Source organism: Bradyrhizobium sp. UFLA05-89 (assembly GCF_059803475.1).
In genome coordinates this window covers 1-57,042 of record NZ_JBANBA010000031.1, presented here as the reverse complement: position 1 = coordinate 57,042, position 57,042 = coordinate 1, and the positions used below count along the sequence as shown (strand labels likewise).

Sequence of the window (57,042 nt, the reverse complement as noted above, 5' to 3'; positions counted from 1 at the left end):
CATGGCTGAAGGGCAATAGCGCCGAGCGGGCGCCCCAGACAAGACCGTTAACGCCGTTTACCCCCGTCCCCGCCTTGCGCCGGCCATCGTCCTGCTGCAAAAGCAGGCCTCAACGGCGCCGCCTCTTCGCTCCGCCGCTTCGCAAATGCAGAGCAGATCGTCTTAGACCGTGCGCCCATGGCCAGCCCCGAACTCAGTCAATTCCGCCGCATCGTGGTCAAGGTCGGCTCAGCCCTGCTGGTCGATTCCGATGCCGGCGAAGTCCGGGCGTCCTGGCTCGCGGCGCTTGCGGCGGACCTCGCGAAGCTTCACCGCGAGGGGCGCGACGTCCTGATCGTCTCCTCCGGCTCGATCGCGCTCGGCCGTAGCCGGCTCAAGCTGCCGCGTGGCCCCCTGAAGCTCGAGGAGAGCCAGGCCGCAGCCGCCGTCGGCCAGATCGCGCTGGCGCGCATCTGGTCGGAGGTTTTAGGGGCCCACGGCATCGGCGCCGGGCAGATTTTGGTGACGCTCCAGGATACCGAGGAGCGCCGCCGCTATCTCAATGCGCGCTCGACCATCGGCAAGCTGCTGGAGTGGCGCGCGATCCCCGTCATCAACGAGAACGACACGGTGGCGACCACCGAAATCCGCTATGGCGACAACGATCGTCTCGCCGCGCGCGTCGCCACCATGGCGAGCGCCGACCTGCTCGTGCTGCTGTCCGACATCGACGGGCTCTACGACGCGCCGCCGAAGAACAACCCGAACGCAAAGCTGATTCCGGTGGTCGACAGCATCTCCTCGGAGATCGAGGCCGTGGCGGGAGATGCCGAGTCCGAACTGTCGCGCGGCGGCATGCGCACCAAGGTCGAGGCCGCGAAGATCGCGACCACCGGCGGCACGCACATGCTGATTGCGTCGGGCAAGATCGAGCACCCCTTGCAGGCGATCGCCGACGGCGGCCGCTGCACCTGGTTCCTGACGCCCGCCAATCCCGTGACCTCGCGAAAGCGCTGGATCGCGGGCTCGCTGGAGCCGAAGGGCACGCTGACCATCGACGCCGGCGCGGTCGCCGCGCTTCGCGCCGGCGCCAGCCTGCTGCCGGCCGGCGTCATCAAGGTCGAGGGCCAATTCGCCCGCGGCGATGCCGTGATCGTGCGCGGCCCCGACATGCGCGAGATCGGCCGCGGCCTGAGCGCCTATGACGCCGACGATGCCGAGCGGATCAAGGGCCGCTCCTCGCCGGACGTGATGGCCATCCTCGGCATTAGCGGGAGGTCCGAGATGATCCACCGCGACGATCTGGTGGTGGGCGGGTAACGCCCGGAACGCCCCGTTACGGCGGCTAGGCCATTGGCCGATCCCCGCGCGCCCCCGATAGGCACCAGCCATACCCTCCCCGCCCTTCGCAAATGCGGGATTTCCGTGCTAGGACACCGCCTTAGCAGAAGGTTGAAGTCCCATGGCCGCCCCCCTCAAAGCCCTCGACGGCACCGCCGATCGCACTGCCGATCGCACTGCCGATCTCCTGGCGCTGATGACCGATCTCGCCGCCCAGGCCCGGGCTGCGGCGCGCGTGCTGGCGCTGGCGCCGGCGGAGCAGAAGAACCGGGCGCTGGAGGCCATGGAGCGGGCGATCCGCAAGAGCGCGGTGGCCATCCTCGCGGCCAATGCCGAGGACGTCGCCGAGGCGCGCGCCGGCGGCGACGCGACAGGCGCCTTCATCGACCGCCTGACGCTGACGCCCGCGCGCGTCGAGGCGATGGCCGAGGGCATCGCCATCGTGCGCGGCATTGCCGATCCCGTCGGCGTCGTCACCGAGAGCTGGCAGCGGCCGAACGGCATGACCATCGAGCGCGTGCGCGTGCCGCTCGGCGTCGTCGGCGTGATCTTCGAGAGCCGGCCCAATGTCGCGGCCGACGCCGGCGTGCTGTGCCTGAGATCCGGCAATGCCGTGATCCTGCGCGGCGGCTCGGACAGTTTCCGCTCCTGCCGCGCCATCCACGAATGCCTGGTGCAGGGTCTTCGCGAGGCAGGACTGCCTGAGGCTGCGATCACGCTGGTGCCGACGCGCGACCGCGCGGCGGTCGGGATGATGCTTGCGGGGCTGAACGGCGCGGTCGACGTGATCGTGCCGCGTGGAGGAAAGAGTCTGGTCGCGCGCGTCGAGGCGGAGGCGCGCGTGCCGGTGTTCGCGCATCTCGAAGGCGTCAACCACGTCTATGTCGACGCGAGCGCCGATCTCGACATGGCAAAGTCGATCGTGCTCAATGCCAAGATGCGCCGCACCGGCGTCTGCGGCGCGGCCGAGACGCTGCTGGTCGATCGCGCCGGCGCCGCCAAGAGCCTGAAGCCGCTGGTCGAGATGTTGATCGACGCCGGCTGCGAGGTGCGCGGCGACGACGCCGTGCAGGCGATCGACGCGCGCGTCAAAGCTGCGAGCGAGGCCGACTGGGACACCGAATATCTCGATGCGATCATCGCGGCGAAAGTCGTCGATGGCGTCGACGGCGCGATCGCGCACATCCAGAATCACGGCTCGCATCACACCGATGCGATCGTCAGCAAGGATGAAGCCGCCGCGAAAAAATTCCTGAGCGAAGTGGATTCCGCGATCGTGCTGCACAACGCCTCGACGCAATTCGCCGATGGCGGCGAGTTCGGCTTCGGCGCCGAGATCGGCATTGCCACTGGAAGATTCCACGCGCGCGGCCCTGTCGGTGCCGAGCAGCTCACGAGCTTCAAGTACCGCGTCCACGGCACCGGACAGACGCGGCCGTGACCTCGCAGGGCGGGCATTGAGCAACAATTTCGTCGTGCCGCGCTTTGTGGCGCAAGCGTTGCCGCCTTACACCGATGGCATGCGCATCGGGCTGCTCGGCGGCTCCTTCAATCCGCCGCATCACGCGCACCGCGAGATCAGCCGCTTCGCGCTCACGCGCCTCAAGCTTGATCGCGTATGGTGGCTGGTGACGCCGGGCAATCCCTTGAAGGAGAACGGCGCGCTGCACGCGCTCGGCGAGCGCATGAAGGCCGCGCGCGATGTCGCCGACGACCCACGCATCGAGGTGAGCTGTCTCGAATCCGTCATCCGCACACGCTACACTATCGACACGATCAACTTCTTGCGCCGCCGCGCAAGCGGCCTGCGCTTTGTCTGGATCATGGGCGCCGACAACCTCGCGCAATTCCATCGCTGGCAGGACTGGCAGCGCATCGCGGCCCAGGTGCCGATGGCGGTCATCGACCGCCCGCCGCAAAGCTTTCGCGCCCTCGCCTCACCGGCTGCACAGGCCCTCGCCCGTTACCGTTTACCTGAGAACGAGGCGACGCGGCTTGCGGACCGGCAGGCGCCGGCATGGGTCTTCCTCACCGGGCTGAAGCTCAGCCTGTCGTCCACCACCTTGCGGAACCCGGATGGGAGCTGGAAGGCGGCCGATGAGGCGTGAGGCGGCTCGTGCGGGAAACAGGCTCTGGCATATTGAAACCCTTAACCCCACATGATGTAGTGTAACCAGTGAGTGCCGGATTCGGCGTTCGCGATACAGTGAAAGGAATGGTCCCTGGCCACATCTGTATTGTCCAAGTCTGTTTTACCCAAGGTTGCTAAGCCTACGCGTAAAACATCGACCCAAGCTGCGGCCTTGAAGGCGCAACCCGACGCCGACAAGACGCTGAGCCTGATCCTCTCCCGCCTCGAGGATATGAAGGCGGAAGAGACGGTCACCATCGACCTTCGCGGCAAATCGGCGTACTCCGACTACATGATCGTCACGACGGGCCGGGTTAACCGGCACGTTGGCGCGATCGCGGAAAACGTCACGAAGAGCCTCAAGGAAACCGGCATCAAGAACATCCATGTCGAGGGCTTGCCCAATTGCGACTGGGTGCTGATCGATTCCGGCGATGTGATCGTGCACGTGTTCAGACCCGAGGTCCGTGAGTTCTACAATCTCGAGAGATTGTACACGCAGGGCCCTGGGGCGGCGAAGGCGATCTAGAGGCTAGAAGAGGCCGATTTCGAATCGGCTGACGCGCATGCTAGCGTCATGCGCGCGCGTGGTGCGCGCGGGTTGAAAACGCGGCTCTCAAGACGCGGTTCTAAAGACGCGGTTCTAAAGACGTCATGCGTGTTGCAGTCATTGCGGTTGGCCGGCTGAAGCAGGGCCCCGAACGGGAGCTTGCCGATCGTTATCACGAGCGGTTTGACGAGGTTGGCCGCAAGCTCGGTTTCCGCGAGCTCACCATTCATGAAATTCCGGAAAGCCGCGCGCGCGACGCCGCGACGCGCATGGCCGAAGAGGCCGCGGCAATCAGTTCGCATATTCCCGACAGGTCGGTGATCGTGGCGCTCGACGAGCGCGGGCAAAATCTCGATTCGACCGTATTCGCACGGAATCTCGGCCGCTGGCGCGACGAGGGTAGCGTGCATACAATATTCGTCATCGGCGGAGCGGACGGACTTTCGCCCGAATTGCGCCGTAAGGCCAAGCTCGTGATCGCGTTCGGCGCGGCGACCTGGCCGCACCAAATGGTCCGCGTCATGCTTCTGGAACAGCTTTATCGGGCCGCAACCATCCTGGCCGGCCATCCCTATCATCGCGCGTGATTCGCGCCTCAACGAGCACCTTTTCCGACGCGATGCGGGCTCAGCTTTTCAACCTGTTGCTGATCACAGGCTTTGCCGGCAGCCAACTTGCGCCGGCGGCAGCACAGACTGCCAAGCCTGCGTCGCAGACTGCCGAAGTCTCGGCCGATGCGATCAAGCAGCGCGAGCAGGAGCTCGAGGCCGCGCGGCAGCGGCAGAAGAGCGCCGAGGAGGTGCAGGCCAAGCTGAAGGCCGAGATCGCCTCGCTCGGCCAGGACCGCACCCAGCTCAACCAGCAATTGATCGACACGGCCGCCAATGTGCGAGGTGTCGAGACCAAGATCGGCGAGGCCGAATCACGGCTGACCGCGCTGAGCGGGCGCGAGCAGGAGATGCGCAATTCACTCAATTCGCGGCGCGCCGACATCGTCGAGGTCTTGGCCGCGCTGCAGCGCGCCGGCCGGCGGACGCCGCCCGCGCTCCTGGTGCGCCCCGAGGACGCGCTGCAATCGTTGCGCACGGCGATGCTGCTCGGCGCCGTGGTTCCGGAACTGCGTGGCCGCGCCGAAAAGATCGCAAGCGAGCTCGGCGAGCTCGTGGTCCTGCGCAAGACCATCGCAACCGAGCGCGACCAGCTCGCCGCCGACCGCGACAAGGTCCGCAACGATCAGACGCGACTTGCCGCGCTGGTCGACGAGCGGCAGCGCCAGCAGGCCTCGCGGGAAAAGGACCTCGACGCCGAGAATGCGCGCGCCATCGCGCTCTCCAGGCAGGTGGGTGACCTCCAGGGCCTGATCGCCAAGATGGAACAGGACCTGCAAAGCGCCGCCAAGGCGGCCGAGGCCGCAAAGCAGGCCGAGGCAAAGGCGGCCGCCAATGCCAAGCCGGGGCCGGCCACCTTCAAGGACCGTTCCCGGACCAGTCCGGCGATCGCCTTCGCCTCCGCCAAGGGCCTGCTGCCGCTACCCGTGAACGGTACCAAGATCAGGGATTTTGGCGGTTCCGACGGCGTGGGCGGCGTACAAAAGGGCATTTCTTTGGTAAGTCGGCCCGGCGCCCAGGTCACGACACCCTGTGACGGCTGGGTGGTCTATTCCGGTCCCTTCCGCAGCTATGGACAACTCTTGATCCTTAACGCAGGGGGCGGGTATCATGTCCTGATCGCCGGGATGGAGCGCATTTCGGTAAACATCGGACAGTTTGTGCTCACGGGGGAGCCGGTCGCGATCATGGGGTCGACATCCCAAGTCGCCTCCATTCTCGCCACGAATGCGAGTCAACCCGTGCTCTATGTCGAGTTCCGCAAAGACGGCACTCCTATCGATCCAGGCCCATGGTGGGCCGCAAATGAAGGCGAGAAGGTTCGCGGATGATGCGCAAGACTTCAGTTATCCTCCTCAGCGCGGCAACCGGCGCGGCGCTGACGCTGTTCGTGACCCAGCCCCGCGCGGTGTTCATGGGTTCGAGCGCGCGCGCCGCGACCGCGGACACGTATCGCCAGCTCAATCTGTTCGGCGACGTGTTCGAGCGCGTGCGCTCCGACTATGTCGAGAAGCCCGACGACACCAAGCTGATCGAATCGGCGATCTCCGGCATGCTCTCCGGGCTCGATCCGCACTCCAGCTACATGGACGCCAAGAGCTTCCGTGACATGCAGGTGCAGACCCGCGGCGAGTTCGGCGGCCTCGGCATCGAGGTCACCATGGAGGACGGCCTGATCAAGGTGGTCTCGCCGATCGACGACACCCCGGCCTCGCGCGCCGGCGTCATGGCCAACGACATCATCACCAATCTCGACGACGAGGCGGTGCAGGGCCTGACCCTGAACCAGGCGGTCGAGAAGATGCGCGGCCCCGTCAACACCAAGATCAAGCTCAAGATCATCCGCAAGGGCGTCGACAACCCGATCGACGTCACGCTGGTGCGCGACAACATCCGCGTCCGTTCGGTGCGTGCGCGCGTCGAGGCCGACGACATCGCCTATATCCGCATCACCACCTTCAACGAGCAGACCACCGAGGGCCTCAAGAAGGAGGTCGCCAATCTCTCGACCCAGATTGGCGACAAGCTGAAGGGCTACATCATCGATCTCCGCAACAATCCCGGCGGCCTTCTCGAAGAAGCGGTCACCGTGTCCGACTCCTTCCTGGAGCGCGGCGAGATCGTGTCGACCCGCGGCCGCAACGCCGAGGAGACGCAGCGCCGCTCCGCCCATCCGGGCGACCTGACCAAGGGCAAGCCGGTGATCGTGCTGGTCAACGGCGGCTCAGCCTCGGCTTCGGAAATCGTCGCCGGCGCACTGCAGGATCATAAGCGCGCGACCATCGTCGGCACGCGCTCGTTCGGCAAGGGCTCGGTGCAGACCATCATCCCGCTCGGCAGCGGCAACGGCGCATTGCGGCTGACCACGGCGCGCTACTACACGCCGTCGGGCAAGTCGATCCAGGCCAAGGGTATCGTGCCCGACATCGAAGTGCTGCAGGACGTGCCGGACGAGCTGAAGTCCCGCACCGACACCAAGGGCGAGGCTTCGCTGCGCGGCCACCTCAAGAACGACGGCGACGAGAAGACCGGCTCGCAGTCCTACGTTCCGCCGGATGCCAAGGATGACAAGGCGCTCAAGATGGCCGACGATCTCCTGCACGGCATCAAGAACAGCGCCTCCGCGGCGCCCGCACCTGGCGACAACAAGGCGGCCGCCGACAAGCCCAAAGCAGCGAACTGACGCCACGCGGCAACCTAGACGTTTCGAAAGGGCGGCTCCTCGAGCCGCCCTTTTTGCTGGGAAGCTGTACCCCGGTAGACCCCCGGCCTGCCGCCGCTTGACCGCGTCGTGGTATCGTCATTGCCGAGTGATTCGGGATCTCGCATGACTGAAACGGCCGATGATCTGAGCGCCCCGCTCGGACAGGACAAGCCGCGCCGGAAACGCCGGCTGCGGTTGCCGTTCACGGGACTGCAGGTGATCGCCGGCCTGCTTCTCCTGTTCCTCGCGACCTTTGCCGGCTTTGCGATCTTCAACAAGGATCCGCTCGGCGGCGAGCCGATCACGCGCGTTGCCATCCGCGAGCAGAAGACGGCCGAGGACAAGCCGGCGGCGGCCGCGCCCGAAAGTTCGGGCCATGAGACCAAGGCGGCGCCGAAGCAGACTGCGCCCGGCGACCAGAAGACCGTCACCATCATCGACGGCTCCAGCGGCGCCCGCCATGACGTCGTGATCGGCAGCGGCGGCGAGCCTGCAGACAAGGGCGAGCCTGCCGCCGCAGCGCCGCCCATCATGTCCGGGATCGACCAGCGGCTGCTCGAGAAGTCGCGCTACGGCATGATCCCGGTCGCGGCCGCCGACCTGAAGCCGTTCACGGCCTATGCGGCGGAAGCCGACCGCGCCAAGGCGGCGAAGACGCCCGTTGTCGCGATCGTCATCGGCGGGCTCGGCGTCGGTGCTGCCAAGACCGCTGATGCGATCATGAAGCTGCCGGGCGCGGTGACGCTGGCCTTCACGCCTTATGGATCAGATCCTGGAAAACTCGCCGAGCGCGCCCGCGCCCAGCGCCACGAGATCTTCCTCCAGATCCCGATGGAGCCCTACGACTTCCCCGACAATGATCCGGGCCCGCAGACCCTGCTGACTTCGCTGAGCACCGAGCAGAACATGGACCGGCTGTACTGGCATTTGAGCCGGATGCAGGGCTATGCCGGGCTCGCCAATTTCATGGGCGCACGCTTCATCGCCACCGACGCGGCGATGCAGCCGATCGTGCGCGAGGCGGCCAAGCGCGGGCTCGGCTTCTTCGACGACGGTTCCTCGCCGCGCAGCGTCGCGCCCCAGGCCGCAGCAAGCCAGGCCATGCCGTTCGGCAAGGGTGATATCGCGATCGACGCGGTGCCGACCGGCGCCGAGATCGATCGCGCCCTGAACAAGCTCGAATCCATCGCCCGCGAGCGTGGCGTCGCCATCGGCATCGCGTCCGCCCTCCCCGTCTCGATCGAGCGGTTAGGTTCCTGGATCAAGACGCTTCCGGACCGCGGTGTCCTCTTGGTGCCATTGACAACCGCGATGTTGAAATCAAAATCCAGCTGAATCAACGGATTGGCACAACAGGTCCCACGGGGCCGAAAGGGTCGACCACGAGTGGTGAGAGGTTTGGCGGAATGACGCGTTACGAGGATCTGCCCTACCGGACCTGCGTCGGTGTGATGCTGCTCAACAAGGACGGACTGGTCTTCATCGGGCGCCGCGCCGGCGGCATCGAGCATGTTGACGAAACCCATGTCTGGCAGATGCCGCAAGGCGGCGTCGATCCCGGTGAGGATACCTGGGAAGCCGCCATGCGCGAGCTCTATGAGGAGACCAGCGTGCGCTCGGTGGAACGGCTCGGCGAGGTCGCCGACTGGCTCACCTACGACATTCCGCGCACGGTCGCGGGCCGCGCCTGGAAGGGCCGTTACCGCGGCCAGCGCCAGAAATGGTACGCCATGCGCTTCACTGGCAAGGACAGCGAGATCGACGTCGCCCACCCCGGTGGCGGCGGCCACAAGGCGGAATTCGTCACCTGGCGCTGGGAGCCGATGAAGAATCTTTCCTCGCTGATCATTCCCTTCAAGCGCCCGGTCTATGATCGCGTGGTGCAGGAATTTGCCGCGCTGGCGCACGATTAATTTGCACCGTCATTCCCGGAATGACGGAGAGAAAAGCGCTCATGACAAATCAAAAACCCTATCGTCCCAATGTCGGGATCGCGCTGTTCAATGCCGACGGCCTGGTGCTGATCGGCCATCGCTTCCGCGGTGACGGCCCCGAGATCATCCTGCCTGGCCTCGACTGGCAGATGCCGCAAGGCGGCGTCGACGAAGGCGAGAACCTGCACGATGCTGCCATGCGCGAGCTCTGGGAAGAGACCAGCGTCAAGAGTGCCGAATACCTCGGCGAGACCGACTGGCTCGCTTACGAATTTCCGCCCTATGACGGACCGCAAACGCATCGCCTGGCGAAATTCCGCGGCCAGCGGCAAAAATGGTTTGCGCTGCGTTTCACGGGGCGTGATGAGGAGATCGATCCGCTGACGCCGCGCAACGGCCAGCCCGCGGAATTCGACGCCTGGCGCTGGGAGCGTCTCGACCGTGTCGCCGATCTCGTGGTGCCGTTCCGCCGCGAGGTTTATCGCGCCGTGGCGCAGCAGTTCACACGCTTTGCGTCCCGCTAGTTCGGTCCCACCGTGAACGGGCCGATGGCGATGACGTGGCAATCGCTGTCGCGCTTGGCGCAATCGGCGAGCGCCGTATTGACGGCGCCCTGCTCGTCACTGGCTTTCAGGCCGAGGCCCGGACGTCCCGTGGTGCCGACGGCCACCGCGTTCCAGCCCCCCGCATCGCCAAGCTTGCGCACGACGTCATCGCGCGCGTCAGCCGCGATCGAGGCATTGCCTGCGGCGTGGAAGAACCCGGTGACCTTGAACAGGCTCGGAATCGGCACGACGAAATTGTCGTCGACCGCGACGATCATGCAGGCGGCACCGGCGATCGCGCCGCAGGATTCCAGTGCGCGCCGCGTCGCCTCGTCGGGCGACGACGCGCCGATATTCATGAAATACTGACCGCCGCCAGGGCCGAGCGCGAGCGCCCGCGACTTGGCCGCCGGGGCGAACATGGTCTCGAGCCGTTGCTTGCCGGGATCGCGCATCAGCGGCACGTCCTTCGACGTGAATGCACGCTCGGTCATTGCGTCATGCCGCATGAAGGGCTGCGGCGGCATCGGCGGCTTGCCGTGCGCATAGACCACGTTGTTGCCGACCGCGTAGATCTCGCAGCGGCGCGGCGATTGCGCGGTATCGGCCCGCTTCTGGCACTGTTCGATGGCGGCGTTTCGTGCGGCGTCCTCGCTCGGCTGATTGAGCGCCGCGCCGGTGAAGCCGGCAATGTTCAAGGCGAACGCTTTGTAGTCGGGCGCCGGCCCGTATTCGTTGCCGAGATAGCCACGGACACGGTCGCTGACGAACGGGACGATGTCGGCCGGAAACTTGGCGGCTGCTGAGGCAACCGGCGGCGACGGGGCCGGACTTGGTGAGGCTGCTGCGGTCGCGGTCGGGGTTGTTGTCGGGGTCGCAGTCGGCGCGCTTGCGGCTGCCTTTGCCGCCAGGCTGGCCGACGGCGCCGCGCTGGTCGGCGTGGCAGCTGTACTTGGCACCGCGCTCGAGGTCGCAACCGCCATCGACGACTGCTCCAGCTTGGTGAAATAGAGAAAGCCCGCGACGCCGATCGCGACGATGGAGACCACCGCGACCACCAGAGGCCACATCCAGTTCGGCGTCGGAGCGGCCTTCGCGCCCGGCTTCTTGACCTGCGGCGTCGAATAACTTCCGTCCTCGCGGCGCATCGCGACCATGTAGGCGTGCACGGGGGTCGGAATGTTCTTGACCTCCTGCGCGCCGATATCGGCGAACTGCACCGAGAGCTTGTTGGCGACCTGCTCGTGCACGGCGCGCGAGACGCAGATGCCGCCGACTTCGGCGAGCCCTTCGAGGCGCGCGGCGATGTTGACGCCGTCGCCCAAGAGATCGCCGTCACGCTCGACCACGTCGCCAATGGTGATGCCGATGCGGAACGACATCTGCCGGCTCGGCGGGTAGGCCATGTTGCGGGTCCGCAAGGACTCCTGGATGTCGATCGCGCAGCGCACCGCATCCACTGCACTCGGAAATTCCGCGAGAACGGCATCGCCGGCGGTGTTGAAGATACGCCCGCCGGCTTTGGCGATGAAATCGTCGACGACCGCCCGATAGGACGCCAGACGCCGCAGCGTCTCCTCTTCGTCTTCCGCGACCAGCCTGGAATAGCCGGCAATATCGGCTGCGAAGATCGCCGCGATCTTGCGTTTCATCTGCACCAGCCCCGGAACTCCAATTGCAGCGGCAGAATGCCGTTATCCAAGACGCGGTGCAATAAGGTTTCAGCGCCCGTCACTTCGATGACGAGCGCTGAATTCATTCAGAAATTTTTGTGCGAGCCCCGGAGCGGTGCCCCGGGGCTTAGTGCATCGCCGTCGTGTTGAGCTGATGCTGGATGCTCTTGTAGTGGTCGAGGCGCGCGATCGCGAGATCGAGTTCACCGCCTTCCTTCTCCGAGAGCTTCTCCTGCATCTGCGTGATGGTATCGGCGAACTGCGCCCGGTCGAGCTCGTCGATCGAGGTGGCGACGTCGGCGAGGACCGTCAGGCGATTGTCGGAGACTTCGGCGAGACCACCGGTCACGATGACCTTCTGCTTCTGGCCGCCGGCGATGATGGTCAGGATGCCCGGTCGCACCGCAGCCACGACGGGCGCATGTCCGGCGAGCACGCCGAAATCACCTTCCCAGCCGGGAATGTCGACCTGATCGACCTCGCCGGAGAAGGCGAGCTTTTCGGGAGAGACGAGATCGAAGTGGAAGGTGGCCATGATGTTTCCGCTTGCTTCGGTTGTCACCCGCGGGCTTGACCCGCGGGTCCATCCATCAAAGTTCTCTTTCGATGGATCGCCGGGTTGTTAGGTTGAAGACGCGCTTCGCGCTTTTGCCCGGCGATGACGAGTTGAGACGGCTTAGGCCGCTTCAGCGGCCAGCTTCTTGCCCTTCTCGACCGCCTCTTCGATGGTGCCGACCATGTAGAAGGCGGCTTCCGGGAGGTGGTCGTACTTGCCTTCGCAGAGGCCGCGGAAGCCCTTGATGGTGTCCGCGAGGTCGACGAACTTGCCGGGCGAGCCGGTGAAGACTTCGGCGACGTGGAACGGCTGCGACAGGAAGCGCTCGATCTTGCGGGCGCGGGCCACCGTCAGCTTGTCCTCTTCCGAAAGCTCGTCCATGCCGAGAATGGCGATGATGTCCTGGAGCGACTTGTAACGCTGCAGCACCTGCTGGACCTGGCGAGCGGTGTCGTAGTGCTCCTGCCCGACGACGAGCGGCGAGAGCATGCGCGAGGTCGAGTCGAGCGGGTCCACCGCCGGGTAGATGCCCTTTTCCGAGATCGCGCGCGACAGCACGGTGGTCGCGTCAAGATGCGCGAACGAGGTTGCGGGCGCCGGATCGGTCAAGTCGTCGGCCGGCACGTAAATGGCCTGCACCGAGGTGATCGAGCCCTTCTGCGTGGTGGTGATGCGCTCCTGCAGCGCGCCCATGTCGGTGGCGAGCGTCGGCTGATAACCCACCGCCGAAGGAATACGGCCAAGCAGCGCCGACACTTCCGAGCCGGCCTGGGTGAAGCGGAAGATGTTGTCGACGAAGAACAGCACGTCCTGGCCCTGGTCGCGGAAGTGCTCGGCGACGGTCAGACCGGTGAGGCCGACGCGGGCACGCGCGCCCGGCGGCTCGTTCATCTGGCCGAACACCAGCGCGCACTTCGACTTCACGCTCGGATCCGGATTGTGCGGATCGGCGTTGACCTTGGATTCGATGAACTCGTGATAGAGGTCGTTGCCCTCGCGGGTGCGCTCGCCGACGCCGGCGAACACGGAGTAACCACCGTGCGCCTTGGCGACGTTGTTGATCAGCTCCTGAATCAGCACGGTCTTGCCGACGCCGGCGCCGCCGAACAGGCCGATCTTGCCGCCCTTCGCGTACGGAGCAAGCAGATCGACGACCTTGATACCAGTGACGAGAATTTCAGCTTCCGTCGACTGGTCGGTATAGGTCGGCGCTTCCTGATGGATCGCGCGAATGCCCTCGGCCTTGATGGGACCAGCTTCGTCGATCGGCTCGCCGATGACGTTCATGATGCGGCCCAGCGTGCCGTCACCCACGGGAACCGAGATCGGCTGACCGGTGTCGGTCACTTCCTGACCGCGCACCAGACCTTCGGTGGCGTCCATCGCGATCGTGCGGACGGTCGATTCGCCGAGGTGCTGCGCGACTTCCAGCACCAGGCGGTTGTTGCCGTTCTTGGTCTCCAGCGAGTTGAGAATGGCCGGCAGGTGGCCTTCGAACTGCACGTCGACAACGGCGCCCATGACCTGGGTGACGCGACCGATCTGGGTGGCTGCTGTAGCCATTTACTGTCTCCTTCGATCCGAATTTCGCTTCCGGTCAGACTGCTTCTGCGCCGGAGATGATTTCGATGAGTTCCTTGGTGATCTGAGCCTGACGCGTGCGGTTGTAGACCAGCGTCTGCTTGCGGATCATTTCGCCGGCGTTGCGGGTGGCGTTGTCCATCGCCGACATCTGCGCGCCATAGAACGAAGCGTTGTTCTCGAGCAGCGCGCGGAAGACCTGCACCGCAAGATTGCGCGGCAGGAGGCGGGTGAGGATCTCGTCCTCTTCCGGCTCGTATTCGTAGGACGTCGTGCTGGCGCCGGCGGCGGGCTCCTCGACGACCAGCGGGATCACCTGCTGGGCGGTCGGGATCTGTGCAATCACCGACTTGAATTGCGAGTAGAACAGCGTGCAGACGTCGAACTCGCCGGCCTCGAAGCGCGCCAGCACCTTCTTGGCGATATCCTCGGCGTTGACGAAGCCGAGCTGGCGGACAGCGCGAAGATCCAGGTGCTCGACGATCTGCTTGTCGAACAGGCGACGGAGCTGCTCATAGCCCTTGCGACCGACGCAAAAGAATTTGACTTCCTTGCCCTCGTTCTGGAGGGCCAACGCGCGCTCGCGCGCGAGACGCACGATCGAGGAGTTGAATGCGCCCGACAGGCCGCGCTCGCCGGTGCAGACCAGGAGCAGGTGGACCTGATCCTTGCCGGTGCCCGTGAGCAGCGCAGGCGCGCCGGGCGAGCCCGCCGCGGCGCTGGCGATATTGGCGATCACGGCAGACATCTTGTCCGCATAGGGCCGCGCCGCTTCGGCGGCACTCTGGGCGCGGCGCAGCTTCGACGCCGCCACCATCTGCATGGCCTTGGTGATCTTCTGCGTCGCCTTGGTGGAGGCGATGCGGACCCGCATGTCTTTGAGAGACGCCATTCTTCGTTCACCCCGACGGTCCGACTTCTAGTCCAACCGCAACCCTATCCATTCGTCATGCCCGGGCTTGTCCCGGCCATCCACGTCTTGCTCTCCACGCGGAAGCGCGTGGATGGCCGGGACAAGCCCGGCCATGACGGCTTTTTGTTAGGCGAAGGACTTCGCGAAGCCTTCGACCACGCCTTTCAGCTTGGCCGCCGTGTCGTCCGAGAGGTCACGGCTGTCGCGGATCGCATTGAGGATCTCGACGTTCTTGCCGCGCAGCAGCGACAACAGGCCGTCCTCGAACGCCCGCACCTTGTTGATCGGCAGCGGATCGAGATAGCCGTTGGTGCCGGCCCAGATCACGCAGACCTGCTCTTCCATCTTCAGCGGCGAGAACTGCGGCTGCTTCAGAAGCTCGGTCAGGCGCGAGCCGCGGTTGAGCAGGCGCTGGGTCGAGGCGTCGAGGTCGGAGCCGAACTGCGCGAACGCCGCCATTTCGCGGTATTGCGCGAGCTCGCCCTTGATCTTGCCGGCGACCTTCTTGGTGGCCTTGGTCTGCGCCGAAGAGCCGACGCGCGACACCGACAGACCGACGTTCACCGCGGGGCGGATGCCCTGGAAGAACAGATCGGTTTCCAGGAAGATCTGGCCGTCGGTGATCGAGATGACGTTGGTCGGAATGTAGGCCGACACGTCGTTGGCCTGGGTTTCGATGACCGGCAGCGCCGTCAGCGAGCCCGAGCCCTGGTCCTTGTTGAGCTTCGCCGCGCGCTCGAGCAGGCGGGAGTGCAGGTAGAACACGTCGCCCGGATAGGCTTCGCGGCCCGGCGGGCGGCGCAGCAGCAGCGACATCTGGCGGTAGGCGACGGCCTGCTTGGACAGATCGTCATAGATGATGACGGCGTGCATGCCGTTGTCGCGGAAGTACTCGCCCATGGTGCAGCCGGTGAAGGGGGCGATGTACTGCATTGGCGCCGGATCGGAGGCGGTGGCGGCGACGACGATCGAATATTCCAGCGCTCCCTGCTCTTCCAGCACCTTCACGAACTGGGCGACGGTCGAACGCTTCTGGCCGATCGCGACGTAGACGCAGTAGAGCTTGATGTTCTCGTCGGGCTGCGCGTTGAGCGGTTTCTGGTTCAGGATGGTGTCGAGCGCGATCGCGGTCTTGCCGGTCTGGCGGTCGCCGATGATCAGCTCGCGCTGGCCGCGGCCAATCGGGATCAGGGCATCGATCGCCTTGAGGCCGGTCGCCATCGGCTCGCTCACCGACTTGCGCGGAATGATGCCGGGCGCCTTGACGTCGACGCGCATGCGCTTGTCGGCCTGGATCGGACCCTTGCCGTCGATGGGATTGCCGAGCGCGTCGACGACGCGGCCGAGCAGACCCTTGCCGACCGGCGCGTCCACGATGGCGCGGGTGCGCTTGACGGTCTGGCCTTCCTTGATCTCGCGGTCGGCGCCGAAAATCACGATACCGACGTTGTCGGTTTCGAGGTTCAGCGCCATGCCGCGGGTGCCGTTCTCGAACTCAACCATTTCACCGGCCTGGACGTTGTCCAGACCATAGACGCGGGCGATACCGTCGCCGACGGACAGCACCTGTCCGACTTCGGAGACTTCAGCTTCCTGGCCGAAATTCTTGATCTGGTCCTTGAGGATCGCGGAAATTTCCGCGGCGCGGATGTCCATCAGCCTGCCTCTTTCATCGCGTGCTTGATCGAATTGAGTTTGGTGCGAAGCGAACTATCGATCATTCGGCTGCCAAGCTTGACGACGAGGCCACCGATGATCGAGGGATCGACTTTCACGTTGAGCGCGACGTCCTTGCCGGTCACCGATTTGAGGGCGGCCTTGAGGGCGTCGAGATTCTTGTCCGAGAGCGGCTCCGCGACGGTCACGTCGGCAGAGGCCTCACCTTTATATTTGGCGACCAGCGCGCCGTAGGCGCGGATGACGTCGGCCACCGCGAACAGCCGGCGGTTGGCGGTCAGCACCTTGAGGAAATTGGCGGAAATGCCTGATATGCCGGCCTTGTCCAGCACCGCGGACAGCGCCTTGGACTGGCTGTCTGCCGAGAACACCGGGCTGCGGACGAGGCGCTTCAGATCGGCGCTGTCGTTGAGCATGGTGCCGAACCGGTCGAGATCGGCTTTGACCGCATCGACCACATTCTGGTCGCGGGCCAGTTCAAACAAGGCCGTTGCATAACGGCCGGACACACCTGAAACGGACGTATCTTCTGCAGCCACAGACGCGCTCTTTATAGCTGTCAAACTCGCAAGGGAAAAACCGTCGCCACGAAGCGGCGCCTAGCGATCCAAGCCCTTGGAATTCAAGCGGGACTTCGATTTTCGACCGACACAGGGAAGTGCCGGGCTCGTTAAAATCGCGGCTTTGCTAACATAGCAGGGGCGCAGGTGCAACATGACGCCAAATTAAAGGCTGCGGCTCTCCGTCCCTGCTGTGGGCACGGTCACAGCGCGCCACCCGGCACCACGCCACCATCCTGCACCCACCCAAAAGGGGTCGCCCGGTCGGTCCGACAGGAATTAGTTCCTGCCTTTTTCGCATACCGGCCATGAACACAGCTCGCAGAGACGTGAGGTCGGTCGCCGCCGCTTCACTTGGTCAATTACTTATCAAATTCTCAACGCGTCGGTTGAAAACTTGGCTTTACAGTATTTACAAGTAATCGTTTGGTTAACCAATCGTTAAAGGCGGCGATAACAAAATATCCGACGAAAATCCGATCGGATAACAAGATGTCTCATCCGGACACATGACGAAATTACTGCCCAATTCATGCCGCATTGCGACGTGAAACGCGCAATCGCTCACAAACTGATGGGGGCTCCACTAGCCACATATGTGGCAATACTAGCGTAGGGACCAATAAATGTTGTCATTGAACACGGGGTGCGCAACCCGACCGCGGACGGCGATCGCTTTCGTCGCTGCCACTCTCGTCATCGGTGGAACTGCCACCGAAGCTTCCGCCAAATCCCGGCATCACCATTATCGGCACCACCACCATCACGAGGCCAGCACCAGCGACACGTCCAATACGGGTTCCTGGATGAACGCCAACGCCTCCGTGGCGCCCTCTTCGGGTTCCGGCCACACATTCTCGGGCATGGCCTCCTATTACGGCAATGAGTCCGGCAGCCGCACAGCGTCGGGCGCACGCTTCAACCAGAACGCCATGACCGCGGCGCACCGTTCGCTGCCGTTCGGCACCAAGGTGCGCGTCACCCATGGCGGCCAGAGCGTCATCGTCACCATCAATGACCGTGGCCCGTTCGTTCGCGGCCGTGTCCTCGACCTCTCTACCGGTGCTGCCCGCGCCATCGGCCTGACCGGCGCCGGCGTCGGCCGCGTAACCGCCGAGGTCGTCTCGTAACATTCGACGCGCGAAGCGCGCGAAAAACAGCCCGCCGTCTTGGGGGACGGCGGGCTTTTTCTTTTGCTGTCACTGCGAGCGCAGCTGCCGCCTCACCCTCCGCAGTCATTCCCCGCGAAAGCGGGGAATCCAGTACGCCGCGACCTATCGATTGAACAATTGCTGCTTCGGAATACTGGATCGCCCGATCAAGTCGGGCGATGACAGTTCAGCATGCTGCGCCCGCAACGACGGGAATGGAGTCGCGCGCGTCGCTACAAAAAGCTCTGCGGGTCGACGTCGGTCTCGAGCTTGAGATTGCCTTTCGGCTTCGGCGCCACGGCAAGCCAGTTGCGCAAATAGTCCGAGAGATCGAAGCCGCGCGCGGATTTCACCAGGATCCGGAAACGGTAACGGCCCTTGATCACGGCGAGCGGCGCTTCCGCAGGTCCCAGCACCTTCACGCGTTCGTCGCGCGGCGCCACCGCAACGAGCCGGCGCGCAAATCCTTCCGCACTCGGGCGGTCGCCGGCGGAAATGATCAGGCCCGCGAGCCGCCCGAACGGCGGGTAGAGCGTGCGCTCTCGCAGCTCGATCTCGCTGTTGTAGAACGCCTCGCGATCGCAGGCGATCAGCGCCTTCATCACGGGATGCTCGGGCTGATGGGTCTGGAGATAGCCGACGCCACGGCCCTGCTCGCGGCCGGCACGGCCGATCACCTGGTTGAGCAACTGCCAGGTACGCTCGGCTGCGCGCGGATCGCCGTTGGAAAGGCCGAGATCCGCATCGACGACGCCGACCAGATTGAGCCGCGGAAAATTGTGGCCTTTTGCCACGAGCTGCGTGCCGATGATGATATCGACACGGCCCTCGGCAATGTCGTTCAGCTCCGAGCGCATGGTCTCGATCGAGGTGATGAGATCGCTCGACAGCACCATGGTGCGGGCTTGCGGAAACAGCGACGCCGCCTCCTCCTGCAAGCGCTCGACGCCGGGCCCGACCGCGACCAGCGATTCCTCGGCCGCGCAATGCGGGCAGACGTTCGGCCGCGGCATCGAGAAACCACAGTGATGGCAGACCAGCCGCTGGCGGAATCTGTGATCGACCAGCCAGGCATCGCAGATCGTGCAGGAAAAGCGATGGCCGCAGGCGCGGCATAGCGTCAGCGGCGCGTAGCCGCGGCGATTGAGGAACAACAGCGCCTGCTCGCGCCGCTCGATCGCGGCCTTCATCTCGCCGGCGAGCCGCGGCGAGATGAAGCGGCCGCGCGCCGGCTGCTCGCGGCGCAAATCGATCGCCTCGATATGCGGCATGTGCTGGCCGCCGAAGCGCGAGGGCAGCGCGATGCGCTGGTAGCGTCCCTTGCGCGCGTTGACCTCGGATTCGACCGACGGCGTCGCAGAGGCCAGCACGATCGGAATTTTTGCGATATGCGCCCGCACCACCGCCATGTCGCGGGCGTGATAATGCACGCCGTCATCCTGCTTGTAGGCCTGGTCGTGCTCTTCATCGACGACGATGAGGCCGAGATTGGCGTAGGGCAGAAACAGCGCCGAGCGCGCGCCGACCACGACCGGCGCGCTGCCTTCCGAGATCGCCGCCCAGTTGCGCGCGCGGGTGCGCGGGGTGAGCTCCGAATGCCATTCCAGCGGTCGCACGCCAAACCGTTGCGCGAAGCGGTCGAGGAACTGGCCGGTGAGCGCGATCTCCGGCATCAGGATCAGCGACTGCTTGCCGCGGCGGATGGTCTCGGCGACCGCCTCGAAATAGACCTCGGTCTTGCCGGAGCCGGTGACGCCATCGAGGAGGGCGACATGAAAGGTGCCGTTGCCCGCGAGCGCGCGCATCGCATCGACCGCGGCGCGCTGGAGGTGCGTGAATTCCGGCTGTCCGTAGGCGGGATCAGGCGCCGGGGGCGGAGGCGGCGGCGGCAACGGCTCGACCGTCAGCGTGCCTTCGTCGACCAAGCCGTCGATCACCCCGGCCGAAACACCTGCCTCCTTCACGACATCGGATTTGCCGTGCAGCAGACGGTCCGACAACACCTCGATCACACGCTGCCGCGCCGGCGTCAGGCGCCTTGGCGGATCGCCGACCAGCCGCACGCCGGCGCGCGTCCGCTCGGGCCCGAGATTTTCGCCCATGCGCAGGCACATGCGCAAAACCATGCCGCGCGGACCGAGCGTGTAGTTGGCGACCCAGTCGACCAGCGCGCGCAGCTCGCCCTTGAGCGGCGAAACGTCGAGCTTCTCGCTGACGTCCTTCAGACGGTTGTGCAGGCGCGGATCCGGATTGGCGTTCTCCGCCCACACCACCGCCAGCACCTCGCGCGGGCCGAGCGGCACACTGAGGAGATCGCCCGCCTTCAACTCCATGCCGCGCGGCACGCGGTAGGAATAGGTCTGGTCGAGCGCGACCGGCACCAGCACGTCGACCATGCGGGTCGAAATGGCCTGGGGAGCGGTCGTGCTGCGCGACGAATGATCCATGGACGGAGAATCGGAACCTAAAGGCCTTGAAGCTAGCGCCGTGGGGCGGCCTTAGCGAACAGTAAACGGGTGTGATGCGATATACTGAGCGGAACCATTACGTCCAGAGCGCATGAGCAAAGCGGCCGCCCCGAAAATCGAGCTCGCCAGCGCCGATCCTGACATCGCGCAGGAGATGATGCGCTGGCTGTCGCATCTCGGCGCCGAGCGGCGGCTGTCGCCGAAGACGCTGGAGGCCTATTCCCGTGACCTCAGGCAGTGCCTGGATTTCCTCTGCACGCATTGGGGCGAGCGCGTGACGCTGAAGCGCTTCGCCGCGCTCGAGGCCAGCGACATCAGGGCCTTCATGGCGATGCGCCGCGCCGACGACGTCGCCGGCCGCTCCCTGATGCGCGCGCTTGCAGGCCTGCGTTCGTTCGGCCGCTTCCTGGAGCGCGAAGGCAAGGGCAAGGTCGGTGCGCTCTCGGCGATCCGCGCGCCGAAGGTGGCCAAGAGCCTGCCGAAGCCGCTGCCGATGGTTTCAGCCAAACGCGTCACTGACGCCGACGAGCGCGCCGGCGAAGAGCGCGAGACCTGGATCCTGGTGCGCGACGCCGCCGTGATGGCTCTCTTGTACGGCTCGGGCCTGCGCATCTCGGAAGCTCTGGGGCTGAAGCGACGCGACGTGCCGCGCCCCGGCGAAGGCGATGTGCTCGTCGTCACCGGCAAGGGCAACAAGACGCGCATGGTGCCGGTGCTGCAAAATGTGCTGGCGCTGGTCGCCGAATATGTCGCGATGTGCCCGCATCCGCTTGCAGCCGAAGGACCGATCTTCGTCGGCGCGCGCGGCGGGCCGCTGAGCCCGCGCATCATCCAGCTCGCGATGGAGCGACTGCGCGGCGCACTTGGCCTGCCCGACAGCGCCACGCCACATGCGCTGCGGCATTCCTTTGCCACGCATCTTCTGTCACGCGGCGGCGACTTGCGCGCGATCCAGGAATTGCTCGGCCATTCCTCGCTGTCGACCACGCAGATCTATACCGGCATCGATTCCGAACGGCTGCTCGAAGTCTACGCCAGCGCACATCCGCGGCGCTGAGCATTTATTTCTGATTATTTCCAAGCAGCCTTGTTCGTCGAAATGCGGCATTGCGACAACAGATGCACAAAAGTCACATCAGCCCGTCACACTTGGCTTGATGGACAAGATTTAAGGTTACGCCTTGTGGTGGAATGCTACGTTCCGTAGCTGACGGTGGTGCCGGCACGTTCTGGCCGCCGCTGCAGTGATGGGGCGTTCAATGAAGAACAAAAACTCTCCTGTGGTCATCGTGGGACTCCTGGCCGGCCTTGCCGTGCTGATGCCGACCAGCGCTTACGCCTATCTGGATCCCGGCACGGGCGCCTTCGCCGTACAAGGGCTGATCGCCGGCATTGCCGGTGGCATCATCGCCGTCCGCTCCTATGGAAAGCGGATCCTGGGCTTCTTCGCCCGCTCCAAGACACCGCCGGAGGTTTGGTCCAACGGATCCTCCCCCGACCGTGATGCGTGATCCAGGCTCGTTCCGCGATCCCTCCGGATATATCTTCTCGTCAGGCGATCGCATCTTTCGCGCGGTCAATGACGAGGCCCATCGAAATTTCCTGCTCCTGAAATCGTCCGGCGCCTACGACGACCTGATCGAGAAGGGATGGATTATCGGAGCCGAGGAAGTCAGCCCCGACGAGGCTGCGGCGAACAAGCCCCCCGGAGCTTGGCATCTTCTGGAGCATCCAAGACTTCCGTTCGTCTCCTACCCCTATGAATGGCCGTTCGCGCTGCTCAAGCGCGCTGCGCTGTTGCATCTCGACATTCATTTGCGCGCGCTCGAGTTCGATCTCACGCTCTCGGATGCGAGCGCCTACAATGTTCAGTTCTTCGGCGTCAGGCCCGTGTTCATCGATATTCCGTCCTTCGTGCCGTACCGGAACGGCGACTACTGGATCGGCCAGCGCCAATTCGTCGAGCAGTTCGTCAACCCGCTGCTGCTGCGCGCCCTGTTCGGCATCTCGCACAACGCATGGTATCGCGGCGCTCTGGAAGGCATCCCGACCAGCGAGATCGTCGCGCTGATCAGTTGGCCGAAGCGCTGGCTGGCGCCCGATGTGCTGACCAACATCACGCTGCCCGAGCTGTTGCAACGGCGCGCGCGGCGACGCGCAGACGGTCCCTCGCGCGAGGGGAAGCCGTTGCCCAAGGCCGCGCTGCAAATGGTGCTGCGGCGCCTGCGCGGCTGGGTCGCCGGCCTTGTCCCGAAAGACGTCGGGCCCACCGAGTGGCAGCAATATGAGAGTGCGAACACATCGTATGCGGACGACGAGGAGGACGGGAAGCAGGAATTCATCGGCTGCTTCTCGCGCCGGCATGCTCCGCTGCACGCATGGGATGTCGGCTGCAACACGGGCCGGTATTCGCAATCGCTGCTCCAGAACCAGACGCGCTCGGTCATCGGGCTCGACGCCGACCTCAATGCGCTGGAATCCGCGGTCCTACGCGCGACCGACGCCGGCCTATCCTTCCTGCCGCTCTTCAGCGACGCGGCGAATCCCAGCCCCGGCCAGGGCTGGGCGGAGACCGAACGATCGGGCCTGACGTCGCGACGCGGCGCGGACGCGGTGATCGCGCTTGCCATCGTGCATCACCTTGCGATCGGCCGGAACGTGCCGCTGTCGTCGGTGGTCGAATGGCTGGTCACGCTCGCGCCACGCGGCGTGATCGAATTCGTCCCGAAATCCGATCTGATGATCCAGCGCATGTTGCGGCTGCGGCGCGACGTTTTCGACCGCTATGACAGCGGTCAGTTCGAGCAGGCCCTCGGCCGCCACGCCCGAATCGTGCAGCGCCTCGAGCTCACGCCCTACGGCCGCACGCTATACGAATTCGAAAGACTTGCGAGCTGAACCGGCATGCCGCTGCACCTCCAGGAAAAATCCAATCTGCTGCGCGCGTTGCTGGCTGCGACCATCCTGTCGACCTTACCGCTGCTCGACTTCTACGCCGCGAACATGGCCGAGCTGGCGAGCCCCTGGCGGGTGCTGCACTACGCCGCCGGCACGCTGGCCGCCGCTGCAATCCTCGCGACGGGCCTTGCGCTGTTGCTGCGGAAGATTCCGCTGTGGCGGATCCTGCTTGCGACCGGGCTGATGGTCTTCATGTTCTTCGCCTATGATGTCAACCTGATCCAGCACGAGCTGAAGGCCCATCTCGGCGACTGGGCGCCCGCGGCCTGGACCGCGGTGGCGATCGGCACCGGCGTCCTCGCGCTGCGCTTGCTGCGCGAGACTGTGGCCATCACGATCTGCCTTGTCGTATCGCTCGCATTTTCGGCGCCGGCGCTTGCCCGCATCGCGACGATCCTGACGCGGGAGCACCGCGCCCAGGCGCACACCGCTGATAGTAGCGAGCCGGCGGCGGCCAGGTTCAGGATCTCGCCCAATATCTATTGGATCGTGCTGGACGGCTATCCACGGGAGGATGTCCTCAAGGAGGAGTTCGCGTTCGACAACGGCGACTTTATCCGGTCGTTGGCCGCGCTCGATTTCGTCGTGCTCGGCAAGAGCCGCTCCAATTTCCCTTCCACCGTCAACTCGATCTCCAGCACGCTCAATTCCGACTACACCGTCACGGGTGAAGGCGATGCGCTCGAGCCGCTTGCGGTGGAGACGATGCAAGCCATAGTGCGCGGCAAGAGCCGGACGGTGTCTCGCCTCACAACGGCCGGATACAACTATGTCCACTTCGAGAACGGCTACGACTACCTGACCGAATGCGCACCTGACGTGCCGAAATGCGTCCGCGGCAATCTCGGGCTCGACGAGCTCGACATCGCCATCCTGTCCAACACGCCGATCATCGACCTCATCCTCGAACACCAGCAATCGGCGCCATTCGCCTGGGGCGGGGTGAACGACCTGACCGCGAAACTCGACGCCGTCCGCGCGACGCCGTCACCCTTCTTTCTATATGCGCATGTGCTGGCGCCACATCCGCCGATCCGCTTCACGGCAGACTGCGGCTTTCGCGCCGGCGATCCCGACCTCCAGCACTGGATTCCGACGAAACGTCCGGCCTTCATCGATCAGCTTCGCTGCACCAATTCGCAGACGCTGACGTTGTTGCAGAAGATCGTCCAGTCCGATTCCGACGCGCTGATCATCCTCCAGTCGGACCATGGCACCGCGTTCCGCGGCCAGCTCAAGCGGCCGCCGACCGACTGGTCCGATGCCGACCTGCATGAAAGATTCGGCGCATTGAACGCGATGCGACTGCCTGCGCAATGCCGCGCGGCGGCAGCCGACGACCTCACGCTCGTCGATACATTTCCGCTGGTGTTCTCCTGCCTTGCCGGCAGCACGTTCGAGCGGCATTCTCCGCGATTTTTTGTAACGCCGTATGACGACAACGCGGATTTCGGCCGCGCCGTCGAATATCCGTCCGAACGGGTGAGATGAACGGTGGATAGCGTGGGCAGCCGCGGACATGCGGCGATGCTCGGTGCGGCTTTACCTCTTGCGCAGCTCGCGCGGTTCGGTCAATCGTACCGGCGGATCCAGGAGGGACATTATGAGCGCACACGAAAGCATGGAGCACGCGGAGCATGCCGAGCACGCATCCGGCGAGAACAAGAAGATCGCCCTTCTGATCGCGGTGCTGGCGCTGTTCCTTGCGATCTCGGAGACGCTCGGCAAGGGTGCGCAGACCGAGGCGATCAGCAAGAATGTCGAGGCCGCCAATCTCTGGGCGTTCTTCCAGGCCAAGAGCATCCGCCGCACCGTGGTGCAGACCGCGGCCGAGCAGGGCAAGCTCACGCTGGGCACGGCGTCCGACGACGCCAACAAGGCGGCTATCCAGAAGCAGATCGAGGACTGGCAGAAGACCGCGGCGCGCTATCGCTCCGAGCCGGAGACCGGCGAGGGCACCGAGCAGCTTGCCGAGAAGGCCAAGCACGCCGAGCACGAGCGTGACGAGGCGACGGCAAAGTACCACCACTTCGAGCTGGCCTCGGCCGCCTTCCAGATCGGCATCGTGCTGGCCTCCGCCACCATCATCACCGGCATCATTGCGCTCGCCTATGTCGGCGGCATCCTGACGCTCGCCGGCATGGTGATGACCGCGCTCGGCCTGTGGTGGCCGCATCTGTTGCATTTGCACGGGTAAAGGGGCGGGCGCGAGACGCGTACCACACATACCGCTGGCATGCCCCGGCTTGACCGGGGTATCCGGAGCGGCGCCCCCTCGCCGCTCATCGTCGATGTCTCTGAGATACTGGATTGCCCGCTTTCGCGGACAATGACACCGAGTGCATGGCGGATAGCTACCGCGCCTCGTGCACGCTCTTGCGGAAACGCTGGATCAGGCGGAGCGCCCGGGAGGACCATCCCTCGCCATTGCCGGTGAGGGCATTCTTGATGCGCAGCTTGATCGGCTCGACCAGCGCCGTCGATTTGGCGCGGATCATCATCACGAAATCATAGAGCCGCTCGAACCACGCCATCTCCAGCAGCTTGTCGCGCGTCACGTCGAACACGAAGGCGGTGACGCCGACGCCGAGCAGTTTGGCGAACAGGATCGTGAACACCGCGCTCATCCAGTATTCGTGGGTGAGCAGCCAGAGCCCGACCAGCTTGAGCGGAAACAGCGGGATGATCGGTACGGCGAAGACGATCAGCGTCATCGCCGGCGATAGCGCATCGACTCGTTCGGTCAGCCATTGCTTGAACTGCGCGAGCGGGATCGCGGCGACGACACGCGCCACGATCGGCTCGAGATGATCCCACAGCCAGGCTTCGATCAAAAAGATGATCGCCAGCAGGACCCAGACCGGTTGAAGAAGGCGGCGCAGCATGTCTTTCCCGCCCGATTCGGCTCGGCGCGTCGCCTACATATGGATGGCCCGCTTGCCGACTGCAAGCGCGGCTTCCTTGACGGCCTCGGAGCGGGTCGGATGCGCATGGCAGGTACGGGCGAGGTCTTCCGCGCTGCCCCCAAACTCCATCAGCACACACGCCTCGTGGATCATTTCGCCGGCTTCACGGCCGATAATGTGCACGCCAAGCACGCGATCGGTCTTCGCATCTGCGAGAATTTTCACGAACCCGTCGGTGGTCTGGTTGACCTTGGAGCGGCCGTTGGCGGTAAAGGGAAACTTCCCGACGGTGTAGACCACGCCCGCTTGCTTCAGCTCTTCCTCGGTCTTGCCGACGGAGGATACTTCCGGCGTGGTATACACCACACCTGGGATCACGTCGTAGTTCACGTGACCAGCCTGGCCGGCGAGGATCTCCGCCACCGCAACGCCTTCGTCCTCCGCCTTGTGCGCGAGCATCGGGCCGGCGACGACGTCGCCGATGGCATAGACGCCCTTCAACGTGGTCGCGAAATGGGCATCGATCTGGACGCGGCCGCGATTATCAAGCGCAACGCCGGCTTCCTTCAGCCCGAGACCGTCGGTGTAGGGCACACGGCCGATGCAGACCAGCACAACATCAGCCTCGATGGTCTCGGCCGCACCGCCCGCGGCCGGCTCGATCTTCGCAAGCAGTGCCTTGCCGTTGGATTCGACGCCGGTGACCTTCGAGCCCAGCTTGAACGCGAATCCCTGCTTTTCAAGGATGCGTTGAAATTGCCGTGCGACTTCGCCGTCCATGCCCGGCAGGATGCGATCGAGGAATTCGACGACCATGACTTCGGACCCGAGCCTGCGCCACACCGAGCCAAGCTCGAGCCCGATCACGCCGGCGCCGATGACCAGCAACCTGCCCGGCACCTTCTCCAGCGACAGTGCGCCGGTCGACGACACGATGCGCTTCTCGTCGATCTCGATGCCCTTCAGCCGCGCGATGTCCGAGCCGGTGGCGATCACGATGTTCTTGGTCTCGATGACCTGCGACTTGCCGTCCGCGGAGACCTCGACCTTGCCGGTGCCCAGGATCTTGCCGCTGCCCTTGAGCACGTCGACCTTGTTCTTCTTCATCAGGAATTCGACGCCCTTGACGTTGCCGTCAATGCCCTGCAGCTTGAAGTTCATCATCGCCGGAAGCTCGAGCTTCGGCGTCGAGACCGACACGCCCATCTTGGCGAAGGAATGTGCGGCTTCCTCGAACATCTCCGAAGCATGCAGCAGAGCCTTCGAGGGCATGCAGCCGATGTTGAGGCAGGTGCCGCCGAGCGTGGGGTTCTTTTCGACCACGGCGACTTTCATGCCGAGCTGGCTCGCGCGCACCGCGCAGACATAACCGCCCGGTCCGGTGCCGATGACGATGAGATCGTAGGTAGCCATGAGAGGAAGTCCCGTAATTTAGCGTGAGAAGACGTGTCAGCGTCCGCCGGACACGTCGAGAATGGCTGAGGTGACGTAGGAGGCATCGTCGGACATCAGCCAGACGATGGCATTGGCGATTTCCTCGGCGGTGCCGACGCGCTTCATCGGCACCATATGGGCCAGACGATGGGCGCGGTCGGGCTCGCCGCCGGCGGCGTGGATTTCGGTGTCGATCAGGCCGGGCCGGATGCCCGCGACGCGAATGCCTTCGCCGGCGACCTCGTAGCCGAGGCCGACGGTGAAGGAATCGATCGCGCCCTTGGAGGCGGCATAGTCGACATAGGTGTTCGGCGAGCCGAGCTTTGCAGCGACCGACGACAGGTTGACGATCACGCCGCCCTTGCCGCCATGCTTGGTCGACATGCGTTTGACCGCCTCGCGCGCGCAGAGGATGGAGCCGGTGACGTTGACCGCCATCACACGCTGGATGCGCTCGGCCGACATCTCGTCGACGCGCACCCCGCTCTTGCCGACAATGCCGCCATTGTTGACGAGAGCCCCTAACGTGCCGAACTGGTCGGCGGCCTTGAACAGCGCGAGGATATCGCTTTCCTCGGCAACATCGCACTTCACCGCGATTGCCTTGCCGTTCTTGGCTTCGATCGCGGCTACGACCTCGTCGGCAGCCTGCTTGTTGCTTGCATAGCCGACGACCACGCGAAAGCCGCGCTCCGCCGCTGCAAGCGCAGTGGCGCGGCCGATGCCACGGCTGCCGCCGGTGATGATCGCAACCTTGTCCGTCACGCTCGCCTCCATCCTTGCGCACAGGCCGTCGCCCCTGCAGGCGACGGCACTTTCAAGACTTTGGGTGTCAGAGGTCCAGCACCAGCCGCGCCGGATCTTCCAGGCTCTCCTTGACACGGACCAGGAATGTCACGGCTTCCCTGCCGTCGATCACGCGGTGATCATAGGACAGCGCCAGATACATCATCGGGCGGACCTCGACCTTGCCGCCGATCACCATCGGCCGCTCCTGGATCTTGTGCATGCCGAGGATGCCGGACTGCGGCGCGTTCAGGATCGGCGTCGACATCAGCGAGCCATAGATGCCGCCATTGGTGATGGTGAAGGTGCCGCCCTGCATCTCCTCGATCTTGAGCTGGCCGTCACGCGCGCGGCGACCGAAATCGGCAATGCCCTTCTCGATGTCGGCGATCGACTTCTGATCGCAGTCACGGACAACGGGAACGACAAGTCCCTTGTCGGTGCCGACCGCGACGCCGATGTGATAGTAGTTCTTGTAGATCAGGTCGGTGCCGTCGATCTCGGCGTTGACCGCCGGGATGTCCTTCAGCGCCTGCACCACCGCCTTGGTGAAGAAGCCCATGAAGCCGAGCTTGGAGCCGTGCTTCTTCTCGAACACGTCCTTGTAGTGCGCGCGCAGCGCCATGACGTTGGTCATGTCGACCTCGTTGAAGGTCGTCAGCATCGCAGCCGTGTTCTGCACGTCCTTGAGGCGCCGCGCGATGGTCTGGCGCAGGCGGGTCATCTTGACGCGTTCCTCGCGCGCGGCGTCGTCGGCGGGCGACGGCGCACGGACCTGCACGGCAGCGGCCGGCTGGTTGACCGGCGTCGGCGCGGAGGCGGCGCGCTCGATCGCGGCGAGCATGTCGCCCTTGGTGACGCGACCGTCCTTGCCGGAGCCCGGAACGGTCGAGGCATCAATGCCGGTCTCGGCCGAAAGCTTTCGCACCGACGGGGCGAGCGGCGCATCGGCGGGCGCGGCCTTGGGCGCTGCAGGTGCAGGAGCCGCGGCCGGCGCGGCGGCAGCGGCAGGCTTTGCGGGAGCCGCAGCCGGCTTGGCGGCGCCGGCGCCATCCGTGATCTGTCCGAGCAGCGCACCCACCGCAACGGTCGCACCGTCAGCAGCGATGATCTCGCTGAGCGTGCCGGCCGAGGGCGCGGGCACTTCGATGGTGACCTTGTCGGTCTCGAGCTCCACCAAGGGCTCGTCGACGGCGACGGGATCGCCGGCCTTCTTGAACCAGCGGCCGATGGTGGCTTCGGTGACGGATTCGCCGAGCGTCGGCACACGAATTTCAGTCATGGTCTTTTCCTTAAGGAGATCGCTTGTGCGGTCATGAATTGGGATGTCACCGTCGCGCGAATGCGAGCGACCCACTACGCCGCAACCCTCGTCAGAACGAACGTCGCGGAGCACTGGATGCCCCGCTCTCGCGGGGCATGACGCAGTCCAAAATTGTTTAGCTCAACGCTTCGTCGAGGAACGCCTTGAGCTGCGCCTGGTGCTTCGACATCAAGCCGGTCGCGGTCGCGGCGGAGGCGGCGCGGCCGACATAGCGCGGACGCCGGCTTACGCCGTTCACCTGGTTGAGCACCCATTCGAGATAGGGCTCGATGAAGTGCCACGCACCCATGTTGCGCGGCTCCTCCTGGCACCAGATCACCTCGGCCTTCTTGAAGCGAGCGAGCTCCTGAACCAGCGCCTTCAGCGGCACCGGATAGAGCTGCTCGACACGCATCAGGTAGATGTCGTCGATGCCACGCTTCTCGCGCTCCTCGTAGAGGTCGTAATAGACCTTGCCCGAGCACAGCACGAGGCGGCGGATCTTCTCGTCCGGCACCAGCTTGGTGGCCTCGCTCGGCTGCATCTGGGCGTCATCATAGAGGATGCGGTGGAACGTCGTGCCCTTGGCGAGCTCGTCGAGCCGCGACACCGCACGCTTGTGCCGCAGCAGCGACTTCGGCGTCATCAGGATCAGCGGCTTGCGGATCTCGCGATGGAGCTGGCGGCGCAAAACGTGGAAGTAGTTCGCCGGCGTGGTCGGATAGACCACCTGCATGTTGTCTTCCGCGCACATCTGCAGGTAGCGCTCGAGGCGCGCCGAGGAGTGCTCGGGTCCCTGGCCCTCATAGCCATGCGGCAGCAGACAGACGAGGCCCGACATGCGCAGCCATTTGCGCTCGCCGGAGGAGATGAACTGGTCGAACAGCACCTGCGCGCCGTTGGCGAAATCGCCGAACTGGGCTTCCCACAGCGCCAGCGCATTCGGCTCGGCCAGCGAGTAGCCGTATTCGAAGCCGAGCACGGCTTCTTCCGACAGCAGCGAGTTGATGACCTCGTAATGACCCTGCTCGACGCCGAGATGGTTGAACGGCGTGTAGCGGCTCTCGTCCTCCTGGTCGATCAGCACCGAATGGCGCTGCGAGAAGGTGCCGCGCTCGCAGTCCTGGCCGGACAGGCGGACATGACGACCTTCCTCCAGCAGCGAGCAGAACGCCAGCGCCTCGCCGGTCGCCCAGTCGATACCGACGCCGTTGTCGATGGCCTTGGCGCGGTTATCGAGGAAGCGCTGGATGGTGCGGTGAACGCGAAAACCGTCCGGCACCTTGGTGATCTTGCGGCCGATGTCCTTCAGCGTGGCGGTCTCGACGCCGGTGACGCCGCGCCGCGCATCCTCTTCCTGGTCGGCGATCTTGAAGCCCGCCCACTTGCCGTCGAGCCAGTCGGCCTTGTTCGGCTTGTAGCTGGTGCCGGCCTCGAACTCGGCATCGAGCCGGGCGCGCCAGTCGGCCTTCAGCTTGTCGACCTCACCCTCGGTGACCACGCCTTCGGCGATCAGGCGCTTGGCGTAGAGCGTGAGGGTCGAGGGATGGGCCGCGATCCGCTTGTACATGACCGGCTGGGTGAAGGCCGGCTCGTCGCCCTCATTGTGGCCGTAGCGGCGATAACACCACATGTCGATGACGACAGGCTTGTGGAACTTCTGCCGGAATTCGGTCGCGACCTTGGCCGCGAACACCACGGCTTCCGGATCGTCGCCGTTGACGTGGAAGATCGGCGCGTCGATCATCTTCGCGACGTCGGACGGGTAAGGCGACGAACGCGAATAGCGCGGATAGGTGGTGAAGCCGATCTGGTTGTTGACGATGAAGTGCACCGAGCCACCGGTACGATAGCCCTTCAGATCAGACAGGCCAAAGCATTCCGCCACTACGCCCTGGCCGGCGAACGCCGCGTCGCCATGCATCAACAGCGGCATCACCGAGATGCGCATGTCCGGCGGATCGCCATGCTGGTCCTGCTTGGCGCGGACCTTGCCGAGCACCACGGGATCGACGATCTCGAGATGCGAGGGGTTGGCGGTGAGTGACAGATGGATGCGGTTGCCGTCGAACTCGCGGTCGGAGGACGCGCCGAGGTGATACTTGACGTCGCCGGAGCCTTCGACTGCGTCGGGATTGGCCGAGCCACCCTTGAACTCATGAAACAGCGCGCGGTGGGCCTTGCCCATGACCTGGGTCAGCACGTTGAGGCGGCCGCGATGCGGCATGCCGACGACGATCTCCTTCACGCCGAGATTGCCGCCGCGCTTGATGATCTGCTCGAGTGCAGGGATCAGCGACTCGCTGCCGTCGAGACCAAATCGCTTGGTGCCGGTGAACTTGGTATCGCAGAACTTCTCGAAGCCTTCGGCTTCGACCAGCTTCGTGAGGATGGCGCGGCGGCCTTCGGGAGTAAAGGAGATCTCCTTGTCCGGCCCCTCGATGCGCTCCTGGATCCAGGCCTTTTGCGCGGCATTGCTGATGTGCATGAACTCGACGCCGAGCGTCTGGCAGTAGGTGCGCTCGCAGATCGCGACGATCTCGCGCAGATTGCCGTATTCGAGGCCAAGCACGTGATCGAGGAATATCCTGCGGTCGAAATCGGCCTCGCTGAAACCGTAGGTGCGCGGGTCGAGCTCCTCGCGGTTGCGCTGCGCCTCGATGCCGAGCGGATCGAGCTTGGCATGGAAATGGCCGCGCATGCGGTAGGCGCGGATCAGCATCAAGGCGCGGACCGAATCGCGGGTAGCCTGGAGCACGTCGGCCGAGGAGAGATCGGCCCCCTTGGCCTGCGCCTTGGCGGCGATCTTGGCGCCAACCGTCTTCTCGACCTGGGCCCAGTTGCCGTCGAGCGCCGAGGTCAGATCGTCCTGGGGCGTGACCGGCCAGTTGTCCCGGGCCCAGGACGGCCCTTCCGCATTCTTGCGGACGTCGGCCGGCTGGTCCTTCAGGCTCTGGAAGAATTCCTGCCACTCGACGTCAACCGAGGAGGGATCTTGCTCGTAGCGGGCGTAGATTTCGTCGATGTAGGTGGCGTTGGTGCCCTGCAAAAAAGATGAGAGGGCAAAGGCTGCGTTCGCGTCCTGGCGAGACATACTTGAGTTCCTGGCGATTTCGGTTCGCGCAAATGAAAACGGCGCTGACCCCGATCCTCCGGCAGCGGATCGGCGTATCAGGCACCGTTTACCCTATCTGTTGCGAACTTTCGCCCGGAAAAGCACCAAGAACTGAATTAGCTTTTCAACTTTTCGGCAAGGGTATGTCCGAGCCGTGCGGGGGACGGAGAGACAGTAATCCCGGCCGATTTCATTGCTTCGGTCTTGGAACCGGCGTCGCCCTTGCCGCCCGAGATGATCGCGCCGGCGTGGCCCATGCGGCGACCCGGAGGTGCGGTAACACCAGCGATGAACCCGACCATCGGCTTCTTGCGACCGCGCTTGGCCTCGTCTTTGAGGAACTGGGCGGCGTCCTCCTCGGCGGAACCGCCGATCTCGCCGATCATGATGATCGACTCGGTCTTGGGGTCGGCCAGCAGCATTTCCAGGACGTCGATGAACTCGGTGCCCTTGACCGGGTCGCCGCCAATGCCGACCGCGGTGGTTTGGCCGAGGCCTTCCTGCGAGGTCTGGAACACGGCTTCATAGGTCAGGGTGCCGGAGCGGGAGACGATGCCCACGCTGCCGGTCTTGAAGATATTGGCGGGCATGATGCCGATCTTGCATTCGCCGGCAGTCATGACGCCCGGGCAGTTCGGCCCGATCAGGCGCGACTTGGAGCCGACGAGCGAGCGCTTCACGCGCACCATGTCAATCACCGGAATGCCCTCGGTGATGCAGACGATCAGCGGGATCTCGGCATCGATGGCCTCGCAGATCGCGTCCGCTGCGCCCGGCGGCGGCACGTAGATCACCGACGCGTCGGCGCCGGTCTTCTCGCGCGCCTCGCGCACGGTGTCGAACACCGGCAGGCCCAGATGCGTCGCGCCGCCTTTGCCGGGCGAGGTGCCGCCGACCATCTTGGTGCCGTAGGCAATCGCGGCCTCGGAATGGAAGGTGCCGTTCTTGCCGGTGAAGCCCTGGCAGATGACCTTGGTGTTCTTGTCGATCAGGATGGACATGAGGTCTGCTTTCGCGAACTAACTTTAGTGGATGCGACGATAGACGCCGGTGAGCACGTCGGCCCAGCCTTCCGCGTCCGGCGAGAACTGGATCTTCAACGAGTAGGAATTGTCGTCGATGATCTCGTAGACGTGGCGCGCATTGCCGCGCAGCGAGCCGCGCACCAGCGTCAGGGTCTTGCCGACCCAGCCGCCGGAGGCGGGCGAGGGCGGCGTGTAGCCGAGCGAGTCGTACCAGAACAATTTGTAGGTCCGGTCGTCGCGGTCGTAGGTGAAGATGCCGTGGGTGGCAAAGATCTCCTTGCCATCGCGCATCTGGACACCGTCCTGGATCAGATAGAAGCCGTTGAGATCCATGCGCGCCACCGTGCGCGAGGTCGCCGGCCCGCCGGCATTCCAGCGCGACGGGTAGACCATCTCCTCGCCATCCCATTCACCGGCGAACGCAGCGAGACGCGCGTGTTCCGGCAGCGGAGATGATTGAGCGAGATGATCCTGGGGCATGGCCTAGCCTCCCTTGACGGCCTTCACGATCTTCTGCGCGGCGTCATCGAGATTGTCGGCCGGCACGACGTTCAGGCCTGATTCACGGATGATCTTCTTGCCGAGCTCGACATTGGTACCTTCGAGGCGGACCACCAGCGGGACGCTGAGGCCGACTTCGCGCACCGCAGCCGTGACGCCTTCGGCGATCACGTCACACTTCATGATACCACCGAAGATGTTGACCAGAATGCCCTTCACGTTCGGGTCGGCGGTGATGATCTTGAAGGCGGCGGCGACCTTTTCCTTGCTGGCGCTGCCGCCGACGTCGAGGAAGTTGGCCGGCGCCATGCCGTAGAGCTTGATGATGTCCATCGTCGCCATGGCAAGGCCGGCGCCGTTGACCATGCAGCCGATATTGCCGTCGAGCGTGACGTAGTTGAGATCGTATTTCGAGGCCTCGATCTCCTTGGCGTCCTCTTCGGTCTCGTCGCGCAGCGCCACCACTTCGGGATGACGGAACAGCGCGTTGTCGTCGAAGGAGACCTTGGCGTCGAGCACGCGAAGCTGGCCCTGCTTGGTCACGACCAGCGGGTTGATCTCCAGCATCGACATGTCCTTGGCGACGAAGGCGGCAAAGAGCTGCGCGGTGAGCTTTTCCGCCTGCTTGGCGAGATCGCCGGACAGGTTCAGCGCCTTGGCGACGGTGCGGCCGTGATGGCCCATGATGCCGGTCGCCGGATCGACCGAGAAGGTGACGATCTTCTCGGGCGTGTTGTGCGCGACGTCCTCAATGTTGACGCCGCCTTCGGTCGACACCACGAAGGAGACCCGCGAGGTCTCGCGGTCGACCAGGATCGAGAGGTAGAATTCCTTGTCGATGTCGGAGCCGTCCTCGATGTAGAGGCGGTTGACCTGCTTGCCGGCGGGGCCGGTCTGCACGGTCACGAGCGTGGCGCCGAGCATCTGCTTGGCGAACTCGGCAACTTCACCTGCCGACTTGGCGATGCGGACGCCGCCCTTGTCGCCGGCCGAAGCCTCCTTGAACTTGCCCTTGCCGCGGCCGCCGGCATGGATCTGGCTCTTCACCACCCAGACCGGGCCCGGGAGAGCTTTCGCCGCCGCCTCCGCGTCAGCCGCCTTCAGGACCGGAACGCCCTTGGAGATCGGCACGCCGAACTCATTCAAAAGCGCTTTGGCCTGGTACTCATGGATATTCATCTGGTCGCTCCCTGAACCCGCGCGTGGTGACCTCGGGGGTTCACCTCTACTTGCCGTCTGGCATACCATATACCAGCACGACTGCAACCCGGAATCTTCTGGACTCTGGACTGCCGGACCCGGGAACCGCCCGAACGGGGCCCCGGACATGAAAGCGCCGAGGATCGGGTCCGATCCTCGGCGAGATTTTTTCCGATCAGCGGCCCAGAAGGTCGGGCGCGATCTTCTTGCAGGCGTCGACCAGGCCGGACACCGCGCCGACCGACTTGTCGAAGGCCTCGCGGTCCTTGCCGGCGAGCTCGATCTCGACGACGCGCTCGACGCCCTTGGCGCCGATGACGACGGGCACGCCGACATACATGTCCTTCACGCTGTATTCGCCGTTGAGATACGCGGCACAGGGCAGCACGCGCTTCTTGTCCTTCAGATAGCTCTCGGCCATCGCGATCGCGGAAGCCGCCGGCGCATAGAAGGCCGAGCCGGTCTTCAGCAGGTTGACGATCTCGGCGCCGCCGTTGCGGGTGCGATCGACGATCTCGTCGAGGCGCGCCTGCGAGGTCCAGCCTATCTTGACGAGGTCGGGCAGCGGAATGCCGGCGACGGTGGAGTACTTCACAAGCGGCACCATGGTGTCGCCGTGGCCGCCGAGCACGAAGGCGGTGACGTCCTCGACGGAGACGTTGAACTCGTCGGCCAGGAAATAGCGGAAGCGCGCCGAATCCAGCACGCCGGCCATGCCGACGACCTTCTTGTGCGGCAGGCCGGAAGCCTTCTGGAGCGCCCAGACCATCGCGTCGAGCGGGTTGGTGATGCAGATGACGAACGCGTCGGGGGCGTACTTCTTGATGCCGGCACCGACCTGCTCCATGACCTTGAGGTTGATGGAGAGGAGGTCGTCGCGGCTCATGCCGGGCTTGCGCGGCACGCCGGCGGTGACGATGCAGACCTTGGCGTTGTCGAGCGCCTCGTAGGAGTTCGCGCCGGAATAGCGCGCGTCGAAACCGTCGACCGGCGAGGACTGTGCGATGTCGAGCGCCTTGCCCTGCGGCACACCCTCGGCGATGTCGAACATCACCACGTCGCCGAGTTCTTTCAGGCCGATGAGATGAGCCAACGTTCCGCCGATCTGACCGGAGCCAATCAAAGCAATCTTGTCGCGCGCCATGTGAACCTGTCCTTTAGACACGTAAGGAGGGGAAAACTGAGACGGGTGGTTATCCCTTTCGCCTCCCCCGTTCAAGTCGCCGAATGCTCAATTGTCGGGCTTGCCGAGAATCGGGGCGCGCAACGATAACGCCGTCATTCCGGGGCGTCCGCGCCATTGCGCCGGCCAACCCGGAATCCCGAAGTTGTGGTGCGGGACTCCGGGTTCGCGCTGACGCGCCCCCGGGGAATGACGGCGTGGTGAAATAGGACTTAAGTCTCGACCAGGCCCTTGGTGGAGCCGCTGGCGGTGGAATCCTTGCGGCCGTGCGGCTGCGCCAGATAGGATTCCGAGCTCATCTCGATCAGGCGCGAGGACGTCCGCTTGAATTCGTTGGCCTCGTTGCCTTCGTTCGCCAGGTACAGCGACACCGGATCGGCTTCCGCCGAGGCCATCAACTTCACGGCATTGTCATAGAGCGCGTCGATCAACGTGATGAAGCGCTTGGCGGCGTTGCGCTCGGCGACGTCCATCACTGGAATATGGTCGACCAGGATGGTGTGATAGTCGTGCGCGAGCCTTAGGTAGTCGGATGCGCCAAGCGGCTTCTCGCAGAGGTCGGCGAACGAGAACCGCGCCACGCCGTGCGCCGAACACGGCACGTGCAGGATGCGACCCTTGATCGAAATATCGCGCGACTTGCATTTGGCATGGCCGGTCATCTTCGCCCAGGCGCGATCGAGCGCGGCATCGGCGTCGGCATCGGCCGGCACCAGCCACATCTTCACGCCCTGAAGTTTCTCCAGCCGGAAATCGGTGCGCGCATCGAGCCGCAGCACGTCCATGTGATCATTGATCTGCGCGATGAACGGCAGGAACAGCGCGCGGTTGAGTCCGCCCTTGTAGAGATCGTCGGGAGCGACGTTCGACGTTGCAACCACCACCGTGCCGAGCTCGAACAGTTTTGCGAACAGCCGGCCCAGGATCATCGCATCCGCGATGTCGGTGACGTGGAATTCGTCAAAGCAGAGCAGCCAGCTCTCCTCGAAGATCGCGTTCGCCGTCAGCGCGATGACATCTCCATCGGCGATCTCGCCGCGCGCGATGTTCTGGCGATAGCCGTAGATGCGCTCATGCACCTCGGCCATGAATTCGTGGAAATGCGCGCGGCGCTTGTGCGCGACGGCGGAGTGCTGAAAGAACAGGTCCATCAGCATCGTCTTGCCACGCCCGACCTCGCCATGGATGTAGAGCCCGCGGGGCGCATCGTCCTTGTCGCCGTTTTTGAAGAGACGGCCGAACAGGCCCTGCTTGCGCTGCGGCTTGTAGTTCGCAAGCCGCTGGTCCAGCGCCGCATAGGCCTCTACGACTTCGGCCTGGGCAGCATCCGGCTCGATCGCGCCAGAGGAGACCAGCGCCTGGTATTCGCTTCGGAACGATGAATTGGGGGTGGAGAGCATGGCCCCTTACCGCCAGAGACCGGCCGAAAATGCAAGCCGAGAATTGGTGCCAGGGGGTATGCGCTGGTGGGGTTACGGCGCCGTTAAGGCGCCGTATTCTGGAATGCCAGCGTCAACGGAGGCTTCCGGCGGCGTCGACGGCCTACGCGCACAGGTCGTAGGAATCCTCGACGATGTACGGCCCGCCGCCGGTGGATGCGCGCGAGGAGAACAGCACGAAACGTTCGGCCGTGAACACCTTGCTCGGGAAATAACCGCGCAGCGAGAGATAGTCCGCGACGTCCTGGTCCGAGGCATCGTGCAGCCGCGCCAGCGTGACGTGCGGGATGAATTTGCGCCCCTCCGGATCGAGGCCGATGCGCTGCATCATCCGCTCCAGCTCGGCCTGCAATTCCATCAGCGGCTTGCTCGGCGCGATGGTTGCGACCACCGCGCGCGGCTTGCGGCCGCCGAAGCTCGTGAGCCCCTGCACCTTCACCTCGAACGGCTTGCGGTCGACGCGAAACAGCATCGAGGCGATCTCGTTGGCGGAAATGCCGTCGATGTCGCCGATGAAGCGCAAGGTGACGTGATAATTTTCGGGATCGATCCAGCGGGCGCCGGGAAGGCCGCCCCGCAAGTTGGAAAGCGTCTGACCGACCTCGGCCGGGATTTCCAGACCAGTAAACAAGCGTGGCATCGTTGAGCACTCCCGATGCTTGGACATGCGCCTTGAAAAGGACCATATCCAAATTAGAGCCGGTGACGAATCACCGGTAACCTGATTCCTATCGCAGTTATGTGACTCTGCGAAGCAGTGCGCGGGCTACCCCGGGAAAACCCTGGGAATTAGGGTTAGTATTGCCTGCTTTTCAACGCCGTTGCCCGCTTATCGTGCCGAGGAATGCCTCGACGGTAGGCATCATGTTCTTGACGATGATGTCGACGCCCGCAGCGGTGGGATGAATGCCGTCGGCCTGGTTGAGCTTGGCATCGGCCGCGACGCCGTCGAGGAAGAACGGATAGAGCGGCACCTCGAATTTCTTCGCCAGATCCGGATAAATCGAATTGAAGCGCGCGGCATAGTCGGCCCCGTAGTTCGGCGGCGCCAGCATGCCGCACAGCATCACCGCGACGCCGCGCGCCTTCAGCCGCGCCACGATGTCGCTGAGCGCTGCGCGCGTAACGTCGGGGTCGAGCCCGCGCAGCGCATCGTTGGCGCCGAGCTCGACGATGACCCCTTCGGTTCCCTCCGGCACCGACCAATCGAGCCGGTCGCGGCCACCGGACGAAGTGTCGCCGGACACCCCGGCATTGATCATATCGACGGCTACACCCTTGTCTTGCAAGGCCTTTTGGAGCTTCATGGGAAATGCGTCCTGGCCCTGCAGGCCGAGGCCGGCGCTCAAGGAATCGCCGAGCACGACGAGCTTGACCGGCGGTTTGGCCTGCGCATCGGCGCTGGCAATCCCCGTCATCAAACCGATCATCAACACGGCTATGTGCATGAACAATCCGTAACGCCTCTCGACCGGATGTGCGGAGTTGCCATATGACCGGACCATGGACAGTCGCATCGAATCCTCTTCGCTGGCCGGCACGACGCCGGACACCATCTCCATCGCCAACGTCAATCTCTCACTGGGTACGGGCGCGGCACGCGTTCACATTCTCAAGGATATCAGCCTTCGGGTCGGCCGTAGTGAAGCGATCGGCCTGATCGGCCCGTCAGGCTCGGGCAAATCCACGCTACTGATGGTGATGGCGGGGTTGGAGCGTCCTGATAGCGGAGAGGTGGTGGTCAGCGGCACGCCTTTCAATGCCCTCGACGAGGACGCGCTCGCCCGCTTCCGCGGCCGCGAGGTCGGCATTGTCTTCCAGTCGTTTCACCTGATCCCGACCATGACGGCGCTGGAGAACGTCGCGGTGCCGCTCGAGCTCGCCGGCAATCCGGATGCGGCCAAGCGCGCCGCGCAGGAGCTGCAATCGGTCGGGCTCGGCGATCGCCTGCATCACTATCCCTCGCAACTTTCCGGCGGCGAGCAGCAGCGTGTCGCGCTCGCCCGCGCGCTGGCGCCGGACCCTGCGATCCTGGTCGCCGACGAACCCACCGGCAATCTCGACGAAGCGACAGGCAAGCAGATCGTCGATCTCATCTTCGGCAAGCATGCCGAGCGCGGCATGACCCTGGTGCTGGTGACCCATGATTCCTCGCTCGCGCATCGCTGCGATCGCGTGATCCGCCTGCGCTCCGGGCGCATCGATACGCAATATTCCCAGCCATGACCCTCGCCGCCGAACCGTTCGCGCCAAAACCGTTCGCGCGAAGCGGCGCGGCCGCGCTGTCGCTGCGCTATGCGCTACGCGAACTGCGTGGAGGCCTGCGCGGCTTCTACGTCTTCATCGCCTGCATCGCGCTCGGCGTGATGGCGATTGCCGGTGTCGGCTCGGTCGCGGCGAGTCTCAGCGAGGGCTTGGCGCGCGAGGGACGTACGCTGCTCGGCGGCGACGCTTCGTTCGTGCTGTTCCAGCGCGAGGCAAAGCCAGAGGAGATCGCTTTCCTGCGTTCGCGCGGCACGGTGTCGACCGCCGCAACCTTGCGCGGCATGGCGCGCGCGGCCGACGGCAAGCTCGCGCTGGTCGAGATGAAGGCGGTCGACGGCAATTACCCGATGCTCGGCCAGTTGACGCTGACGCCGCAATTGCCGCTGTCCGATCTTCTGGCGCAGCGCGACGGCGCGTTCGGTGCCGCCGCGGATCCGACGCTGCTGGCGCGGCTTTCCCTTGGGAACGGCGACCACGTCACCATCGGCAATGCGACCTTCCAGATCCGCAGCGCGGTCGAGGCCGAGCCCGACAAGCTCGCCGGCGGCATCGGCTTCGGCCCGCGTTTCCTGATCAGCGAGCAAGCCTTGCGCGCCACCGGCTTGATCCAGCCCGGCAGCCTGGTGCGCTGGGTGTATCGCGTCAAACTGCCTGACAGTGCCAACAGCGAGCGCGCCACCGAGGCGTTTATCAGCGACGCCCGCAACGCGGCGCCGCAGGCTGGCTGGGAGATCCGCAGCCGCTCCAATGCATCGCCGCAACTCGAGCGCAATATCAGCCGCTTCACCCAGTTCCTGACGCTGGTCGGCCTCGCCGCCCTCTTGGTCGGAGGCGTCGGTGTCGCCAATGCCGTGAAGAGCCATATCGACCGCCGGCTCGAGGTCATTGCCGCGTTCAAGGCCGTTGGCGCCACCGGACGCGACGTGTTCGGCATTTATTTTGTGCAAGTCATCCTGCTCGCCGGGATCGGCTCGATGATCGGGCTCGCACTTGGCGCAGCGCTTCCCTTCGCCATCGTCGGCCTGTTCGGAAAGCTGTTGCCGCTGCCGGTGATTCCGGCCGTGCATGCCGACGAGCTGGCGCTCTCCTTCGTCTATGGCCTGCTCACCGCGCTCGCCTTCGGCTTGTGGCCGCTCGGACGCGTCCATGACGTGCCGGTGGCCGCGCTGTTTCGCGACACGATCAGCGCCGAATGGCACCGGCCGCGCTGGCGCTATCTCGCCTTCATGGCCGTGGTGGTCGCGCTGCTCGTCGCGGTCGTGATCGGGCTCTCCTTCGACAAGCGCATCGCCACGGTGTTCGTGCTCTCGTCTGTCGTGGTGTTTGCGGTGCTGCGCGGCATTGCAGGCCTCTTGATGACGATCGCGCGGCGATTGCCGCGCACACGGCTACCGATGCTGCGGCTCGCGATCGCCAACATCCACCGTCCCGGCGCGCTGACCCCGTCGGTGGTGCTGTCGCTGGGGCTGGGGCTCGCCGTGCTGGTCACCATCACTCAGATCGACGGCAATCTGCGCCGGCAGTTTCTCGCGGCGCTGCCGGATCGGGCGCCATCGTTCTACTTCATCGACATCCCGAGCGCGCAGGCCGAGCAGTTCGACGGCTATCTGCGCCAGATCGCGCCGGGGGCGAAAGTCGAGGACGTGCCGATGCTGCGCGGCCGCATCGTCGCCGCGCGCGGCGTCAAGGCCGAGGAGCTGAAGCCCGCGACCGACGCCGAATGGGTGCTGCAGAGCGACCGCGGCCTGACCTATACCAGCGAGCTGCCGAAGGGCTCCAAGGTGGTCGAGGGCGAATGGTGGAGCGCCGACTATTCCGGCCCCCCGCTGGTCTCGATGGAGAAGAAGATTGCCGACGGGCTCGGACTCAAGCTTGGCGACGAGGTCGTCGTCAACGTGCTCGGCCGCGACATCCCGGCGAAGATCAGCAATTTGCGCAACATCGACTGGCAGGGGCTCGGCATCAATTTCGTTCTGGTGTTCTCGCCCAATGCCTTCAAGGGCGCGCCACATACCCACATCGCGACGCTGACCGAGCAGGGCGGCGATGCCGCCGGCGACGGCAGGATCATCAAAGAGGTCGCCGACGCCTATCCGATGGTGACGAGCGTGCGGGTCCGCGAGGTCATGGAGACGGTCGGCTCGGTCGTCACCAATCTCACGCTCGCGATCCGCGGCGCCAGCGCGGTGACGTTGATCTCCGCCATCCTGGTGCTGGGCGGCGCGCTCGCCGCCGGCCATCGCCACCGGGTCTATGACGCCGTGATCCTGAAGACGCTGGGTGCAACGCGGCTGCGGCTGCTCGGCGCCTATGCGCTCGAATATCTCCTGATCGGGCTTGCCACCGCCGTGTTCGGCGTCATTGCGGGCAGCATCGCGGCCTGGATGATCGTGACCCGGCTGATGACGCTGAGTTTCGTCTGGCAGGCCGGCAGCGCGGCCGGCGTGGTCGCCTCCGCGCTCGTCGTCACGGTCGGACTCGGGCTTGCCGGCACGCTGCTGGCGTTGAACCAAAAGCCCGCCACGGTGTTGCGGAATTTGTGACAATTTGAAGCGGGTGGCTGCGCGGTACCCCAATCCCCCGGATTTTCGGGGTTAACGACGTCCGCGCGCCAGACTTGCGCCATGGCGACATTCAGCCGCGCGTGAACGCTTGCAGCGAATGTGTTAGTTTCCCACATATCGAGTGGGTGCGGATGCCCGATTGTTAGCCAAAATTAATGTCGGCAGGCATGGGTATCCGGGATAGAATTTTGACGACCCGGCGGCATCAACCCTTGTGCCGGCCGGCCAACCAATGGGAATTCGACCATGTCGGACCTAGACCGCAACTACGCTTCTCCTTTCGGCAGGGCCGCCGGGCGTGTCGACGCCGCGACGGTCGATGCTGGCCTGCGCGCATACATGCTGCGCATCTACAATTACATGAGCATCGGTCTGGCCATCACCGGCCTCGCCGCGCTCGGTGTCTACATGGCGGCCGTGACCAACGACCCGTCGGGCGCCGCCGCCAAGATCGGCAACGCGTTCCTGACGCCGTTCGGCTACGCGATGTTCGTCAGCCCGCTGAAATGGCTGTTCATCCTGGCGCCACTCGCCATGGTGTTCGTGATCTCGGCCGGCATCAACCGCCTGGCCCCCTCGACCGCCCAGATCCTGTTCTGGGTGTTCTCGGCGCTGATGGGCATCTCGCTGTCCTCGATCTTCCTGGTGTTCACGCACACCTCGATCGTGCGGGTGTTCTTCATCACCGCGGCCACCTTCGGCGCGCTGAGCCTCTACGGCTACACCACCAAGCGTGACATGACCGGGATGGGATCGTTCCTGTTCATGGGGCTGATCGGCATCATCATCGCAAGCCTCGTCAACCTGTTCCTGGCGAGCTCGGCGCTGCAGTTCATCGTGTCGGTGGGCGGCGTGCTGGTGTTCGCGGGCCTCACCGCCTGGGACACCCAGCGGCTGAAGAACGACTACATCTACGGCTACGCCTCGGCCGGCGGCGACATTGCCGAACGCGCGGCGATCACCGGTGCGCTGTCGCTGTATTTGAACTTCATCAACCTGTTCACGCTGCTGCTGCAGCTCCTCGGCCAGCGCGACTAGGCTCTGAGACGAGTGAACGACACGAACCCCGGCCGCAAGGCCGGGGTTTTTGTTTGGCTAGGAGCACGCCACACACCCACTGTCATCACCCGCGAAAGGCGAAAGCGGCTTCGCTCTTTCGGCAAACGCGCGGAGCCTTTAAGCTACCTCCATGTCCGCACCTGAAATCAGGCCCACAACCGAGGCCGACCTTCCCGCCATCACCGCCATCTACGAGCACGCCGTGCGCCACGGCACCGCGACGTTCGAGCTCGAACCGCCCGACCTCGCCGAGATGACGCGCCGCTACAAGGCACTGACGGATGGCGGCTATCCCTATTTCGTCGCCGAGCTCGATGGCCGCATCGCCGGTTACGCCTATGCTGGCGCCTACCGGCCGCGGCCGGCCTATCGCTTCACGGTGGAGAACTCGATCTATCTCGAGCCGTCATTCCATCGCCGCGGCATCGGCTCGGCGCTGTTGCAGCGGCTGCTCGTCGAATGCGAGGCGCGCGGCTTCCGCCAGATGATCGCCGTGATCGGCGATTCCGCCAATGCCGGCTCGATCGGCGTGCACACCAGCGCCGGCTTCAAGATGATCGGCACGCATCCCAATGTCGGCCTGAAGTTCGGCCGCTGGCTCGACACGGTGATGATGCAGCGCGACCTCGGCGAGGGCGCAACGAGCGTGCCGGAGAAGTAGGCCCGGATTCGTAGGGTGGGCAAAGCGGAGCGTGCCCACCTCTGGTGTCAAAAATCCGGGAGACAGAACTGGTGGGCACGGCGCAAGAGCGCCCTTGCCCACCCTACGCAGCAACGCTACGGCGGCTGCACGAGCGGCTAAACCACCGCGAGCTTCCGATCTATCACCAGCAACACGCGATCGAGCTCGTGGCCGCGGCGCAGGATCAGGCCGGTCGCCGAGATCACGCTGTACATGCCCTGCTTGCGCGCGAGCCGCGGGTCTTTCTCGATGCGGTAAAGCGGCACTTCGGAGGCGCGGCGATAGACCGAGAACACGGCGCGGTCTTTCAGGAAGTCGATGGCATAGTCCCGCCACTCGCCGTCGGCGACCATGCGGCCATAAAGGTTGAGGATGCGATGCAATTCGAGCCGGTTGAACGTCACCCGGCTCGGTTGGGAACCCGCAGCGGCGCTACGCGCCACTGCGCGCTGCTCGCTCGGATCGGCATCCTCCGACATCAGACTCATGCGAAGCGCCTCCTGTGGCGTTGACGGATGACCGGCGGTCGCGAAAGCGTCCTCGCCCCGCGGATCATGACAGTTACATGATTGCGCCAACCGCGGCCGGCCGCAAGAGGCGCCAACCGCGCGGCTGCACATCGCGCCGCAAACACACCTCCTGGCTGTGGAACTCGCTCGCGACATACCGTCACGGGATCGTTAGCAGGAATCATAGTCTCGCCTCTTTTCCGCCTAGCGCCTGCCGCCCTGCATTGCGAAAAGATTCGTGTGCGTTGGCCCGGTCCTTTCGGTTCCGGATTCCTCAGCCCCCAGCCCCCCGGGGTCGTCGGGATCGGGCCTGTTCGCACGAAGGAAGGACCAACGCGAGTTGGTCCTTTTTTGTTGTGTCGGGATGGTTCTGCGTTCCCTCATCCTGAGGAGCCGCGCCTTGCGCGGCGTCTCGAAGGATGAAGGCCCGGGTGCGGCAGCGCGGCCTACATGGTTCGAGACGGCGCTGGCGCGCCTCCTCACCATGAGGATCCAGAGAGACCGCTTGTCAGGAAAAATTCGAAGCTACGAGATCAATGCAGCGACGTGTACGCTGCGCCCAGCATGGGCCCGGGCTTCTCGCGACTGCCATCCTGGACATAGACCACCGCGCCGTCGACGCCCTCGCGCGATAGGTTCTCCAGCGGCACAGTCCAACTTTCCGAAGTGCCGTTCCAGTCACCGACCTTCAGCAGGTTACGCACCACGTTGTGGTAAGTGATCTGCTGCCCGCGGTTTTCGCCGCGTCCGATCGAGATCGGCACCGCTTTGGTGATCGAGCAGATCCAGACTTCACCATGCGAGACCGCTGCCTCCTTGCTCGCCGCCACCGAGACGTTGAGCTGCTTGCCTGCGAGAGACATCGACACCGGCACGCTCATCACGGTGTCGCTTTTCGCAGTCTTCGCGATCGCGCTCTCGATGCCGGCGCGGTCGCTGCCGATGACATGCGCCGAGCCGTTGACCACGACCTGCGGCGTGTAAACCTCGCGGTCGCCGCGCATGCGCGAATAGGCCCGCTGTCGCGCCGAGAAGCGTGAATCCGCCAGCGTGTCCTTCCAGCCGAGATAATCCCAGTAATCGATCGGCATGCTGAGTGCGATGATCGAGGGATCGTTCGAGAGTTCACCGATGATCTTGTCGGCGGGCGGACAGGACGAGCAGCCCTGAGAGGTGAAGAGTTCGACGACCGCGCGGGGATCGGCGTGGGCAGGACGGATGACCGCGATGATCGCGCAGACGCCCAGTGCACCTGACCAGATCGCACCGGACCATCGCGAAATCAGATTAGAGGCCATCATTGTCATGTTGAACGCTGCACACTTTAGCTGATGTCGAGGGGAAATCTCATTGCGAGTTGGTCACCGTAGTCTTACGGACAAATCCTGCGCGCGCAGTGCGCTCCGCATCGTCCGAGACGAAGATCTCTGCCCGGACGAGCCCATCTGGAACATACCGCAAACGAACAAAGGCGGCCCTTGATAGGCCGCCTTCGCTTAACGTTCTACTCACTTCGCAGTGAGCCATAGTTCACAAATCCGCGCTTACGCCGCGAGTTTGCGCAGGACGTAGTGCAGGATACCGCCGTTGCGATAGTAGTCGAGCTCGTCCAGCGTATCGATGCGGCAGAGCAGCGAAACGCGCTGCAGCGAGCCGTCGGCCGAGACGATCTCTGCGGTCAGCTTCTGGCGCGGCTTGAGGTCGCCGACGAGGCCGCGCAGCGTGACCTTCTCATCGCCCTTCAGGCCAAGCGACTGCCAGGAAGTGCCTTCCTCGAAGGTGAGCGGCAGCACGCCCATGCCGACCAGGTTGGAGCGATGGATGCGCTCGAAGCTCTGGCAGACCACGGCGCGAACGCCGAGCAGACGTGTGCCTTTCGCCGCCCAGTCGCGCGAGGAGCCGTTGCCGTATTCGGCGCCGGCGAACACCACCAGCGGCACGTTCTCCTGCTGATACTTCATCGCGGCGTCGTAGATCGACATCTGCTCGCCGTCGGGCCAGTGCTTTGTCAGGCCGCCTTCAGGGATGTTTCCATCCGCGCCCTTGAGCATGAAATTCTTGATGCGGATGTTGGCGAAGGTGCCGCGCATCATCACTTCATGATTGCCGCGCCGCGTGCCGTACTGGTTGAAGTCGGCGGGGCGCACCTGATGCTCGCTGAGATACTTGCCGGCCGGAGAAGTCAGCTTGATCGAGCCCGCCGGCGAGATGTGGTCGGTGGTGATCTTGTCGCCGAACATCGCGAGGATACGCGCCTCGACGATGTCGGTGACCGGCTCCGGCTCCTTCTTCATGCCTTCGAAGTACGGCGGATTCTGCACGTAGGTCGAGCTCATGTTCCAGCGATAGGTCTCGCTCTCGACCGTCTTGATCTTGCGCCAGTTGGTGTCGCCCTTGAACACGTCCGCATACTTCTTCTTGAAGATCGACGCGGTCACGAACTTCTTCATGAAGGCGTTGATCTCCTTGGTCGTCGGCCAGATGTCCTTGAGGTACACCGGCTTGCCGTCCTTGCCTTCGCCGAGCGGCTCGGTGGCGAGGTTCTTCGTGACGCTGCCGGCGAGCGCGTGGGCGACGACGAGCGGGGGCGAGGCGAGATAGTTCGCCTGCACGTCCGGCGAGACGCGGCCTTCGAAGTTGCGGTTGCCGGAGAGCACGGCGGCCGCGACGATGCCGTTGTCGTTGATCGACTTCGAGATCTCTTCCGGCAGCGGACCGGAATTGCCGATGCAGGTGGTGCAGCCGAAGCCGACCAGGTTGAAGCCGACCTTGTCGAGATCGGCCTGCAGGCCCGAATTGGCGAGATATTCGGCGACGACCTGGCTACCCGGCGCGAGCGAGGTCTTCACCCAGGGTTTTGCCTTCAGGCCCTTCTTGGCCGCGTTGCGCGCCAGCAGGCCCGCGCCGATCAGCACACTCGGATTCGAGGTGTTGGTGCAGGAGGTGATCGCCGCGATCACGACGTCGCCATGACCGAGCTCGAAGTTCTTGCCCTCGACTGCGTAGCGCTTCTCGGCATCATCGCCCTTCTTGTACTCGTTGGCCATCGCGAGGCTGAAGCCTTCCGACACGGAGGGCAGCGCGATGCGGCCTTCGGGACGCTTCGGACCGGCCATCGATGGCACGACGTCGCCGAGATCGAGCGTCAGCGTCTCCGTGAACACCGGATCCGCCGACTTGGCGGTGCGGAACAGGCCCTGCGCCTTGGCATAGGCCTGCACCAGCGCGACGCGCGGTGCGGCACGGCCGGAGGTCTTGAGGTAATCGATCGCGGCGGCATCGACCGGGAAGAAGCCGCAGGTCGCGCCGTATTCGGGCGCCATGTTGCCGATCGTGGCCTTGTCGGCGACCGAGAGGTTATCGAGGCCGGGACCGAAGAACTCGACGAACTTGCCGACGACGCCGAGCTTGCGCAGCATCTGCGTGACCGTCAGCACGAGATCGGTCGCGGTGACGCCTTCCTTCAGCGAGCCCTTCAGCTTGAAGCCGACCACGTTCGGCAGCAGCATCGACAACGGCTGGCCGAGCATGCAGGCCTCAGCCTCGATGCCGCCGACGCCCCAGCCGAGCACGGCGAGGCCATTGACCATGGTGGTGTGGGAATCAGTGCCGACCAGCGAGTCGGGATAGGCCACCTCGAACGTGCCGGTCTTCTTGCCGACCGTCATCTTCTCTTTCTTGGTCCAGACGGTCTGGGCGAGATATTCGAGATTGACCTGGTGGCAGATGCCGGTGCCAGGCGGCACCACGGAGAAGTTCGAGAACGCCTTCTGGCCCCACTTCAGGAATTCGTAGCGCTCCTGGTTCTGCTTGTATTCCTCGGTGACGTTCTTGGCGAAGGCCTTGTTGTCGCCGAAGAAGTTCACGATCACGGAGTGGTCGATGACGAGATCGACCGGCACCAGCGGGTTGATCTTCTCGGCATCGCCGCCGAGCTTCTGCATCGCGTTGCGCATTGCGGCGAGGTCGACCACCGCCGGAACGCCGGTGAAATCCTGCATCAGCACGCGGGCCGGGCGGAAGGCGATCTCATGCTCCAGCGATTTTTTGCGCAACCACTTCGAGACGGCGACGATGTCCTCTTTCTTGACCGAACGGCCGTCCTCGTTGCGCAGCAGGTTCTCGAGCAGGACCTTCATCGAATAAGGGAGCTTGGAAATCCCCTTCAGACCATTCTTCTCGGCGGTCGGCAGGCTGTAATAGACATAGGTCTTGGCGCCGACCTTGAGGGTCTTTTTGCATTTGAAGCTGTCGAGCGAGGTCATGTAGGAAATCCCAATTGTTAGTTATACCCGGCAGAGGGTACTTTAACACCGTCAGCGAATCCGGCTGGGTCGCTTGCAGGAGCGAGTGGAGTGCTGCATCAAGTTCCGGGCTTATAGAAGCTTTCTAACCGCACCGCCACAAGGACGATCGTGCCGCAGCAATCCGGGAGCCTCAAATTCTGCTGCGCTACCCCAAGTTTTCTTGAGGGCCACCGGTGAAGGGGGCGACCAGAGGTGACATGCAGCTCTCAGGGCGTGGCATCAGATGCGTGCGGGGCGGCCGCGAGGTGTTTGCCGGCCTCGATTTTGTGGCCGCCTCCGGCGAGGCGCTGGCGGTTGTAGGGCGCAACGGCTCCGGCAAGACGTCGCTGCTGCGGCTGATTGCGGGGCTGCTGATTCCGGCCGGCGGCACGATCGAGCTTTCCGGCGGCGACACCGAGCTGAGCCTGGCCGAACAGTGCCATTATCTCGGCCACCGCGACGCGCTGAAGCCGGCGCTGAGCGTGGCGGAAAATCTCGCATTTTGGGCCGACTTTCTGGGCGGCGAGCGCTTCGACGGGGCGATGAGCCTGTCGACCGTCGGCCTCGACCATGCCACCCATCTGCCGGCCGCTTTCCTCTCTGCCGGCCAGCGCCGCCGCCTGTCACTGGCCCGCCTGCTGACGGTCCACCGCCCGGTCTGGCTGCTGGACGAGCCAACCACCGCGCTCGATGGCGCCGGCCAGGACATGTTTTGCGGGTTGATGAGGCAGCACCTGGAGCGCGGGGGAATGATCATCGCCGCCACTCACATGCCGCTGGGGATCGACTCACGGGAGCTGCGGATCGGGGGTGCGGCGTGAGGATGGCCGACCCTCAGCTTTTCGAACGGCCGGGCGCGGCTCTCGCACCCGGGAAGCAGCCGTCGCCGCGGGCTCCCTCGCCTCTCCCCCTTGCGGGAGAGGTCGGCGCGCAGCGCCGGGTGAGGGTTCTCTCCTCTGGGGGAGTCTCCGTTGTCGAGACACCCTCTCCCCGACCCTCCCCCGCAAGCGGGGGAGGGAGCGCACCGCCTTTGGGGTACGATGGGAGCCGCCCATGACCGCCCTCTCCGCCCTGATCCGCCGGGACATCCGCATCGCGCTCCGCGTCGGCGGCGGGGCGTTGATTGGAGTGCTGTTTTTCCTGACCGTGGTGGTGCTGATGCCGTTTGCGGTGGGGCCCGATCTGGCGCTGTTGTCGCGGCTGGGGCCGGCGATCCTGTGGCTCGGGGCGCTGCTCGCGAGCCTGCTGACCCTCGACCGTCTGTTCATGGCCGACCACGAGGACGGCTCACTCGACCTGATCACGATGAGCCGGACGCCACTGGAACTCGCCTGCGCCGCCAAGGCGCTGGCGCATTGGCTGGCCGCGGGCCTGCCGCTGATCGTCGCAACCCCCGTGCTCGGCCTCCTGCTCAATCTCGACATGGTCGCAACCGGCGCGGTGGCCCTGACGCTGCTGGCGGGAACGCCGGCCCTGACCTTCACCGGCATGATCGGCGCGGCACTGGCGGTGACGCTGCATCGCGGCGGGCTGCTGATGGCCGTTCTCGTGCTGCCGCTGTCAATTCCGGTGCTGATCTTCGGCGTCGCGGCCTCCCAGGCGGTGATCGTCGGGCCAATGTCATTCGGCGCGCCGTTCTCGATCCTGTGCGCGCTGTCGCTGGTCAGCCTGGTGATCGGCCCCTTCGCGGCCGCCGCAAGCCTCCGGCACGGGCTGGACTGATCTTGACCCCGATCAACTTTCGCTTCGCACTTTCGTGCTGATTGCCTGCGGCCCCTCGCCATGATTATCAGGTGACCATGACACTGATCGACCTCGCCAACCCCTCGCGGTTCCTTGCGCTGACGGCGCGCGTGCTGCCGTGGCTTGCGGCGGCGACCGTGATCCTGCTCGCGCTTGGCCTCTATCAATCGGCGCTGGCGCCCGACGATTATCAGCAGGGCGCTACCGTGAAGATCATGTTCATCCACGTGCCCAATGCGTGGCTGTCGATGTTCGTCTGGGGCGTGATGAGCGTGGCCTCGCTCGGCACGCTGGTGTGGCGGCACCCGCTCGCCGACGTCGCCGCGAAGGCCGCCGCGCCGATCGGCGCTGCCTTCACGTTCCTCGCGCTGCTGACCGGCTCGCTATGGGGCCGGCCGATGTGGGGCACCTATTGGGAATGGGACGCACGGCTGACCTCGGTGCTGATCCTGTTCCTGATGTATCTCGGCCTGATGGCGCTGTGGCGCGCGGTCGAGGATCCCTCGCGCGCGGCGCGCGCCGCTGCGGTGCTGACACTGGTCGGCGCGATCAACCTGCCGATCATCAAATTCTCAGTCGATTGGTGGAATACGCTGCATCAACCCGCCTCGGTGATGCGCATGGGCGGCTCGACGCTCGACAAATCGTTCCTGATTCCCTTGCTGGTGATGGCGGTCGCGTTCACGTTTTTGTTCATCACGCTGCACCTGGCGGCGATGCGCAACGAGATCCTGCGACGCCGCGTCCGCTCCCTGCAAATGATGCAGGCGAGCCGCATAGCGTTTTCGAACGAGTTGAGCACCGGTTCGCGTGAAGGAAACGCGTCAAACGAAATTGGGGCCGCATAACATGGCGCTCGGCCCCTACGCATCCTTCATCGTGACATCCTATCTCGCCGCAGCCATCGTGGTGGCGATCCTGATCGGCTGGATCCTGATCGACTATCGCAACCAGACAGAGCGCCTGCGCGAGCTCGAAAAGAGCGGCGTCATCCGACGCTCGGGCCGAAGCGCGACGGAGTTGCGATGAGCGAGCAGTCGACCTCGGCCACGCCGGCGCGCAGCGCCTTCCTGGTGATGCTGCCGCTGATCGCCTTCATCGGCCTTGCGCTGCTGTTCTGGGTCCGGCTCGGCAGCGGCGATCCCTCGCGCATTCCCTCTGCACTCATCGGCCGGCCGGCGCCGCAGACCACGCTGCCGCAGCTCGACGGCCTGCAAGTGGGCGGCGCGCAGGTGCCGGGACTCGACCCGGCTGCGTTCATCGGCAAGGTCAGCCTGGTCAATGTCTGGGCCTCCTGGTGCGTGCCCTGTCACGACGAGGCGCCGCTCTTGACCGAGCTTGCCAAGGACAAGCGCTTCCAGCTCGTCGGCATCAATTACAAGGACACGCCCGACAATGCGCGCCGCTTCCTCGGCCGCTACGGCAATCCGTTCGGCGTCGTCGGCACGGATGCCAATGGCCGCGCCTCGATCGAATGGGGTGTCTACGGCGTGCCGGAAACCTTCGTCGTCGGGCGCGAAGGCAAGATCGCCTACAAGCTGGTCGGCCCGATCACGCGGGAGAATTTGCAGAGCGTGCTGCTGCCGCAGCTCGAGAAGGCGTTGAAGACGGGAAGCTGACGCCGTCGTCAGTGCGAGTGAGAATCCAACCCCGCATACCCGCTGTCATGCCCCCGGCTTGAGTGATCTGTCCGGTCTAAACACTTGACCGGACCATCCAGTACGCCGCGGCTTATCGATTCACCACGGACGTCTCAGAGTACTGGATCGCCCGATCAAGTCGGGCGATGACGGTTGAATGTGTGGCCAGCCTACCGCTTCCGCACATCTCCCGCTTCGGCCTCGCTCGCCTCCAGCGACACTGGCGCAATGTGGTAACGCTTGGTCAGCGGCATCTGCGCGATCGCGAAGATCATCGTCAGCGGCGTCACGCCGAAAACCTTGAAGTTGACCCAGAAGTCCGTGCTCTGGGTGCGCCAGACGATTTCGTTGAGCACCGCCATGCCGGCGAAGAACAGCGCCCAGCGGAAGGTCAGGATGCGCCAGCCCTGCGGCGTCAGGTTGAACATCTGGTCGAACATGATGGCGATGAAGGAGCGGCCGAACAACAGTCCGCCGCCGAGCACCGCTGCGAACAGGCCGTAGATGATGGTCGGCTTGACCTTGATGAAGGTCTCGTCGTGCAGCACCAGTGTCAGCGTGCCGAACACCAGCACGATCGCGCCGGTGACCAGCGCCATGATCGGCACGTGGCGAGTCACCACGTAGGAAGCGATGATCGCCGCCACGATTGCGACCATGAACGCGCCGGTCGCCGCGAACAGGTTGAATCTTGAATTCACGAAGAAGAACACGAGCAGCGGGCCGAGCTCGGTTGCCAGCTTGAACAGCGGATGCGGCTGGGTCTTGTCCATTTCAACTCTCAATTCCGGCGATCGCGCGGGCAAAATCGCGCGCGGTGAACGGCGCGAGATCGTCGACGCCTTCGCCGACGCCGATGAAATGCACCGGCAGTTTGAATTTCTCGGCGAGCGCCACCAGAATTCCGCCGCGCGCGGTGCCGTCGAGCTTCGTCATCACGAGCCCCGTGACCCCAGCGGTGCGGTGGAACGCCTCGACCTGCGACAGCGCGTTCTGACCGACGGTGGCGTCCAGCACCAGGAGCACCGCATGCGGCGCCGAGCTATCTACCTTGCGGATCACGCGCACGACCTTTTCAAGCTCGTTCATCAGCTCGGCCTTGTTCTGCAAGCGGCCTGCGGTGTCGATCAGGAGCACGTCAGTTCCCTGCTCCTTCGCCGCCGTCAGCGCATTGAAGGCGAGGCTAGCCGAATCCGAACCTTGCGCGCCTGATATGACCGGCGTCCTGGTGCGCTCGCCCCAGATCTTGAGCTGCTCGATTGCGGCTGCACGAAACGTATCGCCGGCCGCCAGCATCACCTTGCGGCCTTCGGAGGCGAATTTCGCGGACAGCTTGCCGATGGTCGTGGTCTTGCCGGAGCCGTTGACGCCGACCACGAGGATGACGAAGGGCTTTTTCACCGCATCGATCTCGAGCGCTTTTGCAACCGGAACCAGCACCTTCTCGACCTCGGTGGCGACGACGTCCTTCACCTCATCCGCCGAGATCGCCTTGTCGTAGCGTCCCGCACCGACCGCGTCCGCGATGCGCACCGAAACCTCGGTGCCGAGGTCGGCGCGCAGCAGCACGTCCTCGATGTCGTCGAGCATGGCGCGGTCGAGCTTGCGCTTGGTGACGAGGTCGGCGACCGCGGTCCCGAGCGAGGCCGACGTGCGCTTGAGCCCGTTGGACAGGCGGCGCCACCAGCTCAGTTTGGGGGTGTCGGTGGTATCGTTCATGATGGCGTGTTAGCCGTTCCGGCTCCTAAACGAAAGTCTCCAACGAAAGTCCTGATATTGCTCGATGTTCCCGAGTTGACCGCGGATGAAATTCTGGCGCGCGTGCTTCACCGCGACGGGCTGATGCTGGTGATCGACAAGCCGGCAGGCCTCCCCGTGCATCGCGGCCCCAAGGGCGGGGCCAACCTGGAAGCTTCCTTCGATGCGCTGCGATTCGGCCTGCCACGGCCGCCGGTGCTGGCCCACCGGCTGGACAAGGACACCTCGGGCTGCCTGGTACTTGGGCGCCATCGCAAGGCCACCGCCTCGCTCGGCCTGTTGTTCAAGCACGGCAAGATCGGCAAGACCTATTGGGCCGTGGTCGAGGGCGGGCCGGCCGAGGACGAAGGCACGATCGACTTACCTCTCGGCCGCCTCAATGCCGAGCGCGGCTGGTGGCAGAAGCCGGACCCGGAAGGCCAGAAAGCGATCACCAACTGGATGGTGATGGGCCGCGGCGAGGGCCTGACCTGGCTCGCCATGGAACCGGTTACCGGCCGCACCCATCAATTGCGGGTACATTGCGCGGCGCAGGGCTGGCCGATCGTCGGCGACAACATCTACGGCAATGGCCCGCGCTTCGGCGAGCCACGGCTGCATCTGCATTCGCGCGAGATCGTGGTCCCGATCTCCCGCAACAAGGAGCCAGTGCACGTCCTCGCGCCGGCGCCGCCGCACATGCAGGAGCGGCTCAGGACCTGTGGCTGGAACGGGGAAGGGGAATAAGCGCCCCGGTCGTTCACCTCTCCCGCTTGCGGGAGAGGTCGGCGCGGAGCGCCGGGTGAGGGCTCTCTCCTCTTGGGGGTTCACGATTGCGGAGACACCCTCTCCCCACCCCTCTCCCGCAAGCGGGAGAGGGAGCGCAGTTCCTCCGCGGCGACATCTCGCTGAAGCTACTCGGCCGCAGCCATCCCACCGATGGTTTACGAAACGTTCAGTGCTCGCCTCTAATGATAGCGGTTGCTTAGAACAAGCTTCTTCGAACCGGCTCAGGACGAGCAACGCTTCATGCCGCAGGCCCAGCCATCGATCATCGACGAAGTCGAAGGTGCGATTCGCGCCGGCTCGGACGAGAAGCGTCTGGAAACGGCGCGGCGCGTCACCGACCTGTTCCTGTCCTCCGCCGGCAGCTTCAATGACGAGCAGATTGCGCTGTTCGACGACGTGCTCGAGCGGCTGATCAAGACCATCGAGCTGCGCTCGATCGCCGACATGGGCGCGCGCGTCGCGCTCGCCGAGATCAGCGCGCAGCTTGCACCGGTCGCACAAGCGCCGCCGTCCGTGATCCGCCGCCTTGCCGGCAATGACGAGATCAGGATCGCCGGCCCCGTGCTTCAGGAATCGGCCCGCCTCGACGAGGCCGAATTGCTCAACATTGCGGCCACCAAGGGCGAGCAGCATCTGCTCGCGGTCGCCGGCCGCTGGTGGCTGAAGGAAATCGTCACCGACGCGCTTCTGGCACGCCGCTATCCGAGCGTCAGCCGACGCCTTGCCGCCAATCCCGGCGCCCGGCTTTCTGCGAGCGGCTTTGCCGTCATCGTCGGGCAGGCCGAACAGGACCCCGAACTGACCGTGAGCGTCGGCGTGCGCGTCGATCTGCCCTCGGACCTGCGCCGACAATTGCTGCGCTCGGCGACCGACGCGGTTCGCACGCGCCTGTTGTCACGCGCCCCGCCGCATCTGTTCGAAGAGATCCAGAACGCCATCGCGAGCGTCGCCACCGGCGTCGATCGCGAGATGTCGGGGATCCGTGATTTCGTCGGCGCCAGACGCGCCGTCGCAAAGCTCAAGGAGACCGGCCAGCTCAACGAGGCAACACTGCTCGGCTTTGCCGCGCAGCGACGCTATGAGGAAACCGTCGCTGCGCTGGCAGCATTATCCGGCTCCACCGTCGAGGTGATCCGGCCCTTGATGCAGAGCCTGCGCGATGACGGCCTGCTGGTGCCCTGCCGAGCGGCGCTGCTGAGCTGGGAGACCACCAGCGTCGTGCTGGAAAGCCGCTACGCCACCGGCAAGATGAAGCCCGCCGATCTTGCGAAGGCGAGGGGCCATTTTGGACGAATGACACCGGAGAATGCCCGGCGTACCCTGAGATTCTGGCAGGTGCGGGCGTCGTAGGCCGGGCATTTGGCAGCGCGTTGCGTCGAATCTTCGGTGTCGTGCTGGCGAAAGCCAGGACGACGTTGGGAATGTAGGCGATCACCAACGTCGACGGTGTCATCACCCGGAAAGCGGGTGATCCAGATGCTATGGGGTAAGCGGCGACTGGGGTAAGCGGCGGTGAGGGTGTGGACACCCCTCGAACGCCGTGATCA

General features: G+C 64.7%; 51 protein-coding genes. 27 read left to right on the top strand and 24 right to left on the bottom strand.

Annotated features, from left to right (window positions below; genetic code table 11):
* The first annotated feature begins 177 nt into the window (after positions 1–177).
* From proB to SO139_RS18260, 10 genes are all read left to right on the top strand, one after another.
* On the top strand, positions 178–1,299 hold the full coding sequence (proB, locus tag SO139_RS18305; protein WP_498540349.1) for a glutamate 5-kinase: 1,122 nt from the start codon (positions 178–180) through the stop codon (positions 1,297–1,299).
* Between the two features lie 142 nt (positions 1,300–1,441).
* Positions 1,442–2,761, top strand: a complete 1,320-nt coding sequence (locus SO139_RS18300; protein WP_449380611.1) for a glutamate-5-semialdehyde dehydrogenase — start codon at positions 1,442–1,444, stop codon at positions 2,759–2,761.
* Positions 2,762–2,777: 16 nt separating this feature from the next.
* On the top strand, positions 2,778–3,428 hold the full coding sequence (locus SO139_RS18295; protein WP_449380610.1) for a nicotinate-nucleotide adenylyltransferase: 651 nt from the start codon (positions 2,778–2,780) through the stop codon (positions 3,426–3,428).
* A gap of 195 nt (positions 3,429–3,623) precedes the next feature.
* A complete protein-coding gene (gene rsfS, locus SO139_RS18290; protein WP_092289999.1) occupies positions 3,624–3,980 on the top strand; it encodes a ribosome silencing factor in 357 nt (118 codons plus the stop codon).
* Positions 3,981–4,105: 125 nt separating this feature from the next.
* The gene (gene rlmH / locus SO139_RS18285; RefSeq protein ID WP_449380609.1) at positions 4,106–4,588 is read left to right on the top strand and encodes a 23S rRNA (pseudouridine(1915)-N(3))-methyltransferase RlmH; all 483 of its coding nucleotides are present in this window, start codon (positions 4,106–4,108) and stop codon (positions 4,586–4,588) included.
* A 32-nt stretch (positions 4,589–4,620) separates the two neighbouring features.
* On the top strand, positions 4,621–5,940 hold the full coding sequence (locus SO139_RS18280; protein WP_474800068.1) for a murein hydrolase activator EnvC family protein: 1,320 nt from the start codon (positions 4,621–4,623) through the stop codon (positions 5,938–5,940).
* The gene (locus tag SO139_RS18275; RefSeq protein ID WP_449380607.1) at positions 5,937–7,292 is read left to right on the top strand and encodes a S41 family peptidase; all 1,356 of its coding nucleotides are present in this window, start codon (positions 5,937–5,939) and stop codon (positions 7,290–7,292) included. The genes SO139_RS18280 and SO139_RS18275 overlap by 4 nt, the downstream gene beginning before the upstream one ends.
* 144 nt (positions 7,293–7,436) lie before the next feature.
* Positions 7,437–8,648 (top strand): divergent polysaccharide deacetylase family protein, encoded by a 1,212-nt coding sequence (locus tag SO139_RS18270; protein WP_449380606.1) that lies wholly within the window; start codon positions 7,437–7,439, stop codon positions 8,646–8,648.
* Positions 8,649–8,719: 71 nt separating this feature from the next.
* Positions 8,720–9,226 (top strand): RNA pyrophosphohydrolase, encoded by a 507-nt coding sequence (locus SO139_RS18265; RefSeq protein ID WP_449380605.1) that lies wholly within the window; start codon positions 8,720–8,722, stop codon positions 9,224–9,226.
* A 41-nt stretch (positions 9,227–9,267) separates the two neighbouring features.
* Positions 9,268–9,771, top strand: coding sequence for an RNA pyrophosphohydrolase (locus tag SO139_RS18260; RefSeq protein ID WP_449380604.1), 504 nt, complete (start codon positions 9,268–9,270; stop codon positions 9,769–9,771).
* Here SO139_RS18260 and SO139_RS18255 read toward each other — a convergent pair.
* The 6 genes from SO139_RS18255 to SO139_RS18230 all read right to left on the bottom strand — a co-directional run bounded on the left by SO139_RS18255 (position 9,768) and on the right by SO139_RS18230 (position 16,731).
* The gene (locus SO139_RS18255; RefSeq protein WP_449380603.1) at positions 9,768–11,444 is read right to left on the bottom strand and encodes an adenylate/guanylate cyclase domain-containing protein; all 1,677 of its coding nucleotides are present in this window, start codon (positions 11,442–11,444) and stop codon (positions 9,768–9,770) included. The genes SO139_RS18260 and SO139_RS18255 overlap by 4 nt on opposite strands.
* Before the next feature lie 148 nt (positions 11,445–11,592).
* Positions 11,593–12,000 (bottom strand): F0F1 ATP synthase subunit epsilon, encoded by a 408-nt coding sequence (locus tag SO139_RS18250; protein WP_449380602.1) that lies wholly within the window; start codon positions 11,998–12,000, stop codon positions 11,593–11,595.
* Between the two features lie 141 nt (positions 12,001–12,141).
* Positions 12,142–13,584 (bottom strand): F0F1 ATP synthase subunit beta, encoded by a 1,443-nt coding sequence (gene atpD, locus SO139_RS18245; RefSeq protein ID WP_284272803.1) that lies wholly within the window; start codon positions 13,582–13,584, stop codon positions 12,142–12,144.
* Positions 13,585–13,618: 34 nt separating this feature from the next.
* Positions 13,619–14,494, bottom strand: a complete 876-nt coding sequence (locus SO139_RS18240; RefSeq protein WP_449380601.1) for a F0F1 ATP synthase subunit gamma — start codon at positions 14,492–14,494, stop codon at positions 13,619–13,621.
* A gap of 147 nt (positions 14,495–14,641) precedes the next feature.
* A complete protein-coding gene (atpA, locus tag SO139_RS18235) occupies positions 14,642–16,171 on the bottom strand; it encodes a F0F1 ATP synthase subunit alpha (protein WP_449380600.1) in 1,530 nt (509 codons plus the stop codon).
* Complete coding sequence (locus SO139_RS18230; RefSeq protein ID WP_449380599.1) at positions 16,171–16,731, bottom strand: F0F1 ATP synthase subunit delta; 561 nt, start codon at positions 16,729–16,731, stop codon at positions 16,171–16,173. The genes atpA and SO139_RS18230 overlap by 1 nt, the downstream gene beginning before the upstream one ends.
* A gap of 647 nt (positions 16,732–17,378) precedes the next feature.
* Between SO139_RS18230 and SO139_RS18225 the strand changes: the two genes are divergently transcribed.
* Positions 17,379–17,882, top strand: coding sequence for a septal ring lytic transglycosylase RlpA family protein (locus SO139_RS18225; RefSeq protein WP_449380598.1), 504 nt, complete (start codon positions 17,379–17,381; stop codon positions 17,880–17,882).
* A gap of 254 nt (positions 17,883–18,136) precedes the next feature.
* Here SO139_RS18225 and SO139_RS18220 read toward each other — a convergent pair whose 3' ends face one another.
* Positions 18,137–20,350, bottom strand: coding sequence for a primosomal protein N' (locus SO139_RS18220; protein ID WP_498540348.1), 2,214 nt, complete (start codon positions 20,348–20,350; stop codon positions 18,137–18,139).
* A gap of 112 nt (positions 20,351–20,462) precedes the next feature.
* Between SO139_RS18220 and SO139_RS18215 the strand changes: the two genes are divergently transcribed.
* From SO139_RS18215 to SO139_RS18195, 5 genes are all read left to right on the top strand, one after another.
* Entirely contained in the window at positions 20,463–21,428 is a 966-nt protein-coding gene (locus SO139_RS18215) for a tyrosine recombinase XerC (RefSeq protein ID WP_449380596.1), read from the top strand.
* 202 nt (positions 21,429–21,630) lie between these two features.
* Positions 21,631–21,882, top strand: a complete 252-nt coding sequence (locus SO139_RS18210; RefSeq protein ID WP_498540347.1) for a hypothetical protein — start codon at positions 21,631–21,633, stop codon at positions 21,880–21,882.
* Complete coding sequence (locus SO139_RS18205) at positions 21,875–23,269, top strand: class I SAM-dependent methyltransferase (RefSeq protein ID WP_449380638.1); 1,395 nt, start codon at positions 21,875–21,877, stop codon at positions 23,267–23,269. Before SO139_RS18210 ends, SO139_RS18205 begins: the two co-directional genes overlap by 8 nt.
* Positions 23,270–23,275: 6 nt before the next feature.
* Positions 23,276–24,820, top strand: a complete 1,545-nt coding sequence (locus SO139_RS18200; RefSeq protein ID WP_498540346.1) for a sulfatase-like hydrolase/transferase — start codon at positions 23,276–23,278, stop codon at positions 24,818–24,820.
* A 112-nt stretch (positions 24,821–24,932) separates the two neighbouring features.
* Positions 24,933–25,526 (top strand): DUF4337 domain-containing protein, encoded by a 594-nt coding sequence (locus SO139_RS18195; RefSeq protein WP_449380593.1) that lies wholly within the window; start codon positions 24,933–24,935, stop codon positions 25,524–25,526.
* Between the two features lie 157 nt (positions 25,527–25,683).
* On the opposite strand, the gene SO139_RS18190 is transcribed toward SO139_RS18195, so the two are convergent.
* The 12 genes from SO139_RS18190 to SO139_RS18135 form a co-directional block, all read right to left on the bottom strand.
* Positions 25,684–26,214 carry a hypothetical protein gene (locus SO139_RS18190; RefSeq protein WP_449380592.1) on the bottom strand — a complete coding sequence of 177 codons (531 nt, stop codon included), beginning with the start codon at positions 26,212–26,214 and terminating at the stop codon, positions 25,684–25,686.
* A gap of 33 nt (positions 26,215–26,247) precedes the next feature.
* The gene (lpdA, locus tag SO139_RS18185; RefSeq protein ID WP_498540345.1) at positions 26,248–27,648 is read right to left on the bottom strand and encodes a dihydrolipoyl dehydrogenase; all 1,401 of its coding nucleotides are present in this window, start codon (positions 27,646–27,648) and stop codon (positions 26,248–26,250) included.
* 36 nt (positions 27,649–27,684) lie between these two features.
* Positions 27,685–28,446, bottom strand: coding sequence for an SDR family oxidoreductase (locus SO139_RS18180; protein WP_498540344.1), 762 nt, complete (start codon positions 28,444–28,446; stop codon positions 27,685–27,687).
* Between the two features lie 55 nt (positions 28,447–28,501).
* On the bottom strand, positions 28,502–29,737 hold the full coding sequence (gene odhB / locus SO139_RS18175) for a 2-oxoglutarate dehydrogenase complex dihydrolipoyllysine-residue succinyltransferase (RefSeq protein WP_498540343.1): 1,236 nt from the start codon (positions 29,735–29,737) through the stop codon (positions 28,502–28,504).
* 157 nt (positions 29,738–29,894) lie between these two features.
* Positions 29,895–32,852 (bottom strand): 2-oxoglutarate dehydrogenase E1 component, encoded by a 2,958-nt coding sequence (locus SO139_RS18170; RefSeq protein ID WP_498540342.1) that lies wholly within the window; start codon positions 32,850–32,852, stop codon positions 29,895–29,897.
* 137 nt (positions 32,853–32,989) lie between these two features.
* Complete coding sequence (sucD, locus tag SO139_RS18165; RefSeq protein WP_449380587.1) at positions 32,990–33,874, bottom strand: succinate--CoA ligase subunit alpha; 885 nt, start codon at positions 33,872–33,874, stop codon at positions 32,990–32,992.
* Between the two features lie 24 nt (positions 33,875–33,898).
* Positions 33,899–34,378, bottom strand: a complete 480-nt coding sequence (locus SO139_RS18160; RefSeq protein WP_449380586.1) for a DUF1579 family protein — start codon at positions 34,376–34,378, stop codon at positions 33,899–33,901.
* Between the two features lie 3 nt (positions 34,379–34,381).
* Positions 34,382–35,578 carry an ADP-forming succinate--CoA ligase subunit beta gene (gene sucC / locus SO139_RS18155; RefSeq protein WP_449380585.1) on the bottom strand — a complete coding sequence of 399 codons (1,197 nt, stop codon included), beginning with the start codon at positions 35,576–35,578 and terminating at the stop codon, positions 34,382–34,384.
* Positions 35,579–35,774: 196 nt separating this feature from the next.
* On the bottom strand, positions 35,775–36,743 hold the full coding sequence (mdh, locus tag SO139_RS18150) for a malate dehydrogenase (protein ID WP_449380584.1): 969 nt from the start codon (positions 36,741–36,743) through the stop codon (positions 35,775–35,777).
* A 251-nt stretch (positions 36,744–36,994) separates the two neighbouring features.
* Positions 36,995–38,182, bottom strand: coding sequence for a cell division protein ZapE (gene zapE, locus SO139_RS18145; RefSeq protein WP_449380583.1), 1,188 nt, complete (start codon positions 38,180–38,182; stop codon positions 36,995–36,997).
* A 142-nt stretch (positions 38,183–38,324) separates the two neighbouring features.
* Positions 38,325–38,861, bottom strand: a complete 537-nt coding sequence (gene thpR, locus SO139_RS18140) for an RNA 2',3'-cyclic phosphodiesterase (protein ID WP_449380582.1) — start codon at positions 38,859–38,861, stop codon at positions 38,325–38,327.
* Positions 38,862–39,033: 172 nt separating this feature from the next.
* Positions 39,034–39,669 carry an arylesterase gene (locus tag SO139_RS18135; protein WP_449380581.1) on the bottom strand — a complete coding sequence of 212 codons (636 nt, stop codon included), beginning with the start codon at positions 39,667–39,669 and terminating at the stop codon, positions 39,034–39,036.
* Between the two features lie 55 nt (positions 39,670–39,724).
* On the opposite strand from SO139_RS18135, the gene SO139_RS18130 reads away from it, so the two are divergent.
* From SO139_RS18130 to SO139_RS18115, 4 genes are all read left to right on the top strand, one after another.
* On the top strand, positions 39,725–40,447 hold the full coding sequence (locus tag SO139_RS18130; RefSeq protein ID WP_449380580.1) for an ABC transporter ATP-binding protein: 723 nt from the start codon (positions 39,725–39,727) through the stop codon (positions 40,445–40,447).
* Complete coding sequence (locus SO139_RS18125) at positions 40,444–43,029, top strand: ABC transporter permease (RefSeq protein WP_449380579.1); 2,586 nt, start codon at positions 40,444–40,446, stop codon at positions 43,027–43,029. Before SO139_RS18130 ends, SO139_RS18125 begins: the two co-directional genes overlap by 4 nt.
* A gap of 267 nt (positions 43,030–43,296) precedes the next feature.
* Positions 43,297–44,088 carry a Bax inhibitor-1/YccA family protein gene (locus SO139_RS18120; RefSeq protein WP_449380578.1) on the top strand — a complete coding sequence of 264 codons (792 nt, stop codon included), beginning with the start codon at positions 43,297–43,299 and terminating at the stop codon, positions 44,086–44,088.
* Positions 44,089–44,239: 151 nt separating this feature from the next.
* A complete protein-coding gene (locus tag SO139_RS18115) occupies positions 44,240–44,770 on the top strand; it encodes a GNAT family N-acetyltransferase (protein ID WP_449380577.1) in 531 nt (176 codons plus the stop codon).
* A 137-nt stretch (positions 44,771–44,907) separates the two neighbouring features.
* Here SO139_RS18115 and SO139_RS18110 read toward each other — a convergent pair whose 3' ends face one another.
* From SO139_RS18110 to acnA, 3 genes are all read right to left on the bottom strand, one after another.
* Entirely contained in the window at positions 44,908–45,279 is a 372-nt protein-coding gene (locus tag SO139_RS18110) for a DUF2794 domain-containing protein (RefSeq protein ID WP_449380576.1), read from the bottom strand.
* Positions 45,280–45,833: 554 nt separating this feature from the next.
* The gene (locus SO139_RS18105) at positions 45,834–46,607 is read right to left on the bottom strand and encodes a DUF1223 domain-containing protein (RefSeq protein WP_449380575.1); all 774 of its coding nucleotides are present in this window, start codon (positions 46,605–46,607) and stop codon (positions 45,834–45,836) included.
* Positions 46,608–46,844: 237 nt separating this feature from the next.
* Positions 46,845–49,565 (bottom strand): aconitate hydratase AcnA, encoded by a 2,721-nt coding sequence (gene acnA, locus SO139_RS18100; protein WP_449380574.1) that lies wholly within the window; start codon positions 49,563–49,565, stop codon positions 46,845–46,847.
* Between the two features lie 239 nt (positions 49,566–49,804).
* Between acnA and ccmA the strand changes: the two genes are divergently transcribed.
* The 5 genes from ccmA (at position 49,805) to SO139_RS18075 (ending at position 52,948) form a co-directional block, all read left to right on the top strand.
* Positions 49,805–50,407: a heme ABC exporter ATP-binding protein CcmA gene (ccmA, locus tag SO139_RS18095; RefSeq protein WP_449380573.1), complete on the top strand. Its 603-nt coding sequence runs from the start codon at positions 49,805–49,807 to the stop codon at positions 50,405–50,407.
* 232 nt (positions 50,408–50,639) lie between these two features.
* Positions 50,640–51,308, top strand: a complete 669-nt coding sequence (gene ccmB / locus SO139_RS18090; protein ID WP_011083299.1) for a heme exporter protein CcmB — start codon at positions 50,640–50,642, stop codon at positions 51,306–51,308.
* Positions 51,309–51,385: 77 nt separating this feature from the next.
* The gene (locus SO139_RS18085; protein ID WP_449380572.1) at positions 51,386–52,177 is read left to right on the top strand and encodes a heme ABC transporter permease; all 792 of its coding nucleotides are present in this window, start codon (positions 51,386–51,388) and stop codon (positions 52,175–52,177) included.
* Position 52,178: 1 nt separating this feature from the next.
* Positions 52,179–52,358 (top strand): heme exporter protein CcmD, encoded by a 180-nt coding sequence (gene ccmD, locus SO139_RS18080; RefSeq protein ID WP_449380571.1) that lies wholly within the window; start codon positions 52,179–52,181, stop codon positions 52,356–52,358.
* On the top strand, positions 52,355–52,948 hold the full coding sequence (locus SO139_RS18075) for a DsbE family thiol:disulfide interchange protein (protein WP_498540341.1): 594 nt from the start codon (positions 52,355–52,357) through the stop codon (positions 52,946–52,948). The genes ccmD and SO139_RS18075 overlap by 4 nt, the downstream gene beginning before the upstream one ends.
* 191 nt (positions 52,949–53,139) lie before the next feature.
* Here SO139_RS18075 and SO139_RS18070 read toward each other — a convergent pair whose 3' ends face one another.
* Both SO139_RS18070 and ftsY read right to left on the bottom strand, forming a co-directional pair.
* The gene (locus SO139_RS18070) at positions 53,140–53,742 is read right to left on the bottom strand and encodes a septation protein A (protein WP_027523529.1); all 603 of its coding nucleotides are present in this window, start codon (positions 53,740–53,742) and stop codon (positions 53,140–53,142) included.
* A 1-nt stretch (position 53,743) separates the two neighbouring features.
* On the bottom strand, positions 53,744–54,688 hold the full coding sequence (gene ftsY / locus SO139_RS18065; RefSeq protein ID WP_449380569.1) for a signal recognition particle-docking protein FtsY: 945 nt from the start codon (positions 54,686–54,688) through the stop codon (positions 53,744–53,746).
* A 57-nt stretch (positions 54,689–54,745) separates the two neighbouring features.
* Between ftsY and SO139_RS18060 the strand changes: the two genes are divergently transcribed.
* Both SO139_RS18060 and SO139_RS18055 read left to right on the top strand, forming a co-directional pair.
* Positions 54,746–55,453: an RluA family pseudouridine synthase gene (locus SO139_RS18060; RefSeq protein ID WP_449380568.1), complete on the top strand. Its 708-nt coding sequence runs from the start codon at positions 54,746–54,748 to the stop codon at positions 55,451–55,453.
* A gap of 282 nt (positions 55,454–55,735) precedes the next feature.
* Positions 55,736–56,845, top strand: coding sequence for a DUF2336 domain-containing protein (locus SO139_RS18055; RefSeq protein WP_449380567.1), 1,110 nt, complete (start codon positions 55,736–55,738; stop codon positions 56,843–56,845).
* Positions 56,846–57,042: the final 197 nt, after the last annotated feature.

Excerpts from the sequence above, each read along its gene's own strand:
- proB (WP_498540349.1), top strand. The coding sequence starts at position 178 with ATGGCCAGCCCCGAACTCAGTCAATTCCGCCGCATCGTGGTCAAGGTC.
- SO139_RS18300 (WP_449380611.1), top strand. The coding sequence starts at position 1,442 with ATGGCCGCCCCCCTCAAAGCCCTCGACGGCACCGCCGATCGCACTGCC.
- rlmH (WP_449380609.1), top strand. The coding sequence starts at position 4,106 with ATGCGTGTTGCAGTCATTGCGGTTGGCCGGCTGAAGCAGGGCCCCGAA.
- SO139_RS18280 (WP_474800068.1), top strand. The coding sequence starts at position 4,621 with ATGCGGGCTCAGCTTTTCAACCTGTTGCTGATCACAGGCTTTGCCGGC.
- SO139_RS18275 (WP_449380607.1), top strand. The coding sequence starts at position 5,937 with ATGATGCGCAAGACTTCAGTTATCCTCCTCAGCGCGGCAACCGGCGCG.
- SO139_RS18270 (WP_449380606.1), top strand. The coding sequence starts at position 7,437 with ATGACTGAAACGGCCGATGATCTGAGCGCCCCGCTCGGACAGGACAAG.
- SO139_RS18265 (WP_449380605.1), top strand. The coding sequence starts at position 8,720 with ATGACGCGTTACGAGGATCTGCCCTACCGGACCTGCGTCGGTGTGATG.
- SO139_RS18260 (WP_449380604.1), top strand. The coding sequence starts at position 9,268 with ATGACAAATCAAAAACCCTATCGTCCCAATGTCGGGATCGCGCTGTTC.
- SO139_RS18255 (WP_449380603.1), bottom strand. The coding sequence starts at position 11,444 with ATGAAACGCAAGATCGCGGCGATCTTCGCAGCCGATATTGCCGGCTAT.
- SO139_RS18250 (WP_449380602.1), bottom strand. The coding sequence starts at position 12,000 with ATGGCCACCTTCCACTTCGATCTCGTCTCTCCCGAAAAGCTCGCCTTC.
- atpD (WP_284272803.1), bottom strand. The coding sequence starts at position 13,584 with ATGGCTACAGCAGCCACCCAGATCGGTCGCGTCACCCAGGTCATGGGC.
- SO139_RS18240 (WP_449380601.1), bottom strand. The coding sequence starts at position 14,494 with ATGGCGTCTCTCAAAGACATGCGGGTCCGCATCGCCTCCACCAAGGCG.
- atpA (WP_449380600.1), bottom strand. The coding sequence starts at position 16,171 with ATGGACATCCGCGCCGCGGAAATTTCCGCGATCCTCAAGGACCAGATC.
- SO139_RS18225 (WP_449380598.1), top strand. The coding sequence starts at position 17,379 with ATGTTGTCATTGAACACGGGGTGCGCAACCCGACCGCGGACGGCGATC.
- SO139_RS18220 (WP_498540348.1), bottom strand. The coding sequence starts at position 20,350 with ATGGATCATTCGTCGCGCAGCACGACCGCTCCCCAGGCCATTTCGACC.
- SO139_RS18215 (WP_449380596.1), top strand. The coding sequence starts at position 20,463 with ATGAGCAAAGCGGCCGCCCCGAAAATCGAGCTCGCCAGCGCCGATCCT.
- SO139_RS18210 (WP_498540347.1), top strand. The coding sequence starts at position 21,631 with ATGAAGAACAAAAACTCTCCTGTGGTCATCGTGGGACTCCTGGCCGGC.
- SO139_RS18205 (WP_449380638.1), top strand. The coding sequence starts at position 21,875 with ATGCGTGATCCAGGCTCGTTCCGCGATCCCTCCGGATATATCTTCTCG.
- SO139_RS18200 (WP_498540346.1), top strand. The coding sequence starts at position 23,276 with ATGCCGCTGCACCTCCAGGAAAAATCCAATCTGCTGCGCGCGTTGCTG.
- SO139_RS18195 (WP_449380593.1), top strand. The coding sequence starts at position 24,933 with ATGAGCGCACACGAAAGCATGGAGCACGCGGAGCATGCCGAGCACGCA.
- SO139_RS18190 (WP_449380592.1), bottom strand. The coding sequence starts at position 26,214 with ATGCTGCGCCGCCTTCTTCAACCGGTCTGGGTCCTGCTGGCGATCATC.
- lpdA (WP_498540345.1), bottom strand. The coding sequence starts at position 27,648 with ATGGCTACCTACGATCTCATCGTCATCGGCACCGGACCGGGCGGTTAT.
- SO139_RS18180 (WP_498540344.1), bottom strand. The coding sequence starts at position 28,446 with ATGGAGGCGAGCGTGACGGACAAGGTTGCGATCATCACCGGCGGCAGC.
- odhB (WP_498540343.1), bottom strand. The coding sequence starts at position 29,737 with ATGACTGAAATTCGTGTGCCGACGCTCGGCGAATCCGTCACCGAAGCC.
- SO139_RS18170 (WP_498540342.1), bottom strand. The coding sequence starts at position 32,852 with ATGTCTCGCCAGGACGCGAACGCAGCCTTTGCCCTCTCATCTTTTTTG.
- sucD (WP_449380587.1), bottom strand. The coding sequence starts at position 33,874 with ATGTCCATCCTGATCGACAAGAACACCAAGGTCATCTGCCAGGGCTTC.
- SO139_RS18160 (WP_449380586.1), bottom strand. The coding sequence starts at position 34,378 with ATGCCCCAGGATCATCTCGCTCAATCATCTCCGCTGCCGGAACACGCG.
- sucC (WP_449380585.1), bottom strand. The coding sequence starts at position 35,578 with ATGAATATCCATGAGTACCAGGCCAAAGCGCTTTTGAATGAGTTCGGC.
- mdh (WP_449380584.1), bottom strand. The coding sequence starts at position 36,743 with ATGGCGCGCGACAAGATTGCTTTGATTGGCTCCGGTCAGATCGGCGGA.
- zapE (WP_449380583.1), bottom strand. The coding sequence starts at position 38,182 with ATGCTCTCCACCCCCAATTCATCGTTCCGAAGCGAATACCAGGCGCTG.
- thpR (WP_449380582.1), bottom strand. The coding sequence starts at position 38,861 with ATGCCACGCTTGTTTACTGGTCTGGAAATCCCGGCCGAGGTCGGTCAG.
- SO139_RS18135 (WP_449380581.1), bottom strand. The coding sequence starts at position 39,669 with ATGCACATAGCCGTGTTGATGATCGGTTTGATGACGGGGATTGCCAGC.
- SO139_RS18130 (WP_449380580.1), top strand. The coding sequence starts at position 39,725 with ATGGACAGTCGCATCGAATCCTCTTCGCTGGCCGGCACGACGCCGGAC.
- SO139_RS18125 (WP_449380579.1), top strand. The coding sequence starts at position 40,444 with ATGACCCTCGCCGCCGAACCGTTCGCGCCAAAACCGTTCGCGCGAAGC.
- SO139_RS18120 (WP_449380578.1), top strand. The coding sequence starts at position 43,297 with ATGTCGGACCTAGACCGCAACTACGCTTCTCCTTTCGGCAGGGCCGCC.
- SO139_RS18115 (WP_449380577.1), top strand. The coding sequence starts at position 44,240 with ATGTCCGCACCTGAAATCAGGCCCACAACCGAGGCCGACCTTCCCGCC.
- SO139_RS18110 (WP_449380576.1), bottom strand. The coding sequence starts at position 45,279 with ATGAGTCTGATGTCGGAGGATGCCGATCCGAGCGAGCAGCGCGCAGTG.
- SO139_RS18105 (WP_449380575.1), bottom strand. The coding sequence starts at position 46,607 with ATGACAATGATGGCCTCTAATCTGATTTCGCGATGGTCCGGTGCGATC.
- acnA (WP_449380574.1), bottom strand. The coding sequence starts at position 49,565 with ATGACCTCGCTCGACAGCTTCAAATGCAAAAAGACCCTCAAGGTCGGC.
- ccmA (WP_449380573.1), top strand. The coding sequence starts at position 49,805 with ATGCAGCTCTCAGGGCGTGGCATCAGATGCGTGCGGGGCGGCCGCGAG.
- ccmB (WP_011083299.1), top strand. The coding sequence starts at position 50,640 with ATGACCGCCCTCTCCGCCCTGATCCGCCGGGACATCCGCATCGCGCTC.
- SO139_RS18085 (WP_449380572.1), top strand. The coding sequence starts at position 51,386 with ATGACACTGATCGACCTCGCCAACCCCTCGCGGTTCCTTGCGCTGACG.
- ccmD (WP_449380571.1), top strand. The coding sequence starts at position 52,179 with ATGGCGCTCGGCCCCTACGCATCCTTCATCGTGACATCCTATCTCGCC.
- SO139_RS18075 (WP_498540341.1), top strand. The coding sequence starts at position 52,355 with ATGAGCGAGCAGTCGACCTCGGCCACGCCGGCGCGCAGCGCCTTCCTG.
- SO139_RS18070 (WP_027523529.1), bottom strand. The coding sequence starts at position 53,742 with ATGGACAAGACCCAGCCGCATCCGCTGTTCAAGCTGGCAACCGAGCTC.
- ftsY (WP_449380569.1), bottom strand. The coding sequence starts at position 54,688 with ATGAACGATACCACCGACACCCCCAAACTGAGCTGGTGGCGCCGCCTG.
- SO139_RS18055 (WP_449380567.1), top strand. The coding sequence starts at position 55,736 with ATGCCGCAGGCCCAGCCATCGATCATCGACGAAGTCGAAGGTGCGATT.